The sequence below is a fragment of the Candidatus Cloacimonadota bacterium genome (genome assembly GCA_021734245.1).
Lineage (GTDB): Bacteria > Cloacimonadota > Cloacimonadia > Cloacimonadales > TCS61 > B137-G9.
In genome coordinates this window covers 1-41,327 of sequence record JAIPJH010000014.1, presented here as the reverse complement: position 1 = coordinate 41,327, position 41,327 = coordinate 1, and the positions used below count along the sequence as shown (strand labels likewise).

General features: G+C 37.2%; 31 protein-coding genes. 13 read left to right on the top strand and 18 right to left on the bottom strand.

Annotation, left to right across the window (positions count from 1 at the left end; genetic code table 11):
* The 6 genes from K9N40_03955 to K9N40_03930 form a co-directional block, all read right to left on the bottom strand.
* On the bottom strand, nucleotides 1-1,492 hold a 1,492-nt coding region (locus K9N40_03955), incomplete at its 3' end, for an ABC transporter permease (GenBank protein MCF7813621.1).
* Nucleotides 1,489-1,626: a hypothetical protein gene (locus tag K9N40_03950; protein ID MCF7813620.1), complete on the bottom strand. Its 138-nt coding sequence runs from the start codon at nucleotides 1,624-1,626 to the stop codon at nucleotides 1,489-1,491. The genes K9N40_03950 and K9N40_03955, both read right to left, overlap by 4 nt.
* 33 nt (nucleotides 1,627-1,659) lie before the next feature.
* Nucleotides 1,660-4,080, bottom strand: a complete 2,421-nt coding sequence (locus tag K9N40_03945) for an ABC transporter permease (protein ID MCF7813619.1) — start codon at nucleotides 4,078-4,080, stop codon at nucleotides 1,660-1,662.
* A gap of 90 nt (nucleotides 4,081-4,170) precedes the next feature.
* On the bottom strand, nucleotides 4,171-4,860 hold the full coding sequence (locus K9N40_03940; GenBank protein ID MCF7813618.1) for an ABC transporter ATP-binding protein: 690 nt from the start codon (nucleotides 4,858-4,860) through the stop codon (nucleotides 4,171-4,173).
* A 96-nt stretch (nucleotides 4,861-4,956) separates the two neighbouring features.
* Nucleotides 4,957-5,313 (bottom strand): four helix bundle protein, encoded by a 357-nt coding sequence (locus K9N40_03935; GenBank protein MCF7813617.1) that lies wholly within the window; start codon nucleotides 5,311-5,313, stop codon nucleotides 4,957-4,959.
* 131 nt (nucleotides 5,314-5,444) lie between these two features.
* Nucleotides 5,445-6,695: an efflux RND transporter periplasmic adaptor subunit gene (locus tag K9N40_03930; GenBank protein ID MCF7813616.1), complete on the bottom strand. Its 1,251-nt coding sequence runs from the start codon at nucleotides 6,693-6,695 to the stop codon at nucleotides 5,445-5,447.
* A 232-nt stretch (nucleotides 6,696-6,927) separates the two neighbouring features.
* Here K9N40_03930 and K9N40_03925 point away from each other — a divergent pair, with 232 nt between their 5' ends.
* The 5 genes from K9N40_03925 (at nucleotide 6,928) to K9N40_03905 (ending at nucleotide 12,159) form a co-directional block, all read left to right on the top strand.
* Entirely contained in the window at nucleotides 6,928-8,304 is a 1,377-nt protein-coding gene (locus K9N40_03925; protein ID MCF7813615.1) for a sigma-54 dependent transcriptional regulator, read from the top strand.
* Between the two features lie 15 nt (nucleotides 8,305-8,319).
* A complete protein-coding gene (locus K9N40_03920; protein MCF7813614.1) occupies nucleotides 8,320-9,675 on the top strand; it encodes an ATP-binding protein in 1,356 nt (451 codons plus the stop codon).
* A 159-nt stretch (nucleotides 9,676-9,834) separates the two neighbouring features.
* Entirely contained in the window at nucleotides 9,835-10,356 is a 522-nt protein-coding gene (locus K9N40_03915; GenBank protein ID MCF7813613.1) for a sigma-70 family RNA polymerase sigma factor, read from the top strand.
* Nucleotides 10,343-10,807, top strand: coding sequence for a hypothetical protein (locus K9N40_03910; protein ID MCF7813612.1), 465 nt, complete (start codon nucleotides 10,343-10,345; stop codon nucleotides 10,805-10,807). The genes K9N40_03915 and K9N40_03910 overlap by 14 nt, the downstream gene beginning before the upstream one ends.
* A 62-nt stretch (nucleotides 10,808-10,869) precedes the next feature.
* Nucleotides 10,870-12,159: a PDZ domain-containing protein gene (locus tag K9N40_03905; protein ID MCF7813611.1), complete on the top strand. Its 1,290-nt coding sequence runs from the start codon at nucleotides 10,870-10,872 to the stop codon at nucleotides 12,157-12,159.
* A gap of 534 nt (nucleotides 12,160-12,693) precedes the next feature.
* Here K9N40_03905 and K9N40_03900 read toward each other — a convergent pair.
* From K9N40_03900 to K9N40_03860, 9 genes are all read right to left on the bottom strand, one after another.
* Nucleotides 12,694-12,909: a hypothetical protein gene (locus K9N40_03900; GenBank protein MCF7813610.1), complete on the bottom strand. Its 216-nt coding sequence runs from the start codon at nucleotides 12,907-12,909 to the stop codon at nucleotides 12,694-12,696.
* Between the two features lie 205 nt (nucleotides 12,910-13,114).
* A complete protein-coding gene (locus K9N40_03895; protein ID MCF7813609.1) occupies nucleotides 13,115-13,537 on the bottom strand; it encodes a DUF3788 domain-containing protein in 423 nt (140 codons plus the stop codon).
* A 38-nt stretch (nucleotides 13,538-13,575) separates the two neighbouring features.
* Nucleotides 13,576-13,839 carry a hypothetical protein gene (locus K9N40_03890; GenBank protein ID MCF7813608.1) on the bottom strand — a complete coding sequence of 88 codons (264 nt, stop codon included), beginning with the start codon at nucleotides 13,837-13,839 and terminating at the stop codon, nucleotides 13,576-13,578.
* A 59-nt stretch (nucleotides 13,840-13,898) separates the two neighbouring features.
* Entirely contained in the window at nucleotides 13,899-14,456 is a 558-nt protein-coding gene (gene amrA, locus K9N40_03885; GenBank protein ID MCF7813607.1) for an AmmeMemoRadiSam system protein A, read from the bottom strand.
* Nucleotides 14,457-14,955: 499 nt separating this feature from the next.
* Nucleotides 14,956-15,612 carry a hypothetical protein gene (locus tag K9N40_03880; GenBank protein MCF7813606.1) on the bottom strand — a complete coding sequence of 219 codons (657 nt, stop codon included), beginning with the start codon at nucleotides 15,610-15,612 and terminating at the stop codon, nucleotides 14,956-14,958.
* A gap of 129 nt (nucleotides 15,613-15,741) precedes the next feature.
* Entirely contained in the window at nucleotides 15,742-18,153 is a 2,412-nt protein-coding gene (locus tag K9N40_03875; protein MCF7813605.1) for an ABC transporter permease, read from the bottom strand.
* 342 nt (nucleotides 18,154-18,495) lie between these two features.
* Complete coding sequence (locus K9N40_03870; protein ID MCF7813604.1) at nucleotides 18,496-18,996, bottom strand: class I SAM-dependent methyltransferase; 501 nt, start codon at nucleotides 18,994-18,996, stop codon at nucleotides 18,496-18,498.
* Between the two features lie 13 nt (nucleotides 18,997-19,009).
* A complete protein-coding gene (locus K9N40_03865) occupies nucleotides 19,010-19,471 on the bottom strand; it encodes a flavodoxin family protein (protein MCF7813603.1) in 462 nt (153 codons plus the stop codon).
* Entirely contained in the window at nucleotides 19,456-20,067 is a 612-nt protein-coding gene (locus K9N40_03860; GenBank protein MCF7813602.1) for a fumarylacetoacetate hydrolase family protein, read from the bottom strand. The genes K9N40_03865 and K9N40_03860 overlap by 16 nt, the downstream gene beginning before the upstream one ends.
* Nucleotides 20,068-20,213: 146 nt before the next feature.
* On the opposite strand from K9N40_03860, the gene K9N40_03855 reads away from it, so the two are divergent.
* Nucleotides 20,214-20,819 carry a TetR/AcrR family transcriptional regulator gene (locus tag K9N40_03855; GenBank protein ID MCF7813601.1) on the top strand — a complete coding sequence of 202 codons (606 nt, stop codon included), beginning with the start codon at nucleotides 20,214-20,216 and terminating at the stop codon, nucleotides 20,817-20,819.
* 66 nt (nucleotides 20,820-20,885) lie between these two features.
* Entirely contained in the window at nucleotides 20,886-22,049 is a 1,164-nt protein-coding gene (locus K9N40_03850; GenBank protein ID MCF7813600.1) for a hypothetical protein, read from the top strand.
* Between the two features lie 115 nt (nucleotides 22,050-22,164).
* On the opposite strand, the gene K9N40_03845 is transcribed toward K9N40_03850, so the two are convergent.
* Both K9N40_03845 and K9N40_03840 read right to left on the bottom strand, forming a co-directional pair.
* A complete protein-coding gene (locus K9N40_03845) occupies nucleotides 22,165-22,938 on the bottom strand; it encodes an inositol monophosphatase (GenBank protein MCF7813599.1) in 774 nt (257 codons plus the stop codon).
* A gap of 114 nt (nucleotides 22,939-23,052) precedes the next feature.
* The gene (locus K9N40_03840) at nucleotides 23,053-28,755 is read right to left on the bottom strand and encodes a T9SS type A sorting domain-containing protein (GenBank protein ID MCF7813598.1); all 5,703 of its coding nucleotides are present in this window, start codon (nucleotides 28,753-28,755) and stop codon (nucleotides 23,053-23,055) included.
* A gap of 409 nt (nucleotides 28,756-29,164) precedes the next feature.
* On the opposite strand from K9N40_03840, the gene K9N40_03835 reads away from it, so the two are divergent.
* The 5 genes from K9N40_03835 (at nucleotide 29,165) to K9N40_03815 (ending at nucleotide 35,937) form a co-directional block, all read left to right on the top strand.
* Nucleotides 29,165-29,371, top strand: a complete 207-nt coding sequence (locus tag K9N40_03835) for a cold shock domain-containing protein (protein ID MCF7813597.1) — start codon at nucleotides 29,165-29,167, stop codon at nucleotides 29,369-29,371.
* A 223-nt stretch (nucleotides 29,372-29,594) separates the two neighbouring features.
* Nucleotides 29,595-30,176 (top strand): PadR family transcriptional regulator, encoded by a 582-nt coding sequence (locus K9N40_03830; GenBank protein MCF7813596.1) that lies wholly within the window; start codon nucleotides 29,595-29,597, stop codon nucleotides 30,174-30,176.
* Entirely contained in the window at nucleotides 30,173-31,492 is a 1,320-nt protein-coding gene (locus K9N40_03825) for a TolC family protein (GenBank protein MCF7813595.1), read from the top strand. The genes K9N40_03830 and K9N40_03825 overlap by 4 nt, the downstream gene beginning before the upstream one ends.
* 10 nt (nucleotides 31,493-31,502) lie before the next feature.
* A complete protein-coding gene (locus K9N40_03820; GenBank protein MCF7813594.1) occupies nucleotides 31,503-32,594 on the top strand; it encodes an efflux RND transporter periplasmic adaptor subunit in 1,092 nt (363 codons plus the stop codon).
* A gap of 178 nt (nucleotides 32,595-32,772) precedes the next feature.
* Nucleotides 32,773-35,937: an efflux RND transporter permease subunit gene (locus K9N40_03815; GenBank protein ID MCF7813593.1), complete on the top strand. Its 3,165-nt coding sequence runs from the start codon at nucleotides 32,773-32,775 to the stop codon at nucleotides 35,935-35,937.
* A gap of 102 nt (nucleotides 35,938-36,039) precedes the next feature.
* On the opposite strand, the gene K9N40_03810 is transcribed toward K9N40_03815, so the two are convergent.
* Nucleotides 36,040-37,152: an ATP-grasp domain-containing protein gene (locus K9N40_03810; GenBank protein MCF7813592.1), complete on the bottom strand. Its 1,113-nt coding sequence runs from the start codon at nucleotides 37,150-37,152 to the stop codon at nucleotides 36,040-36,042.
* Nucleotides 37,153-37,503: 351 nt separating this feature from the next.
* Between K9N40_03810 and K9N40_03805 the strand changes: the two genes are divergently transcribed.
* Nucleotides 37,504-41,121, top strand: coding sequence for a carboxypeptidase regulatory-like domain-containing protein (locus K9N40_03805; GenBank protein ID MCF7813591.1), 3,618 nt, complete (start codon nucleotides 37,504-37,506; stop codon nucleotides 41,119-41,121).
* The last annotated feature ends 206 nt before the right edge of the window (nucleotides 41,122-41,327 follow it).

Genomic DNA, 41,327 nt, shown 5'->3' with positions numbered 1-41,327 from the left:
CTACCACATCAGGAAGTTTATATAATTCTGCTTTGAAGACATCTTCTTTCCCTCGAGGCCGGGGAAGCACAATTACTTGCTCTTTATCAAATCCTAAGCTTTTATTTTGAATGTAAATCAATTGTTTATAAACAGTTATCGCTCCGATGATCAGCAGGATGGAAATGGCAAATTGAGTAACAACCAGAATTCGTCTAAATATTAAAGCTCCTTTGCTTCCAGAACTGGATGAGGTATTGGAATTCAGAATTGTTACTGGTTTGAAACGTGTCATAAAAATCGCCGGATACGATCCTGAAAGAAAACCGACAATTAGCAGTATTGCTAATAGAGAAATCATCAGAATGTTGTTTCCAAACAGATTCAAGTTCAATTCTTTGCCACTTAAAGCATTAAATTCCGGTAAGAACAGTTCTACGATTACAAGAGCTAAAATGAGGGCAATAAAACAGAGTATGAATGACTCGCCCATGAACTGGTTGAAGATGCGTTTTTTATTGGAACCAAGTGTTTTTCTTATTCCTACTTCTCGAGCTCGTTTTGATGATTTTGCTGTTGCCAGGTTCATGTAGTTTATACAGGCGATAAGCAGAATAAAAATAGCGATAATGGCAAACATGTTCACATATTTGATGTCGCTGTTTGCTTCCAATTCCTTTTCGGCATGACCATATAAATGAATATCGGTTATCGGATTCATTGCTACTACCATTTTAAAACCTTCTGGTACATCGCTGCTGTCGGCAGATACATTAAATCCAGACATTTTATATATATCAGTTTGCAGTTTTTGTTTAAGCTGAACAGCGGCATTGGCATCTCTTACGCGGAAATAGGAATGCCAGGCCAGCGGACCATCCTGATCGACATCGGGACGAATTGTGCGTAATGTTTCCATCGAGAGCAGCATCTCAAAATGGAAATGGGAATTGGCAGGTACATCTTTAATGATGCCCGTAACGGTGTATTGCTGCCTGTCTGTATCCATTGTCTTGCCGATGGGATTCTCATCACCAAAATATTTTCTGGCAGCAGATTCGGTTAGAACTATCGTGCCCGGATCGGTGAGAAAAGACTGGGGATTGGGTGTGATAGTTTCAAAATCGAAAACATCAAAAAAACCGGCATCGGCAGAATAAACATTTTTTTCCGTGAATTGGATTTCTCCACGTCGGAAAGTGACGGGAAAATAACTTTTATTGATTTTTGCACCGGCGATTATTTCAGGATAATTTTCCAGAAGTCTGGGTATCCAACCTCCGGTAGAAGCTGCCCAATGACCTGTTTCACCGTTTTCTTCCCAGGCTGTTTCCCAGCGGAAGATATTTTCCGCATTTCGGTGAAATCGATCGTAACTCAATTCATCCTGCACATACAGGAAAATCAGGATGCAGGTAGCGATACCAATTGCCAAACCGAATATGTTAATGAACGAATAAGCTTTGTGTTTCAGGATATTCCTGATAGTAATTTTTATGAAATTCTTGATCATTCAAACTCCTCATTCTCCAATCTTGAAAAGGCTTCGTTCAGATTTTCTTCCTGCTTAGCACTTTCAAGGTTATCTACTCTGAAAGTCTTAACTGTAAGAATTCTTGGAAGTAAGCTTTTCAGAGTTGATCTCATTCTCATCTCTCATTCGCAAACAGGATGTTTGCGTTACTCATATTTTAAAGCTTCAGCCGGATTGGTCTGAGCCGCTTTAAATGCCCGGAAACTTACTGTGATCAAAGCGATTGCGAGCGCGGTAATGCCAGCCAGAATAAAAGTGAAAAAAGATTGATCGATGGCATAGGCAAAATTCTGCAGCCAGGATCGCAGAGCGAAATAAGCTACCGGCCAGGCAATGATATTCGCCAGGATCACCCAGATAGAAAATTCTTTGGAAAGAAGCACTACAATACTGCCCGAAGTTGCTCCCATCACTTTGCGGATACTGATCTCTTTGGTGCGTTGTTCTGCTGTGTAGGCTGCCAGCCCGAATAAACCAAGACAGGCAATGAAAATGCACATTACAGAAAAAGAGGTGAATACTTTCCCAATCTTTTGTTCGGCAATATACTGCTCGTTCAAACTGTCGTCCAGGAAGGTGTATTCAAATGGGAAGGTAGGACAAAACTCATTCCATTTTTGCTCGATAAAAGGCAAAGTCTGCTGCATATTTTCCTGTCTTACCCGCAGATGAATATGTCGATTTGGTTGCTCGGAAAGCAGGATAATCAGAGGATCGATCTTATTGTGAAGTGAAGTATAATGAAAATCTTTTACAACTCCGATGACTTTTGCATTACGCATCGCTTCGCCTTCCATGCCGGCACCAAAATCGAGTTTTTTGCTAATCGGATCATCTCCCCAGCCCAAAACTTCTGCAGTTGCTTCATTAATGATAACTGCTTCTTCCAGATCAGTTTGCATATCAGGATCGAAATTTCTTCCTTTGATGATCTTCATATTCATCATATCGATGTAATTCTGTTCTGCAAAAACGAAGTTAATACCTTTTTCTTTCATGGCTCCATCGGCTGTCTCATAGCGTTGAACAACAATTCCATAACCCTGACCAGGAATACTGCTGGCAGTCGTCGATTCCAAAATTTGTGGATTGCGCAAAAGTTCATCCTGGAAAGCCTGCAGATTGCGAACTCCAGTCGTATCTCGAACTGTAAGAACCATCACATTATCTTTATCAAATCCCAGATCTTTATCCTTCAGGAAATTTAGCTGCTGCATCACGGTAAAGGTTCCCACGATCATGATTATCGAAATGGTGAACTGCAATAAGACCAGGACTTTCCTGAGAGTTCCCTTGCTTTTTCCCAGCTTGCCTTTCAATACTTTTACTGGAATAAAAGATGAAAGATAGAAGGCCGGATAGCTGCCGGAAACAAATCCGACCAGAATCGTCACTCCGATTATCAGCAGTAAGTAATTGAAATTTTCCAGAATATCAAATGAAAGCTGTCGATCGGCTAACTGATTGAATGATGGCAGCAATAACTCCACAGCAATTAAGGCTATTATCAAAGCCAGGAAGGAAATCAGGATCGATTCCAGTATGAACTGGTAACGCAGACTTTTTTTCTGTGCTCCCACCACCTTGCGAATTCCCACTTCCGTAGCACGATTGGATGATTGCGCTGTGGCCATATTCATATAATTTATACAACCTATCAACAGTAGAAAAAGAGCAACCAGACTGAAAGTGTAAACATACGCCATATTTCCGGTAGGAAGATCGCTTCTCAATCTGGAAAAAAGATGAATATCTGTTAGTGGAGTTATCATATATTTGAATGTAGCTCCAAATTGCTGACCGACAGGAACAATATATTTTTCATTAAATTCTGGATATCCATCCATTATATTTTTGATATTTCCTGTTTCTTTGAGTAAGATATATGAATAAAATCCTACATTCCAGAAAGCCTGACTTTCCAAGCTGTGATAGCGATCCGGACCAAAGAAGTTTTCAAGAGTAATCATCGAACCAACAGCTTCGAAACGTAAATGTGCGTTGTAAGGAACGTCTTCGATAACGCCGGTAATAGTGAAACCAAAACCATAACCTGTATCGATAGTTTCTCCGACCGGGTTTTTATCACCAAAGATTTTTCTGGCAAAACTTTCTGTAAGAACCATTTCATTGGGATCGTTGAGAGCACCTTCCGGTGAACCGGCGATAAATTTATGGGTGAAAACGTCGAAAAGAGTTGAGTCGGCATAATAAACATTATCTTCAAAAAATTTGTTTCCATCATATTGAAAAAGATTATTATCCATAAAACTAAACCGGCACCATTCTTCCACATCGTGGGGAAATTCTTGTTTTATAGCTCTAGCCAGTGGGAAGGCGGTTACTGCAAAAAGGTCGTCAGATTCCTGAATGGTGAAATGAGATTCCATTCTGTAAATTCGGTCATGCTTTTCATGACATTTATCATAGGAAAGCTCATTGAAAACAAAAAGTCCGATCAGGATTGAGCAAGTTATTCCAATGGCTAACCCCAAAATGTTTATAAAAGTATAAAATTTTCTTCTACCCAGATTTCTGAGTGTTATTTTTAAATAATTTTTGAACATTCTTCCTCCTTCTGAAGAAGACCTTCAGAATGAAATGAAAAATCAGCCGTTAACCGCCAACGGATTGAAAAGATTAACGGCTGAAATGAATTAAAGCTGGAATTCTTTCTTAATGTTTTCTGTAACAATATGACCGTCGAATAATTGAATTATCCGGTGGGCATATTCCGCGTGGGACGGTGAGTGCGTTACCATTACGATCGTGGTTCCTTCTTCATTCAATTGGGTCAGCAGATCCATCACTTCTTCACCATTGGCAGAGTCCAAATTACCTGTCGGCTCATCAGCCAGGATAAGTTTTGGATTTGTAACAACTGCACGAGCTACTGCCACGCGCTGCTGCTGACCACCGGAAAGCTGCTGAGGGAAGTGTTTGGCACGATGTGCTATTTTCATGCGATCCAGAACTTCATTTACTTTTTTCTTTCTTTCTGCAGAACTCATTTTGATGTAAAGCAGTGGAAGTTCGACGTTTTCGTAAACTGTAAGTTCATCGATAAGATTAAAGCTTTGAAAGATGAATCCAATATTAGATTTTCTCATATTGGTTCTCATTCTTTCGGTGTATCTGGAAACTTCAGTTTCATTGAAAAAGAGTTCACCTTTGGATGGATTGTCCAAAAGTCCGATCAGGTTCAAAAGTGTGGATTTTCCACAACCTGAAGGTCCCATAACTGCTACGAATTCTCCTTTCGCTACTTCCACGTTCACATTGTTCAATGCGGTGGTTTCTACTTCATCAGTGCGATACACTTTGGTTAAATCAACTGTCTTGATCATTTTTCCTCCAATTTTTTATTTTTATAAATTTTCTCAATTTTATTTCAAAAATGCAAAGGGCATTGGGCAAAGAGCAAAGGGTACTAATATTTTCACTCATCTCAATGTCCTTTGGAATGTTATATTTTTTTTACTGAAAATCTCTAATTTATCTATTAATTTTTCTCTCCAATTTTCTGAGATCATTTTTTTATGTATCAAGTATATAACAATATTAGCTACTTCAAATGAAGAGCGACGAGAATATTTTAAGAAGAGTTTGAATTCTTTATAATAGTTTGATCCTGAGCCTTCAGCAATATTATTTGATATGCTCAATCCTGCAGCTCTCAATTGCTCTGCAAATCTATAGAGATGAAGCTTTTCCAGTTTCTCGGAAATCTCCATGCACATATCCAGGATTTCAATTGCCAGCTTCCAGATTTCCAAATCTTCAAATCGAAATTTACTCATTTCCTACCTCCCTGCTCTTTGCTCCATGCACTCTGCTCCATGCACTCTGCTCTCTGCACTCTGCTCTCTGCACTCTGCTCCATGCTCTCTGCTCCATGCTCCATGCCCTACGTCCCATGCACTTCCTGCTGTTACTTAAGTATCAATTTTTCTGCACGACCGAAATTATCATAACTGGATACGATAACTTTTTCGCCGGGTTGTAAGCCTTCCAATACTTCATAATATCTCGGGTTCATTCTGCCCAAACGAATGTCACGTTTGATAGCAAATTTTTCTGTTGGCTCCAGCACGAAAATGTACTGTCCACCTGTACTTTGATAGAATCCACCGCGTGGAACCAGAATAGCCATTTCAGATTGTCCAAGTTCCAGTTTTACACGAAACGTTTGTCCTGTTCTAATTCGATCAGGAACTTCATCAACAAAAACCAGATCGACACCAAATCTACCATTTCGCACTTCGGGATAGATCTTTTTGATACGGAGCTGATAGGTATTACTGTTAAAATCAAATTCTCCTACAAGGTTGGAATTTACACGAGAAATGTAATGTTCGTCTATTTCAAGTCTTATTTTATATGAATCTAAAACGTGGATCTGTCCTAATCTCTGGCCTGTTCCGATTGCTTCTCCAATCTCAGCATTTACGGTCACCAGTAATCCACTGACTGGGGCTTTTACAATAAGATTTTCCAATTTCTGACGTACAAATTCCAAATTCATTTCCATTTGATCTACTGAGTTTTCCAGTTGAGCAACCTGGATATCTCTAAATAAGGAATCTGCTTTTTGGTTTTCAATAACAAGTTCACGTGTTTTTATTAGATAATTATATTTTTCTTCTACTTCTTCAAATTGTTTATCTGATATATAATCTTTTTCATACAGATCGATGCTGTTTTCATAATTTCTTTTTTGCAGGCCTATCTCATAATCAAGATCAAGCATTTGTCTTTTCAAACTGAGTTTGTTTTGTTCCATCGAAAGGCGCGTGTTTCTAAGGTTGTTGATCTGTTCGGCAAGATTTGCTTCACGGTTCATGATATCCAGGTGAAGATTGGTGTTGCTCAAACGTAAGATTGCATCACCCTTTTGCACCATAGTTCCTTCTTCTATAAGAATTTCTTCTACACGTCCACCTTCCATAGCGTCTAAGTAAATTGTACTTATCGGTTCGACGGTTCCCGTCTGAGTAATGTAATCTTGAAAGAAATCTTCCTGCACTTCTTCTATGGAAATTCTATCTCTCTGTACATTAAATTTGGATGTATGATCTCCAAAAAATAAATTGTAAAATACCAAAATTCCGAATATTGTACCCAATGCTATCCAGATTATCTTCTTGGGCGTCCATTTCTTTTTCTCGATTATTCGATCCATCAAATTTCTCCTTTTTTATTTCACACAAAGTAAATAAGCAAGTACCGTGCCAAATGGTTAAGTTGTTTAAATACAAAAATTTAAGAAAATAATTTAAGGAAAATCTGTACGGATGCGCACTATTTTGTGTTCGGGAGCGGACAGTTTTTTGTTGACTTTATTTGAAAGAATAAAATTTATCAATTTCGAAATGTAAAAATTGTGAAGCAGCCAAAGAAAACAGGAGTGTGAGATGGCAGAAAAAATAGGTAAAGTTTTAGCAGTCGACGATAATGAAGATATACTATTTAGTTTAAAATTATTATTAAAAAATCATTTAAAACTGATTCATACCGAAACCAATCCAGAGAAAATTCCTGACCTGATGGATAAGGAAAATTATGATGTAATTTTATTGGATATGAACTTCACAAAAGATATGATCGGAGGACAGGAAGGTTTTTACTGGTTGGAAAAGATTTTGGAGATAGATCCTTCGGCAGTGGTAGTTTTCATTACGGCTTATGGCGATGTGGAACGCGCTGTGAAAGCAATAAAAGCAGGAGCAGTAGATTTCGTATTGAAACCATGGCAGAACGAAAAACTGCTGGCAACAGTTTCATCTGCACTAAAATTACGTGGATCGTTGGTAGAAGCAGACAAACTACGCATGACTCGAAACGAACTTTGCAAAAATCTTGACCAGCCATTTCACGATTTCATTGGAGATTCTGCCGAAATGCACAAGGTTTACAGTACGATAAAAAAAGTAGCTTGCACCGATGCCAGTGTATTGATATTGGGTGAAAATGGAACAGGAAAAGAATTAGTAGCTCGTGCATTGCATCGAAATTCTGCACGAAATAAGGAAATCTTCCTGAATGTCGATCTTGGTTCGATTAGTGAAACATTATTTGAAAGCGAACTTTTTGGTCATATGAGAGGAGCTTTTACCGATGCCAAAAAGGATAAACCAGGTCGTTTTGAAGTGGCTTCTGGTGGTTCGCTTTTCCTGGATGAGATCGGTAATTTATCTCTTCCTTTACAATCAAAATTGCTAACAGCAATAGAAAGGCGAGAAGTAGTTAGAGTTGGTTCCAGCCGTCCACGTTCTGTTGATGTTCGCTTGATCTGTGCTACAAATATGCCGATCTATCAGATGGTGAAGGAAGGTAATTTCCGACAAGATCTTCTCTATCGTGTGAACACAGTCGAGATAACTTTACCTCCGCTGCGTGACAGGATAGATGATGTACCATTGTTGGTAGATCATTTTCTGCACAGATATGTTCAGAAATACAAAAAAAATATTACAGGTATCAGTTCTGCAGCACTCAAAAAATTACGACAATACAACTGGCCGGGCAATGTTCGAGAACTGCAGCATGCTTTGGAAAGAGCTGTAATATTGAGTGAAAGCAAAATTCTGCAACCAAACGATTTTATGCTGAAAACTCCGCAATCCATAACAGATGAAGGAACTTTGGGTACCTATAACATCGAAGACGTAGAACGTGATGTTATCAAACGAGCGTTGCGTAAAAATAACGGAAATATCAGTCAAGCCGCTAAGGAACTCGGACTTACCCGGGCATCATTATATCGCCGTTTAGAAAAATATGGTATTTAATAACAGGGAAAATAAATGATATATAAAAATTTCAGGATTCATACACTTACCAGGATCATTTTGATCACCACTACAATCCTGGCAATGTTCATAGCGATATTTCAGTTTGGTTTTAATGTTACGCCAATTTTACTGGGTGCATTAGTAATTTTCCAGGTAATCGATCTGATAAGATATATTCAGAAAACCAATCAGTATCTTACCAACTTTCTGGAATCTATCCGCTATTCCGATTTCAGCCGTAGTTTTCGCATCGAAGGTTTGGGAACTGCTTATGATGGTTTGAAAGCGGCTTTTAACGATGTGATCCAGGATTTTCAAAAGATCCGTTCCGAAAAAGAAGAACATTATCATTATCTGCAAAATGTTATTCAACATATTGGAATCAGCCTTATTGCATATCAAAAAAACGGAACGGTAGAAATGATCAACAACAGTGCCAAAAAACTTTTTCAAATAAGTAAATTGCGCAATATTGAAGAATTGGAAGTCTACAGCAAAGAACTGGTTGAAAAACTTAAGAAGTTGAAATCTGGTGAAAGGATTCTGGTTCAGGTGGTAGATAACGACATGATGATGCAGCTGGCAGTTTATGCCACTGAATTCAAGATAAGAACAAGAAATATCATCCTGGTTTCCATACAGAATATTCAATCGGAATTGGAAGAACAGGAGATGGAAGCCTGGCAAAAACTTATCCGCGTTCTTACGCATGAAATAATGAATTCCATTACTCCAATAGCTTCTCTTTCATCAACAATAAATGATCTGCTGAAAGATATCGATACAACAGATAATGAACCTCAGGAGATTGATGATGAAACTGTGATCGATATTCAAAATTCTTTGCAGACTATCCATAAACGCAGTACAGGATTAATCCATTTTGTAGAATCTTATCGAAACCTGACAAAAATTCCCAAACCGAAATTCAATATAGTTTCTGTTTCTCAGATATTTCAAAATGTGTATAAGTTATTGGAAAAAGATCTGGAAATGAATGGTGTAAAATGTATTCAGGATATTTCACCTTCCAGCCTGGAATTAACTGCCGATGAAGAATTGATCGAGCAGGTGTTGATAAACCTGGTAAAAAATTCCATGTATTCTCTGGCTGATACGGAAAATGCCAGAATCGAAATGAAAGCATTCCTGGATAGACGAGGAAGAGTGGCTGTTCAGGTTGTAGATAACGGTTCGGGAATTTTGAAAGATGTGATCGATAAAATTTTTGTGCCATTTTTTACTACCAAGAAAGAAGGTTCTGGAATTGGTTTAAGTCTTTCCAGACAGATAATGAGAATGCATGGTGGAACGCTTACAGCACAATCCGAGCCTAATGTGGAAACCAATTTTACTTTGAGATTTTAGATAGATAATTATAAGTGATGATTACAGCGTTTTCGAAGAGCAGGATCGAGAACGCTTTTTTTATTTGAGATATTATAAAAAAAGTGTAACCAATGAAACGGTTTACGTTACACGAGTAGAAAAGAAAAGGACAGGATTTTGGATCAGGAAAGGAAAAGAGTGATCAGGGCCAGACAGGACCTGAAAGAGTTTGATTATTTATATCGGAAATATTTTCCGAAAATAAATAATTTCGTTTTCCATAGAGTGAATAGTGAATCTGATCGACACGAGATCGTCTCCAATGTTTTCTTCAAAGCGATGAAAAAGATTTCTCTCTTCCAATATCTGGATTCCAGGAAGTGCAGTTTTTCATCCTGGTTATACAGAATTGCAGTTAATGAGATCAATCAGTTCTACCGCAATAAGAAGCGCAGCAAAAAGATCATCGATACTTATATCTTCAATCAGGTGGATGGAACAGAGATGGGAATAAACTATGAGCTGGTTCGCGATAAACTGCAGAAATTCGATATGGAAGATCAGAATATGATCGCTTTGAAATATTTTGAAAAACTCAGCTATAAAGAAATAGGTGAGATCTACAAGAAGAGTGAAGGTGCCATGAAGGTGAAGGTTCACAGATTAATAAATAAATTGCGTGATGAGATAAATAAGGAGATCGAAAATGAAAGATCTTGAAATAAAATTAGAAAATATGAGTGTTCCACAAATCGAAGATGAGCAGTTTGAATATAAACTGCGTCGCGATTTGCTGGATAGATATCATCAGAAAACCAATAATTATCGCTTCAGATTCAGAGCAGCGATGGCTTTCTGCTGCCTGCTTCTTGTATTTGGATGTGCAACCATTCTGAATCCAGATGTTGCTGTGAAAATCAACAATATGGCATTCAAAAAAGATATTAAGATCGTACCGGCAGACCAGGATTGTTTTTCTTTAGAAAATCTGGCTTACACTTCCATTTACAATCCAAATCTTACTTCCAAGCTTGATCCTGATAAATTTCAGGAAGATAAGACCTATCTGGTTAGGAAATATGTTTCATCTGAAGAAGGTGGTGTGATGATAGTTTCTGAATTCGATCAGAAGCAAAATAAAAAGCAGTCAGCAAAAAGAATAAGTTATTAAACAAAAATAGTCCGGCTTCGTTTCGAAATTGTTCGAAACTTCGCTGAGACAAGGAGGAGAATGTGAATAAAAAAAGAGTATATGTTATGATTTTTGTACTCGTATTAATGCTCAGTTCCACGATCTTTGCAGCAGAAAAAGGCAAAGTTTACATGGGTGTTTATCTGGATGATGTTTCTTACAGCTATTACCAAAAAGCAGGTCTTGATGAGAACTATGGAATTCTTATCTCCAAAGTAGTGTCGGACACTCCCGCAGACAAAGCTGGTTTAATGTCGAAAGACATTTTGTTGGAGATAGATGGAGACAAAATCTACACTCATGGCCAGTTTACCAAAATGCTGAAGAATTACGCACCGGGAGATAAAGTGAAACTGAAGTATTTTAGGGATGGCAAAGTGAAAAGCTTAAAGTTGACTTTCGGTGAAAAAGAATTTCCAAAGATTAAAAAGAAAGCTTATATGGGTGTCTTTCTGGCGGAATTGAATGGCAAATACAAACAGAAAACTGATTATGATAAAAACTTTGGAATTGTAATAACTGATGTAGTGGAAGATGGTCCAGCTCAAAAAGCAGGAATTAAAGATGATTCTATTATCATGAGCATCAACGGCGATAAAATCTATACCATCGATCAACTTACCAAAATGCTGACAAATTACGAACCGGAAAATCATATTGAGGTGGAAGTTTTCCAGGATAAAAAAGAAGTGAAATTGGATATGATATTAGGTGAAAAAGCGCAATATAAACACTTTGATCTTGGTTTGGGCGGCAGCTACAATTTATCTTTTGAAAAACCGGAAAATGTCTTTGTGTATCAATACACACCTGATAACACAAAATGGATCGGTGTAATGCTTCACGTAGTAGAAAACACCAAAGGTGATGAGAAAAAGATTACAGTAACCATCGATGAAGTTATTGAAGGAACTCCAGCTGGGAAAGCCGGTTTACAGGCAGGAGATATCATTTTGGCAGTAGATGACAACGAGATCGATTCCCGAAAACTGATCAGCAAGATCATCAACAAAAAAGAGGTTGGTGATACGATAAATATGAAGATCGATCGCAAGGGAACGATTGTAAATCTTGCCTGCGAAATTGCCGAAAGAGAAGAAGAACATCGTTATGAAAAAGTTGAACTTTCCATGGACGACGGAGATATCAAAGTATTTGTAAATGGAGAGGAGAGAATCTTATCTGATATAGAAGATGTGATAACTGATCAAATGGAAGATATTAAAATTCTTCGTCAGGAAGAAATTGAAAAAGCTATGCAGGATGCCAAAAAACAAATGGAAGATCTGGATGAATTAGAAATCCATTTTGGCCAAAGTGGTGCGATTTAAAAAATCAGAGCAATGCTCGAAATATAGATCGAATCCTTCCCCCGGCTATATAAGAATTTGTTATGTAGCCTCCTTCCCCCGAAAGCAAGTTCGGGGGTTTTTTTTTCTCACCCTTGCTGTCTCCCTCTCTTTCCCGTTTTACTTGATGAGAGAGAAAATAAGTATTATCAAGAAGAATGATCATAGAATCAGCACATACAATTTTGATTTGCATAAAACCTTGAAAAGGTTTAAGAAAAGGTCTCATACTTATAAACCTTTTCAAGGTTATGATAACACAGGCAATTCTGGATTTTTTCAAAAGAATAATAGAAAACGTTATCAATTTTGTGAAAAATGGAAATATCTTCTCTGATTTCATAAATGTGTTGATTCAAACGTCTTTATGAACTGAATGTTTTTTTCACAATTTTGTTTCAGAACAAATGAACAAATGAACAAAAGCAACGATATGGAATTGGAAAAAAATATTTCGTCTTTCTGAAGAATCTTGTAGCATTACTATCGAAGAATCTCGTGAAAATTCATTTAGCTTTACATCTCGATTAAAACAAGTTTGTTTCCATCAATTCTTCTATTAATCAATCGTAAACGGGTTAATTTATTTGCTTCTTTTATCACAGTACCAATGGCAAAACCAGATAATCTTTCAGTTTCTCTTAAATGACATTCCTTTGGATCAACACCAAATAAAATCCTGAAAAATTCAGCTCTGACACGTGAAGAAAGAATTTCAGCTAAAATTGTCATAATTCACCTTTAAACAATCGCTTACTCCTTACTTATTAAATCAATCATTTAAATAAGATATCATTTAAATTTATCAAAGAAATTTATTTTCTAATGAGTAAAAAAAATTCTCTGGAATAAATTCATAGTCTCTTGTAAATATGACTTACAATTTCCATCTTCGTTGTGCTAAACTACCTTCTACAGTGTACAAGGATTAGAAAGTTTATTTACTCTTTATCTTCAACTGCATTACTTTTTCGAAGTCTTCAAGTATAGATTCATCTCGAATCTCAAAAATACAGGGCTTCGATTTTCCTACATCCTTGGTAGATTCAATTTTCTGTTTTATTTCATCAGCAATATCCAAAGCATAAACATTATCGATCAATCTTTTGGGAATGTAAATAGCTGCATTCATATATCCGGGCCAGGCACTCATCCACACAATTGTCCTTTTCTTTTTCTGAACTTTACAGAGCCAGGCTTTTCCGTCATTGTAATATCGCCATTCGTGCATCATGTCATTTTCTTTGTAAAGCTTTAAAAGTTTGGTGAAAATAGCGTAAGAATTTCCCAAAACATTTTCTAGAATTTTTTCATCTGGATAAATTTCCGGGTCGGTTAGTTGGATTTGGTCGTTATTCATAATAAATCATTTCCTCATTTCTAATAATGCTACGCTTCTCAAAATATCCCCACAGCCAATTCTGCCCAAATTAGCAGGAAAATCACCAATAAAACTAACGAAAAAATAATCTTTTGTCTTTTGCTTTCTGCCTTCTTCAAAATAAGATAGAAAACAAAACCGGTTATCAAAAATAACACAGCAGCGATGACAAAATCTGTAAGAGACCAATCAACTTCATTTGTAAATTGCATTGCTATCAGAGGAATAAGTAAGAAAATGATTATTATTGAACCTGTTATTGTTCTACTTTTTTTATTCATATATCATAACCTCCAAATCACCAAATCCCCCAATCACCAAATCACCAAGTCACAAAGTCTCATTTCTCACTGCTTTCCTCAAACTTCTCAACCTGATAAATATAAATTTCCGTGTCAGGATTTTTGTAAGCGGTATAGGGAAGACCTGCTTTATGAGCGCAGAGATTTCCTAAAAAAGTTTCCAGATCCCAGCCAGTTTCCGTGGCAACCTGCGGCAGAAAAACTCCACTGTGGAATCCTTTTTTTATCCACACTCCATCTATTCCCAGTCTTATCTTTTTGTAATCGTAAATTCTTTCCATGGGCGATAAAACTGAGATCTCGATGTTTATATCTTCGAGTTCTTCCTCATCTCGGATCTGTGGAAATCGGGGATCTTGAAAAGCAGCTCCCACAGCCATTTCGATCACTGCTTTGTAAAGTGGCATGCGAGCCTGCATGTGACCAATACAACCGCGAAGGTTTCCACGAGAATGCAAGGTTACGAAAACAGCTCTTTCTTTTATGAATTCTGGATTATCGGGTTGGTCAATTTGGAGTAGTTGCCGATTTTCCAGATAATATTTTATACTTTCTCTGGCTAAATCTAAAAGTTCTTTTCTTTCTTTTTTATTCATTACTATCACCTCAGTTTCTGAAGATAAGATTTCTTGAAAGAACAAAATTAGACAAGAAAAAATTGGCTTTTATAAAAAAACTTAACTTCAAATCAGCTATTTCTGAGATATGATAACATGAAAGTTTAGACCAAAAAGATTTTCAGATCAATATCATTTGTAACTATTTGGCTTATAAAGCATTTTATATGCAAAAGCCACCCGTTGCTCGGCACCTGTCCTAGGAAGTGGAAATTTCCTTTCCCAGCCGGGAGCGGGTGGTTTTTTTTATTTAAGATCAAGAATTAAAGACTAAAGATCAAAGATCAAAGTGAAAGTGAAAGAAGCATCAAACTTGGCTGCAGAAAAAAAAAACTCTTAAATTCTCCCTTACGAAGGGAGACAATTAGGAAATGTAAGAATTTCTCTGTGAGAATTATTATGAACTGCTGAACTGCTTACAAAAAAACCGCCCTGAAAAATTCAGAACGGTTTTTGCTTGTGTTGCTATTGGTTTTTTTTACATTGAACCAAAATTATAATGTACAGTTGTTTCATCATAATCTTCATTCACAACCAGTTTAAATACTTTTTCGGGTGATTTTCCTACCATGTTCAAAGCTGCATTAGTGGCATTCCTGGCAAAAAAACTGGCAATGAATCCCAGATGACCTTTCAGATGTATACTTTCACTTCTGTCTTCTACCATTATTCCAGAATCATCGATCTTAACCTTTTCAGAAACTGAATCCACTGTAATTCCATCATCGGTTATCGTGATTTCACTTCCGTCATTATAATCATTAACTTTGATGCCTTCATCGCTTATCACCACAAAAACATCATCACTTTCCACATTTACAACTTCACTATCGAATTTACAGATCAAATCATCCTTTTGATATTGATAACACTTTGTAACAGGTAAACCCAGTTCAATCTTTGTTTCATCTTCTGCAGATATCGTTACAACGAATTTTGTTGAAGTCATATCGATATCTTCGATGCTTTTACTGTAAACCACGATCTTGTTACCTGCAATGAAGTTTACATCACTTAAGATGATATTGTCGAGTTTTAACTCAACATCATCAAATTTCATCTCGATAGCCTTTTCAGCACAAAACGCGTGGAACGTTAAGCTGATTACAAATAAAACTATTACTAATTTCTTCATTCTGCCCTCCAATAGACAATTTTTTATATATATTACTTTCCGTAAAATGGAATTAACATTTAACAATTAGATCTTCTCATTTCTCATTTCTCTTTTTCATTTTTCATTTCGCAAAGACAGAGCTTTGCGCTACTCATACTTCAACGCTTCCACCGGATTACGAGTGGCTGCATTGATTGATAGATAACTGACTGTAATTATCGCAATCATCAATGTTATCATTCCAGATAGAATGAAATAGCTGATATTCAGATCGATGCGGTAAGCAAAATTCTGCAGCCAGCTTTTCATAATATAATATGCGATTGGCCAGGCTATAATATTGGCCAGTAAAACCCACTTGGTAAACTGTTTCAACAAAATTGATACTATACTTGGAATTGAAGCACCCAGAACTTTGCGCACACCGATCTCCTTAGTTTTTTGTTCTGCCGTGAAGGCTGCCAAGCCAAACAATCCAAGGCAGGCTATAAAGATTGCCAGGGCTGCAAAAATAATGAAAAAAGTACCTGATCGCATTTCGTTATTATAAAGACTTTCAAAATAGCTATCCATAAAGAAAAATTCAAGAGGTTGATTTCCACTGAATTCCAGCCATTTTTGTTTAATGAAACTCAAACTGGCAGCTGTATTTTGGGGTAGAATTCGAACAGCAAGATAGCGTTTCCAATAATAACTGGGGTGCAGCATCATTAATGAAGGAATATCCAAATGCAGAGATAAGGTATGATAATCTTTTACTACACCAATAATCTGATGTTTAATGTTTGAGCCGGGTTCCACTATTACCTGTCCAATTGGGTCTTCATAACCCGGCATTCTCACAGCTGTTTCATTCAGAACAATAGCTGTACTGTCCGATGCTATGTCAGCCGAAAAATAACGACCGGATTTTAACTTGATTCCCAGAGTTTTCAGATAATCAAAATCTCCGCTAACTTTGCGGAAATGAAACATTTCTTCGGGCGGGGAATCGATTTTTTGATACATGCTTCCATCGTTTCCTTTACCGGGAACCGTATAGGTTTTACTGGCAAATTGAATGCCGGGATTTTTGAGGATTTCCTGTTTAAAAACATCTAATTGATCTCCCAGTATATGAGCGCGATCCACTACGATCAGCTGTTCTTTCTGAAATCCTAATTTTTTACTATTAACAAATTTCATTTGGGAATAGACAATTATAGTGCATACGATAACCAAAATAGAAATGGAAAATTGGAATAAAACCAGGGCATTTCGAAACCAGCTTTTAGATTTCCCCTTGAACAAACTACCCTTCAAAATCGTCAGAATATCATAAGAAGAAAGTGATACGGCAGAATAACCTCCTGCCAGGAAACCTACAAACAAAGTAACAAAAATAATAATTGGGAAAGTATAAAGACCGCCGAAATTCAAATCCAGTTCTTTATCTGTAAGTTCATTGAAAAACGGCATTAATAGCTGAGCTGTGATTAAGGCGATAAGCATGGCAATAAAACTGATGATCAATGATTCAAACAGAAATTGCTGTATCAACTGCCGACGGTTTGAACCCAGAACTTTACGCATACCGATCTCTTTGGCACGCACTCCGGAACGGGCTGTAGTCAGGTTCATGAAATTGATGCAGGCTACCAGTAAAATTAAAAATCCAATTGCAGCAAAAAGAAAAACGTAGCGAATATCACCAACTTCTCCTATGCTGTCCATTGCTTCATTATACAGATATACCCTCGAAAGTGGAGTTGTTACATAAAAATAATGATTTCCCTGCTTTTCCCATTCACTTATAGAAACTCCTACGAACTGCTGAAAAATCGGTTCTGCATTACGTCGGAAAAGCTCGTTGATCTTCTTCTCTACCACTTGCTGATCTGCATCTGGCTGCAATTTAAAATAAGTATGCAAATTATCGCTTAACCATTCTTCGCTGTAAGCTCGTTGGATGCTGATCATGGAAACAAGCATGTCAAACTTCCAATGGCTGTTATGCGGACAATCCTGAACTACGCCCACAACTTCGTATTCACGATTATTATCAAAAGTCAGGTTTTGTCCTATCGGATTGATTGTGGGAAAATATTTTTGTGCAATACTATATGTGATGACTACAGTCTTCTTTCGGGTAAGTAAATCTTTGGGATCGCCCTGCAAAAGTGGAATTGTGAAAACATTAAAAATTGTGGAATCGGCATAGTAGACATTATCTTCCAAAAAACCAGATAAAACTTCCTGCGAGGCAACCAGCTTGGTGCTGCTACTCATGAAGCGAGCGCCAGATTCTACTTCGGGTATTTCGTTCATCATGGCTGGAGCCAAAGGCGCTGTAGTGGTAATTCCACGACCTTCCAATTCTCCAAGTTTGAAATCGATCCCAGCCTGATAAATTCGTTCAAAATCTTCATTATGTTTATCAAAACTGAATTCATCCTGTATCCACAATGCAATAAAAATAAAACAGGTAAGACCAATTGCTAATCCCAGAATATTGATAATACTAAAAGATTTATTACGCAGCAGATTGCGTAGTGCTACCTTCAAAAAATTATAGATCATTCCATTCCCCTTAATCTTTTTTCTATGCTATTCTCAGGCAAAAGCTGTGCCAATTGCAGTTTGGGTAGTTTAAGTTTCAGTAAATGAAAAGGTTATGTTTACTGACCGGTAATTGATCCTATTGATGTTATGTTTGTTTTGATAAATTAGTGTTGATTTAAGTTATGAAAATGATAAAATAATCCCCATACTAAAGTAAGGGAAACAGAAATTTTCGAATATTTTCTTTTATATACTTATTACAAATCCGTATCTGTGTAACGAGAAGATATAATCTCATTTCTCGAGATCTTATCTAAAAAATAACTTCGAAGGTATAAAACCATTCGGAAAGTTTGTGTTTCAGGCTTTTATCGTCTGCCCGATCTTTTCCTGCAATTTGTCGGCAAAAGGAAGTTTGATATGTTTTGGGGGAGCATTGAATTCTGTACTGCAGGTAAGGAACAGCCATTTGTGTTCAAATAAATTGAAGGCAGCCGTGAAGTCCCAGATGGGAGGGACGAGGTAAGTAATCTTCCTGCCGATTCTTTGTAATTCTTCGTGAAACTTCAGGGGATGGTCCACGTGTTCGATCGTATGAGAACACAAAACTTGTTCAAATTGTTTATCTGCGAATGGAAGATTATAGATATCATCGAGTAAGACAAAATTCGGCAGATCACTGTGCTTGACGATATCCGCATTCACACCGCCACCGTCAGTATGGCCGCAGCAGATATTCAAATCCCAGCTCTGTCTGTTGATGATCTTGTTCTTCAAGTATTTGTAACTTATCCAATTTAAAAAACGTAAAATCGAGTAAACGATAATTCCGAATAAAACGATTTTTTTTATATTTTTCAATTATAGATCCAATTTATTTAATTAGATTTTCTGCAAACTTTCTGGCTTTTCCCAGATCTTTTTTATTTGGCCTACTTTTATTCAAGCCGCCAAAACAGAATTTGGTAAAACTGTATGTCATGCGTCCTTTACAATTAAATTCGCCAGTTATCTCAAATCCTTTTTGCACTAATCTATTCCTTAATTTTTGATGCATTTTATTTATAAAGATAGTGGAAGTAGAAAAGATGAAAGCCTTTTGTTTATTTGATTCTGAAAGATTATCGATCATTCCGAAAAGCGATGGATGATGATAGCCGTTATAAATTCCCGATCCAAAACCTATTAGATCATAATTCCTAATTTCTGAAGTATCAATCTCTGATGGTTTTTTAACTTCTGCTTTAAGGATTTCAGAAAAAACTTCGGCTACTTTCCGAGTATTTCTTTGATGAATTGATTGGCAGATAACAAGAATTTTTAAAGTGCTTTCCATTTCGCAGAGACAAGGAGCTCTTTTCCTTTTAAAATTCTGCCTTCATAAACTCCTCTTTTTTCTACAACTCCCACGCCATTTGGAGTGCCGGTCATCACGATGTCTCCGTCATTCAAAGTAATGAAAGATTGAATTTCCTCCAAAATTTGATCAGGTTTATAGATCATCTGCAAGACATTTCCACTCTGCATTGTTTCACCATTTACATCAAGTTCCACTGTCAAATTCGATTTTATTTCATCGATAGGAACGAATTCACTGAAAAGAGCTGCTCCGTCAAAAGCTTTGGCGCGTTCCCAGGGAAGACCTTTTCCTTTCAGTTTGGATTGCAAACCTCTTTTTGTAAGATCTAAACCAAATGCCACAGCTACAAATTCATCATTCTCTATCAGGAAGCAGATCTCTCCTTCATAATGGATAGGTTCCCAAACATAAGATACAAGCTGGTCGGCAATAGATGTGTTCGGTTTGATAAAAAGCACCATGTTTTCAGGGATTTCATTGCTCAATTCTTTGATATGCTCTACGTAGTTTCTTCCAACGCATACTATTTTGGAAGGTGTTATATTTCTTTTTCCAAACTTAACCGTTTTCACAATATACTCCAATTCAATAATTTATGTTTCTTTTTTAATGCTGTAGTTTATTCTGTCAAAGAAAAAATATTTGACACAGGAAGTTCAATTTAAAAAGATACACACTGTGTGTAGAAAACACACACAAGGTTACATTTGGAGGATGGATGTCTCGGATCAAGCGGGAGAAGGAAAGAAGAAAGAGGGAAATGATGCTGGCAGCCGAAAAACTTTTTGCCAATAAAGGATTCGAAAACGTGAAAATGGAAGAAATTGCCAGAGAATCTGAATTTACACGCAAAACTTTATATTCCTATTTTAAGGATAAAGATGATCTCTATCGTCAAGTTTTCTTGAACATTTCCATTCAGCGCTGGAATTATCTGGTCGGAAAGATGAAATTGGCTGAAGATGGAATTCCACGTATTCGAGCTTTTGGAATGGCAAATTATGAATATACGATAGCAAATCCAGAACATTTCAAATTGATTGTTCATATAGATCAAAAGGGAGTGCAGCCGCAAGCACATGATGAAAGTTTCCAAGCGCAGATAAATAAAGCCCGTAAAGAGATTCAAAAACTTCTAATAAATGCCTATAATTATGGCAGAAATAACGGCTCAATTAGAACAGATTTTGATCTTCAGCGAAATATTGTTCAACTTAGCATAAGTTTGCGATCTATGCTGAACGAGGTAGTTCTGGGTTATGAAAAAAAGGAGTTTTACTTCGACTTTTTAGAATTGTTTATAAAGGCGATCAAAACGGATTGATGGATCAAACTCACGTCCCATGATATGTTGATTCTTCGATCCTCGATAAATTATGGAGGAAGAAAAATGAGAAAAATTAGTGTTTTATTAGCAATGTTATCAGTTTTTGTATTGAATGCGCAAATGGATATGCCGGAAGGAATTTCCTATTGTGAAATACTGGATGGTTATTTTGTTTCCTGCTGGCAAGGTGCCAACGTAGTATTTGTAAATAATCAGGGTAGCCAGAGTGAATTTTGGACTGGTCTTTCACATTGTGCGAATAATCTTTTGGTGGATAATGTTCTTTACGTAACTTATGGAAGCCATGTTAAAGCGATCGATATATACACTTCAACCGAACTTTGGGATATTTATCTGCAAGGAGCAGTGGATGCCGATGGAATTGCTATGGCAGATGATGGTTTTCTGTACGTTGTTACTCACAATAACAAAGTTTACAAAATTAATATCAATGATCAGACTTCCGAATTATTCGCCTTTGGCGGCATTGGATCTTATGATCAGGGAATGGTTTACGATGCAGAATATAATCGACTTCTAATCTGCTCATTCCAAACAAATTGTCCAATTTATGAAGTCAGTCTTCCTGATGGAGATGCTTCTATAGCCTACGATGCTGGTTTAGATCATCTGGATGCAATGGCTACTGATGCAGCAGGTAATATTTATGTGAGTTGTATGGCTGATAGTTCTATTTACAAGTTCAATAATGAATTCAATGGTGATCCAGAAATAGTGCATAGTGGAACTGATGCACCAAGTGGATTAGAAGTTAATAATGCTGAAAATATTTTGTATGTTTCAAATTTTTATTCAGGAACGGTTGATGAAATCCAATTACCAGCAGTTAGTTCACAGGAAACTTTGCTGGAATCTCCCATGAAACTTTTTCAAAATTACCCGAATCCTTTCAATCCCAGTACAACAATTTCATTTGAAACCACGAATTTGCCCGAATCATCACAAATAGAAATTTATAATCTTAAAGGTCAAAAAGTGAAAACAATTCCTGTCATCCTGAGCGGAGTCGAAGGATACAGCAGTTTTGAATCATTTGATCCCCGTCCTTCGATTTCGCTAAGGATGACACAAGCGGGAAACAAAAGCTATTCTGTAGTTTGGAATGGTAAGGATGATTCAGGAAACTCAGTTTCCAGCGGAGTTTATTTTTATAAGATCAAAGCAGGTAAATTTACCCAAACAAAGAAGATGATTTTGATGAAATAGTTCCTCGATACTTTACCTCGGGGATACTCAAATTTAAGAATTTTGTTTATTGAACTTGCTATAAAATCAGAAGTTATAAAAAAAACTTCCAGATTTAAAATTTTCTGGGAGTTTTTTATATATGCGCCTTCCCCAATATCTCCACCATCTCATCATGAATAATTCCGTTGGAAGCTAATATTGTTTGCTCGGAATGATGCCATTTTGATCCGTTGAACTGAGTGATTTTCCCGCCAGCTTCTGTTATGATCAAACTGCCGGCTGCCATATCCCACGGTTTCAGTTTTCGCTCAAAAAAACCATCCAGCTTGCCGCAGGCAACGTAACAAAGATCAATTGCTGCAGCGCCGGCACGACGAACTCCTTGCGTACTTTTGGTAAAAGCCAGGAATTCTTTTATATAGAAATCTGCATTTTGCCAACGATCGTAAGGAAAGCCAGTCGCAACAAGGCAGTTGGAGATTTGGTCAGTTTTGGAAACATGGATTTGCATGAAATTGAGAAATGCACCTTTGCCTTTTTCGGCCCAGAAAAGTTCTTTAATAATTGGTGCATTTACAACTCCGTATCGCATTTCTCCATCGATCTCAAGACCAATCGAAACAGCACAAAAGGGAAAACGATGCGAAAAGTTAGTAGTTCCATCCAGTGGATCGATGATCCACTTGCGGTTTGAATCTGGATTGATAGTTTCCTGTTCTTCGGTGATGATGCAATCATCTGGATAATTCTCTCGAATTTTACCAATCAGATAATACTCACATTTCAAGTCAATTTCTGTAACAAGATCGATCTCGCCTTTGTGGATTATATTGGTTTCCGGTTTGTAAAAAGCTTTGTAAATAATATCACCGGCTTCACGCGCAATATCTTTTATAAATTGTAACATGATCTTTCCTATATCTCTTTTGATTTCAGCTTTGCATAAAAAAGTTAATTTGTCAATATCCAAAAAAAGTCCCGCAAAAATTACGGGACTTTTTTAGATTATTAAACTCGACTTTTATCTCAGCATTATCATTTTCTTAGTTGCAGAATATTCTCCCGCTTTCATGTTGTAAAAATAAATTCCTGAAGATACTGTTTTGCTGTTATCGTCTTTTCCATTCCAGGTAATGGAATGATTTGCTGCTGGCAGTATTTCATGAAGAAGTGTCTTTACCTTCTCACCTTTCAAATTATAAATGTCAATTGAAGTAAGAGTTTCTTTGTTTAATGTAAACTCAATGTCGGTTGCTGGATTGAAAGGATTTGGACTATTTCCAACCAATTCTGTTTTTGCTGGAATCAATTGATTTCCTGCTTCTGTCATATTGACCTGCAGTATAACACAAGCCGATTCATAATTGTCATAAACAGCTGAAATTCCGTATACGTGGAGTCCTGGAGTAACATAGTTGTCAAAATAAAATGTCTGCAGCAAATTATCTGCAACAAGTTCCGAATCCTTATAAACTCTATAATGACTGAAGCTTCTACTTGTGTCTTCGGGAGGATCCCATTGAAATAAAACCATCATTGGAGCTGTAATTTGATATGTAACATTAGAAGGCGGAGATAAAACAACATCAACTTCTACTTCGTTAGAGGGAGCTGATTCTCCTTCTACATAATAAGCGGTAACGTAATATGTGTAATTCCCATGATTCAATCCCACATCGATAAACTCGGTATTTGTAATCGGTCCAGTTTCCTCTATCATAACACCGTTTCGGTAAATTCGATAATTATCAAATTCACGATTTTCGGTAGCTTGATTCTTTGATCTTTTAGTAGAGCGAATATTTTCTGTTCCCGGCATTTCCCAGGAGAGATATACATCATTGGAAACTGTTTCGGCAGTAAGGTTTTGAGGAGCATTGTTGGGATTTATTTCATCCAAAACAAAATCAATATTGGTTGTTTGCCAATTCTGCACGTTTATGCCAGAAGCAGTTGATGAAACATAACCAGGTAAAAATGCTGTCACATCATAAGTTCCTTCAGGAACGGGTAGAAGATAATCGCCGTTGGCATCTGGATGTTTGGTAATATCTCCAGCCCAAACTTCCACAGTCAGAATATTTCCAGTCCCACCATTCAAGGTTACATTTCCCATAATAAAGCCATGAGGTTCTAAATCTATTGAAGATAAAGAAAAATCATCAATGATCCAGCCATCTACAGTATAATTTGTTGTGCCCAGAACTCTGAAAGCAAGTTGGAAAGTGGCAGATCCAACATCAGGTGAATCTACTATCAGATTTTCCATTTGAGGTGGAATTGTAGAACCCGGTTGGCTCCAGAACTCATTCCAATTTTCACCATCACTTGTTGTGACGATACTGACAGTATAATTGCGTAGATTAACAAGCAGTGTATGACGGAATGAAAGTTCCAATTCTGTAGAACCCAGAGTGTTTATGACCGGTGTTATCAGATAGTCGTCATAAAATTCGTTTGGCATACAGATAGCAGCAATTTCTGGAAAATCACCACCAGCTACATTGCTATTGGAATAACTCCAACCTCCTGAGTTTGTTTGATCGGTTTGAATTTCCCAACCTATAGGTGGAAAGATAGCGAATTCTTCTGTAACAGAGACTAGAGCTTGAGATACGTAGAGCAATAAATCGTGCTGAACTGAATAGCTTGAACTGCTGGAAAAATCTAAATCTATAGTTCCTTCATGTTGGATCGGTGCACCATTTGATAAAGAAATATCTACAAAAACATCCAGAATTTCACCTGCATTCATATTGCCAATTGTAATTGAACCCGAAATAATATTGAAATAAGGGTCATTTGTTGAACAGAGCAAAGTAACATTTTCTACAGGAGACAAACCTTGATTTTCTAATGTGAGCTGCAATTGACCAGTTTCACCGGGATCTAAAATATGATTATTTCCATCCAAAATGATATTGTCTGCTATCTGGATATCAGGAGCGTAAGCCGTTAATGAAAAGAATAGAGTCCAATTATCATTGCTGCTGGAAACGTTCAATTCAAATGGAATGTAATGCGCATTTGGGCAGAGTTCAGAGATCTCGATTGAGAAATCGGTTTGATTTACAGCAGTTCCATACCCGCTGATATTTCCATAATTTGAGTTATCATTATAAATTGTTACAAATTGATCGTTACTGGTAAGCACTGCCGAAACGTTGTCAGCAACATTTTGACCCAGATTGTTTAAGTTAATTTGAATATCTGCAGTTTCACCATATTCCAGTATTCCGTTGCCGTTTGCATCATTGAATGAGATCTCTCCCAACACTAAAAAAGGCTCCACATAATCCATCGGTTCTCCAGCGAACAAAATTGCCATTTCATCTTCCAGTTCTTTTGCTGTACTGGGATATGTATTGTTGAATGTGTATTCCAAACCGATTGTGCTGGTATGATCTTCAATTCCTACGGTAGCATATTGACCATGTCCGACCAGCGGAGTTCCGTAAGAACCCTGATCTACATTATTAACAGTCATGTATTGAAATTTTATCATATTATTGCTGTTGGAAGTGGGATAATAATTCTGGTCATAAATAATCATCTGAAATGTTTCTTCATCGCTGTTGTATTCATTGAGCACGCGTGACCATTCAATGACGAAAATATGCATGGAATCAAAATACTGATAGATTACGTCTCCATTGATCACAAGCAGATCATCCCAGAATGGAGCTATAATCGGTGATGGACCGAGTGGACCGGGAATTGTCCAGTTCATAAATGACGTGAGATCACAAGATCCAGGTGCTGCCCAGCCGTTTGTACAAATTGATATCGAATTATAAACTTGATTGTAAAATGAAAGATCAAATGGAAGGTCAACTTCCTCCACCTGGCCGGAATTTCCCAGATCAAGGAAATTAATGATTGTACCACTACCGCCATAATTTGGATCGATCTCGATCCAGTCATAAGTCGGACATTCCATATAATCGGTATCTCCATCATCATAGCAGTAATATCCACCAGCATCTGGTCCAGTCGGATCGGCTATATTCGGTTCTCCAATTTCAATTTCAAATTCCAGACAATCCTGATAACCATCTGCATTGTAAACATTTAATTGCAATGTGTAAACAGAACCTGGTACGGTTGGTGGGAGAGCAGTTAAATCAAAATTATCTACATTATTGGTGCTTGAACTGCCTGCTATAATATTTCCAAAAGAACCTGAATTGTCATTGACCACGATCATATTATCTGTGCTGACAAGTTCAGCCCAGATGTCGGCGGCATCGATTGAACCGATGTTTTCCAGTGTTATTTCCATTTGGCTAGTTTCACCAGGGTCCAAAATTCCATTCGAACCATCGTCAATAGTGAAATCCTGGAAGGTGATTTCCGCTGCACTGATTGGCAGAAAGATCGTATCAATCCAGAAAGGATCGCCACTTTGCATAATTATGATTTCCAATTCAATTTCAGCGCTGTTCAGAACATCAGCATCGAGGCTGAAATCAAAATCATCAAGCGAATTTGCAGTAGCTCCCACCGCGATATTTCCAAATGTTTCCGAATCATCTGATATTGTGATAAAATCATTCTCTGTGCTGATGACAGCGGTTACATTATTGGCAGTTTGAGTACCGTTATTTTTTAATGTTACGATCAGTTCAATAGTTTCTCCGGGATTGATTACACCATCTCCATTTCCACTGGAATTTCCACTGTTGTCATCGTCTATCTGAACAGATTCCACAGCTACAAAACTGGTTGCCTGCTGAATATCGAAACTTCCTAAATGTGGAATGAAATTATGTTTTGTCACTGTCAGGTCTACTTCTCCTGATGCATTATCGGGAAGTGGTAAAACCGCGCTTCCGCTGGCATCGGTAAAAGCTATTTCTCTGATCGTGTCATCTCCCTGCAAAATACTGATCCAGGCATTCTCTACAGGATTGCCAGATGAATCTGTAACTTGCACAGGAATGAAATTGCTGCCTTGGGGAATGTTTGTATTATAAATTACATTTAAATCCTGAGGAACATCTGTCCATAACTCACAACCAGGATCTCCCATCAGGTTATTCCAATATGAAAATTGGTTTACATGATTTCCAGGATTACCAGGATAATTCATATAAAGTGCCAGTTTTCCTCTATTAAGTGCACCACCAAGATTATATATTTTATCTTGAAAAATTCCATAATAAATTCCTGCATCTACGCAGTTATTGAAGCAAGTGTGAGTATTTCCTGTTGCAGTGGCAATAGCACCGATAGCTCCCTGCGGCTGGGAAGGTGTTCCTGCTTTCAAAAAAGCTTCGCTTCTACAATCGATAGTTCCTTCAAAATCACCTGTGATACAAGTGATAAAAACAGCTGCAGGCAGCATCCAACCATTATTGAGTCCATAAATGTGATTCACGTTAAATCCACTCATATTGGCAAAACCGCGATAATTAAAATAACTGACTCCACTATTTATATTGCTGCTCATCTGCATTTGCCAGCTGCCTTGAGAATTGTTATAAACTTCTGTGATATTCATATCAGGAGCGTTCAAGGCGACCATGTCTCGAACATTCATTTTGGTGTCGATACATGAAGTACCCGAAAAAGTTGGATCTCCTACTACCAGAGTTTTATTATACCAATCAACATTTGTGATAAAAGGTTCTTTTTCGTAATGTAGAATTTTGGATGCGATAGTCTGTAATTCCGAAATACTATTGAACGATAATCTACCCAGATGAACATCTGCCAGAATATCATCCCCTTCCAGCAAACTATAATATTGATCACCCTCGCCAGTATAATAGCCGCCATCCAAATGAGCAGTTGGCACGTTATAATTCACACCAGGGCCGGCATCACCAACCAGACACACAAACTCAGGAGGATTTGGCCAAGTGTCATAGGCATTTTGTATGTAATCTTTCACATCTTGCAAGTCCGAGCCTGTTTCTGTAGTACTAACTGCATGAACTTCAAATCCTTTCTGCCGTTTCCAGTCAGAAATATACTCCAGGTTATCGAGAACATCATTTCCTGCCGCATAGATAAACAGATAACAGGGATCTTGATAGTCATCTTCCCGCAGAGAAAAATCATCATAATTTAATATTGTAGACTGGTAAAGCGGTTCAAAGAATCTCGATAATTTTCTGTTTGTTGTTTTTATATTTTCGCCAGCACCGTTTTGCGGAATCAATTCTACTTCTACTTGACTGTAAACAACAAGTTCATTTGTTGCTGCATTATATTGGAAAGGATTTATTGTAACATTTACAACTCGTAAATCTCTTAAAATCGCAGGTTGGCCAACTTCAGCGATCTGGGTAGGAAATACTTCTGAGCTTCTGTAAAAATCATCGTTGATAATAAATTCATTTCTGTTCTGCTGGCTCTCACTTTGTAATTCCTGAGCCGGAAGAACTTTTACATTTTGATATCTCTGCTCTCCTAATATGTTTACTTGTAATCGAACATTTCCATAATCTGGAATGGCTACTAAACGACTGAAGCGTGGGAGGGATGGCATCCCAACTGCTAAGAAATGACCTTCATTCTGATAAGATATCTTCTGAAATTCTTCTCCTCGTTCTGTAATATTCTGCATTTCAAATCCATCCAAATTGAAACTGATTATTGTGGACATTCCATCCGAAGAAGCTGAAAATAAATCTGAACTATTTGATATCTGCACCCATTCTGCAGATGTGAGGGAAATAAGTGTGAGTAAAATTGTTAATAAAATTCCTTTTTTCAAAACTTGCTCCTAACACTTTTTATTTGCTGAGTAACCAAGCAATTTCTCTGCCAAATAAATATTTATCATAGTCTGAATTTGGTAATTTACTATTTTTCAATTATATGGATTCACTTAAAATTCAGAAAAGAATTTTTTTATCTTGTTTTTTGTAAGTTCAATTCAGCAGTTTGCTCGATAACGCAGAAGCTTTGTTTATCATTATCACAAATCTTTTGTGAAAATTTCTAAATGTGGAGATCGTTAATTATTACTTTTAAGGAAATTGCGTACACAAATGTACAAGTGCGTTCAGTTCTGAACAAAATAATTAGATAAAAAGCTTGCAAGTTTTTTTCAACAACAAAATTTCTGTAATTCAGCTTATATGATAAACATATTTTGCTGGTAAATTTTGAGAGGTAAAAAAATGAGAGGAACAGTAAAATGGTTCAATGATGCCAAAGGTTATGGCTTTGTTTTAGACGAGAAAGGTAAAGAGTATTTTGTTCATTGGAAGGCAATTTATACTGTGGAAAATGAGCGTAAATTTTTAAGAGACGGTGAAGCGGTGGAATTCGATATTGCTGCAACTGATAAAGGTGATCAGGCAATAAACGTTGTAAGATTAAACTAATAATAACAGATATTTTTTTTACAAAATATAAGCCTTCGATCATGAAGGCTTTTTTTGCGTCAGAATATTCTACTTTCGAATAATATATTTGACAATATTATCAAATTGTAATTTGTGTCTCTATTGGAAAGTGGAATAGTTGAATTGAAATTACTGGAAAATTAAGCAGGATAAATTTGCTTTTAATGTCTTTAAAGTTAGAATAGTAATAATTGGAGGTGAAATGTCGAGAGTAGATTTAGTCGTGCTGGGTTTGCTAAAGCACCAGCCGATGCATGGTTATAAGATAGTCAGCTTCTTCGAAAAGAGGGGACTGACTTTGTGGACTCGCGTCAAAACAGCATCGGTTTATAAAGCTTTACAACGTCTGGAAAAACATGGTTTCATCGTGGGAAAGAAGAAACAGGAAGATAACAATCCTCCCAAAAAAGTTTTTACAATAACTGCTTCTGGAAAGAAAAAATTTATGGAAATCTTAAGATACTATTTGTTCCAGGAAGATGTGCGGAATTCTCCGATGGATTTCTGGAATGCAGTACGATTTATTCGTAAGAATATTTCGCGAGATGAATTCATCAGAGCTTTAGATAATCATGAAAAATGCTTGAACGAGCATGTGCAAATGATGAAAAAGAAACATCACAAAAACCTTTCCAAAAAAAACATGGATAATCTTCCATTTTATGCGAAGATAATGATGAACAAAATGAAAAAAATATTTGAAATGGAGATAAATACAATTTCAGAAATGAGAAAAGCGGCTTTGAAGCCGGAAAATCAAAACGACTTTGCGGAGGAAGAATGAAAATAATTTTAAATATAATTCTGCTGGTATCATTTGTATCTTTGTCGGCTCTCAGTTTGGAAGAAGCAAAGCAGATAGCATTGCAGAACAGTCCGGAGCTTCTGGCAGCAGAGCAGTCAAAAAAGGCCAGCAAAACAAATTTGTGGAGCAGTTATTTGTCGATTGCACCATCTGCTACAATTAGCGGTAGTTACACTTATTTTGATGAAACACAAAATAACTTTGGATCAGATTATGATGCTTCCATAAATTATAGTTTAATTGTAAATCAACCTATTTTTAATGGTGGAAAGGTCTGGTTGGGAGCCAGCATCAGCAAAGATGCACACAAAATGTCTCAGCAATCCTTCCAAAATTCATATCTGCAAACAATAGTAGACGTTAAAACTAAATATTTTGCAGTTCTTAAAAACAGAGATCTATTAAAAATTGCTAAATTGAATTTACAGAATTCCCAAACGAATGTAAAAATTGCACAGGCAAAATATGAAGCCGGCAGTATTTCTAAATCTGAATTATTGCAGCTGCAGGCAGAACAGGCAACTAAAGAAGTTAATCTTCTGCAGATGCAGATGCTTTATGAAAACAGTTTGTTAGATCTGATGAATTTTCTGCAAATGGATGATGTCGATGAGATCGAGGAAGTAGCCAAAACAGATTACGAGTCTGAATTGGAGATCTTGAAAGATCAGGATATGAATGATTTGGAAAATCTGGTTCAGAAAATTTTGCAAAAAGGCTTGGAAAGCAATCCAACTTTGAATATCGCCCGCATCGGAGTGAATACGAATCGAAAATCAATGTGGGTTTCTGGCGGGAATTTTCTGCCCTCTTTGAACCTGCAATATTTAAAACGTTGGGATAAATATGATTTTGAAAATGATCTGAATGAAAACAGCGGTCAACTCAGTCTGAATTTTTCAGTTCCTATTTTTCCACTTGTGGATAATGGACTGGACGTAGCTACTTCCCGCTATCAATTGAAGCAATCAATCTTCGAACTGAAATCTTTGGAGAATAGTATGGAACTGGCAATCAAAAGTTCTGTTCTGAATCTGGTTGCTTCTGCTAAGACATTGCACTCAACAGATATTTCTCTGGAATATTCACGGCAGACCTACGAGCAGATGAAAGAAAGATTTTCCAATGGACAGATCTCGGCAAATGAATTGCTCTCTGCAGAGATCATGTACAACTCAGCTCAAAATCAAGCTGCACAGAGTTTTTATGATTATCTTACTGCCAAAGCCACTCTTCTTCAGCAGATGGGAACTGATAACGAAGAAGTTTTAAATAAATTTATAGAAAATATTTAAGGAGAATAAAATGATTAGAATTAAATGGATAATAGCTTTCAGTTTGATTGTGTTATTTCTGGCTTCCTGCGGAAAACCTGCCGGTAACGGACAATTCAATAGAGAAGTAAAAGAAAATGCAATTATTGTGATGGTACAGGATATGCAGCCGCGTGATCTTGATAAATACATCCGTATTACAGGAAAACTGGAAGGTTTTACAGACGTCAACCTGCTGAGTGAATCAAATGGTAAAGTAATAGAGATCTTCAAGAATCTGGGAGACTGGGTGAACAAAGGTGATGCGATCGGAAGATTGGACAATAGTGATGTTAAAAACCAATTGAAGCAGGCTGAAGCTCAACTCCTGTCTGCTGAAGCTTCTCTGGAATCGGCAACGATAAATTTCAATGTTTCGAAAAATTTATATGATAAAGAGATGATTTCCGAAAGTGAATTTCTACAGTCGAAAAGCAGTCTCAAAAGTGCCCAGGCAAATTATAACGGGCTAAAGGCTTCAGTGGAAATGGCTCGAAAAAGTCTTGAAAATTCTGAATTTACTTCGCCTGTTTCCGGTTATATTGCTGAACTAAACCTGGAAATCGGTGAAATGGTGAGCATGGGAATGCAGATCGCCGGCATTGTTAATTCCAAACAGTTAATACTTAAAACAGGAATCAGTGAAGCTGATATTCCTTATGTAAAAAAAGGAGATACTGTAACTATTTTGTATAGTGGAAATAAATATAATGGGAAAGTAACTGGCGTAGGAATTCGTCCTAAAACTGAGGGCAATAATTATCCGATAGAGGTCCTGCTTTCCAACACTGATAAAAAGCTGTTCCCGGGAATGGTTGTGGAAGGCAGAATTTTTTCCAGCACATTCGAAAACGTTCTTTATACCTCTATTGAGAATTTGAGAGAAAAATATGATCAGCAATTTGTTTATGTGATCAATGCTGATAACAGAGCTGAACACAAAATCGTAGAAATTGGAGAGAAGGTTAGTAATAATGTAATTATAACTTCCGGATTAGAAGTGGGAGACAAGCTGGTGATAGACGGCATAGACAGCTTAACGGAAAATGCTCTGGTAGAAGTTCGCAGTGGTTTCAGTAATTAAGGGAGTATAATATGAATTTAGCTCACAGATTAACACGGATCAACACAGATAGAACCTTGAAAACGGTTTCTCTTAGAGGTATTCTATCTATTAAACCTTTTCATTGGTTACTGCAATATGCAATATTCAATAACGACTTACGTTACTTCATGCCTTCTCGGCAAAAACAGGAGGCAGTATGTCTTTAGCAAAATTCTCAGTAGAAAATGGCGTTCTTATCAATATGATCATGATCATCGTGTTCATTTTAGGTGTAATGACTTTGATAAATATGCCGAAAGAGGAAGCTCCAGCTGTAGACTTCGGTGCTTTTTATATTATGGTAAGCTATCGTGGTGTATCTCCAGCTGAAATGGAAGAACTGGTCGTAAAAAAAATCGAAGATGAAATTTCTGACTTGCAGGATGTTGATTATATTACTTCCACAGCATCCGAAGGAAGAGCAATCGTCTATATCCAGATGGATGCAAATGCCGATATCGATGATGCATGGGATAACTTGAACACCGAAATGGATAAACTGAACGACCTGCCGGCTGATGCCGACGATCCTTATCTGCTCCAGCTCAAAATGCGAGAAGTAAATGAAATGTGTACGGTAGCTTTGGGCGGCGATCTTTCCGATAATGCACTGCGTGAACTGGCAGATGATTTCAAAGAAGAAGTTCTGGATGTGGATTATGTTTCCAAAGTGGAAATTGCCGGAACCAGAGATCGCCAGATCTGGATCGATACTAATATTCAAAAACTTTCCCAGTACGGACTAACTCTGAATGATCTTTCTACTGCTGTTCGCATGCGAAACCTGAATGCTCCAGGTGGTTCGATCAAAGTTGGTTATGCCGATTTTCTTATTCGCACCATGGGAGAATTCGATAATATTGATCAGATAAGCGAGCTTGTAGTAACCGCCGATAGAGGTGGCGGAGTTGTGCGAATCGGTGATGTGGCAACCGTTCGAGATACTTTGGAAGAAGCTCAGACCATCAGTAAATTGAATACAGAAAAAGCTGTTACAGTGGAAGTTTACAAAAAAGCTGATGGCAATATTATAAGCGTGATGAAAGACATTCGGGAAGAAGCAAAAGAATTTGAAAAAAGAGTGGATGGCTTAAATGTGGAAGTTCGCAACGATGGATCGATCAGGGTGCGAAACAGTGTGAATACTCTTGGTAACAACGCAATTATGGGAATTATTCTTGTTTTCATAGTTCTGTGGTTTTTTATAGGTTGGAAGAATGCCTTGTTTGCAGCCTGGGGAATTCCGTTCAGTTTCCTGCTGGCATTCATCCTGATGAACCAGTTGGATGTAACTTTAAATAATTTAACCCTGTTTGGCTTAATTCTAGTTTTGGGAATGATAGTTGACGATGCCATCATCGTACTGGAAAATATTCATCGTTATCGAGAAATGGGATTGAGCACCAAAGAAGCAGCAATTAAAGGTACGAAAGAAATTTCGTGGCCGGTAGTTGCAGCTGTAGCAACCACGATTGCCGCTTTTTTCCCCCTTATGCTTTTGGAAGGAACCATTGGTAAGTTTTTCAGGTATTTTCCAATAGTTGTTTCTCTTGCGTTATTTGGTTCATTATTCGAAAGTTTAATCATTCTTCCTTCTCACGTAGTAGATCTGGGAGGTAAGAAATTTCATAAGAAAAAAAACAAAACCGGAAAATTTTATGAGTGGTTAGTAAAAAAATATCAGAGAAATGTAAAAAAAGCACTTAAATATCGCGGTAGAACTATTCTTATCTTGTTCACGGCTATGGCTTTAGCAGGATTAGCAGTTAGATTGGGACTTGTTAAATTCCAGTTTTTTTCAAGCAGGTTACCCCAAACATTGGTAATAAATTTGGAAACTCCACCCGGAACCAGTTTAGACAAAACTGATGAAGTTGTTACTAAGATCGAAAACTTTATTCTTGATATGCCTGAGAAAGAAGATGTAGATGCTGTTGTTACAACTATCGGTAAATACAGAGAAAACTTCAATGACCAATATGACACGAAGAATGCTGAAATAAAAATTGACCTGGTAGAACTGGACGATATAAAATTTTCTCATAATCAGATCAAGAACCGCATAAGGAAGTATGTAGATAGTTTGCCAGAATTATATACATACACATTTAAAGAAGGTGGACGGGGTGGACCACCAGCTGGAGCTGATATTGAGATCAGAGTAAAAGGTGAAGATATGACACGACTGGAAGAAATTGGTGCTTACATCATTTCGGAGTTGGAAAAAATTCCCGGAACTGCTGATCTTGAAACTAGTTTTTCCGAAGGTAAGAAAGAAATTCGTATAAATCCCAAACACGATAAAATGGCTCTTTATGGACTCAATGTACAATCGATCTCCAGTTTGGTTGGTTATGCCTCTTTCGGAGGTTACATTTCCAAATACCGCGGAACAGGTATGGATGAATACGATATCGTTCTAAGAGTTAAGGAAGAGCAGATAGATAAGTTGGAAGATCTGGAAAATCTACCGATCCGTACAATGAATGGAGACGTTATTGCACTTAAAGAATTAGCAGATATGGAGATAACAACTGGTTACTCACAAATTCAACATCGTGATAGAAAAAGGATCATCACTATATCGGGCTCTGTAACAAGTTATGAAGAAAATGGTGTGAAAAAGATGCAGACTCCTGATAACGTGACGAACATCATGCGCGGTAATAAACGACTTAATCTTGAGGGAGTATTGAAAGACTTCAGTACCAGATTTCCAGGTTATCAGGTAGAATTTGGCGGACAAGCCGAACAACAGAGCAGAACCAGCAGTTCACTTAATTTTGCATTTATAGTAGCGATCTTGTTGGTATTCACTATTTTAGCAACTCAATTCAAATCTACTGTTCAACCTCTTATCGTAATGTTCACGATTCCATTTGCTCTTATCGGAGTGATCTTCGGACTGGTCGTTACCGGTTTACCATTCAGTATGATGACCATGATCTCCGTTGTTGCTTTGGCTGGCGTAGTGGTTAACGATGCTCTGGTTCTGGTAGATTTTGTGAATCGTCAGCGAGCGGAAGGTGTGGACCGCTGGAATTCTTTGATCAATGCCGGTTCTATCCGACTGCGCCCGATCATCATGACAACAGTAACAACCATTGCCGGTTTCATGCCGATAATTCTATCAACTTCCAGCACTACTTCCGATTATAAACCAATGGCTGTAAGTATCGCTTTTGGCTTGGCATTTGCTACGGTTCTCACCTTATTTGTGATCCCGGTGCTTTATTCGCTGGTAGACTCGCTGTTTGGAAAGCTGGGAATGACACGCTTCAAATCTCACGCCAGATATGAAGATTGTGTAGATTGTGAATAAATAGTAAACCTTCCGAATGGTCGAAGACCTTCTGAATGGTTGATAATAAATTAATAAAACCTGCCAGGTTTCAAATCCCTGGCAGGTTTTGCTTTTATTGCCTTATTTATCATTCGGTACAAAGAAATCATTAAATTCGGTTTTTAATAATCTTTTCAAAGAAATCTCACAATCATCTTTGATATAAGCTAAAGAGAAAACTGGATTTTTCCGATGATCAATTTCTACGTAATGAAGTGTTTCTTTCAAATATTTTAGATAAGCATCATCATCGGGTGTGTGAGTTTTTGTGTTAATGTCTTTGCCATTGTATCCCAGAACCCAACCAAAATGATTTTTTTTATACTTATTCCAAATTTTATTCCAGTCAGGCTTAAAATTCTGGAAAAAGGCATTAAATGGATTGAAACCGAAAGCATGATAAGTTAGATCTGCCAACCCGAAACCTCCGTATCTCAATGGATTCATTTCAATTGGAATAAGTTTATCATTCTCCAGTTTGAACTCAGCATGAATCGGAAAATCAGCAATTTTCAAATGCTTATTTAATTCAATGAATATTGTGTTAATACGATCATATAGTTTATCAAATATCTGGTGATTGGTATAATAGAGAACATTAAAATATTCGTTTTGTTCAGGGAATGGATGATGATAAATATTTATAATTACAGGCTCTTTTTTGTCATTGAAATACATATCAACAGCATACTCGTCACCTTCAATGAATTGTTCAATTATCAGTTCGTTTTTAGATAGGATGCTTTCGGAAAAATATTTCGTGTTTTCATTCAATTCAGTATATATTTCTTCTGCAATTAATTTTAAGTTATCACCACCATTTATCTGTTTTACAGCCGTACTAAAGAAACCTTTAACCGGCTTGATAACATACTTTTTATTTTCTTCTAATTCAGTTTTTTCTAATTCATCCAATTTACACTTCTCATAAAAAAAGTCAGGATAAATTTCACTCATCAGTTTCCTGAATTGATATTTGTCTTTTAATTTTTCAACAGCATGTACAAAGTTCTCATCCTCAGATTTTTTTATGATAATATCCAACGAGCTTTCAGTCGGAGCATAAACTTTATCGTTTTTGTTAATCGTTATTGCTGATTGCTTGAGCTCTTCTTCTGTAATCGATATTACATCTTCTTCTATCTGTTTAGTAAGTTCAGATATGTATCCTTTTCCAGTTATTATGTATTTCATAGCATCCTTATTATTAATTTTAGCGGCAAAATTTGCTGAACACTTTTTGCTGTCAATGAGGGAATCTATTCCAGGCTAACTAAATAAAACATTTGATGAATTTCTTCAAATCAAAAATCAAGAATTCCACCTGAAACAAGGATGGAAAAATGCTGAGAACAAAAATGAAATGGAAATCGAAGAATTAATTGATGATTAATTTTTTTGTAATTTATCAAAAAAACAGATACTTGCAATTATACTTTTCGTTCCCGAACTTCATTCTATGTACTATAATTTATATAAATCTCGGAATAAATATTGCATGCTGAATAAAGCTAAAGAAAGATAATAGTAGAAAGGAGTTTATAAATGAGAAAAATTTTATTTGGATTATTAATTTTTATTTTTGCCAGTTCACTTTTTGCCTGGCGCGAAGCTGAAATGGAAGTTAGAGTGTTCTACAATTCACAATCTCAACTGGAGCAGATTTATAATTTGAAATTGGATGGAGATATTTACCCCAATGGAGAAGCTATTCTTTACGTAGTTCCAACCGAATTGCAAACGTTGCAGAATCTTGGTTTGGAATATAAGATTGAAAAAGAAGACATGCGTGAGTTTGCCGTAAATTTCTGGCAAAGTCAGGATAATACCAGAGAAGCATATCATACCTGGAATGAAGTGATTGCCTTGGCAGACAGTCTGGCAGCTGCTTTCCCCAATATTTGTCAGAAAGTTGTTTTCGGTACTTCCATGGGTGGCAAGGAATTGGGAGCTTTAAAAATAACCGATAACGTTACTATTGATGAGAATGAAGCCGAAGTGATGTTTGATGGTGGAATTCATGGTGATGAGATTGGCGGACCGGAAAATATTATCAGATTTGCCAGAGATATCTGTTTGGATTATGGAACCGACCCCGCAATTACGGATTTGGTCGATAATCGTGAGATCTGGCTTTATTACATGGTGAATCCCGATGGTAGAGCTGCGATGAGTCGTTATAACAACAACGGTGTCGATCTCAATCGTGATGCCGGTTATATGTGGGATGCCTGGGGCGGAAGTTCAGGGCCTTTCTCTCAGATCGAATCCAAATACCTTCGAGATGCTACTTTCAGTCGTCAGTTTGTTGTTCACACTACTTACCACAGCGGAACTGAATCTATTTCCTGCCCCTGGAGTTATCGTTCCAGTCAGTGTCCCGATTACGCTCATATAATGCAATTAGCAGGTCATTATTCTTCTGTTTCCGGATATGCCAATTTACCATATTATCAGGGAAATACAGGAATGTATGCCATCAATGGCAGTACAAAAGATACAAATTACGGAGCGATGGGTTCGATAAGCTGGAGTATGGAAATTTCTTATGATAAACAACCTCCTACTTCGCAGCTTATGCTTTATTACAATCGCAACAAACCTTCCATGCTGGCAATGGTTGAATATGCCGGTTATGGTTTGGAAGGCGTTGTTACAGATGCCAATACTGGTGATCCTGTTACGGCAAATGTTTTTATAAATGATTATTTTCCTTGTTACACCGATCCTGCCGTGGGCGATTATCACAAATATGTTTTACCGGGAACTTATAACATAACAGTGGTAGCAAATGGTTATGAAACGCAGACAATTAATGGTGTTACGGTAACTTCAAATAATTCTACAACTACCGATTTTCAGCTTCAACCGCTGGCTGGTCAATACGTTTACAAAATACGCAGCAGTCAGATTCCCGGCAATAACAGTGCCGATGAAGGTGATACTCCAGGCGTTATTGGAGCTCCGGACGGAAGATTTTATTCCATTGGTAAAAACGGCTGGATCGTAGTTGATATGCAATATCCCATTCCGGATGGACCTGGAGATGATATCACAGTTATTGAGGGTGACACGACAGATGAAGGTTACACGGTTTACGTGGGTGAAACTCCAGATGGACCCTGGTTGAGCCTGGGTGATGGCCTGGGAACTATGGATTTTGATATTGCCAATGGTGGCCTTATCGAAGCGCAGTTCATCAAAATATCCGATGATGGAGATGGTGCCTCAACTGTGGCTGATGCGGGATTTGATCTGGATGCTGTAGAAGGTATTGCTGATATCGCTGGTGTTTATCTGGCTGTTGTGGGAACTGAATTTGATGAAATGATTGGTAATAATAACGGTTACATCGATCCTGGTGAAACGATTGATGTTCTGGTAACGATTCGCAATAATGGAGATACCCCTGCAATTGGAGTAGAAGGATTATTAACTACACCATCAGGATATGTAATCATGAATAACGATGACGTATATTATGGTGATTTGAATCCCGGTGATGAGCAGGGTGGAATTTTCACTTTTACAGTTGATGCTTCTACACCAGTACCAGAAATATTACCCTTCAATTTGAACATTACAGCGAATGCTGGATCATATTCTACCGATTTCCCGATAGTATGCACAGTTGGTATTTCCATCGAGGATTTTGAATCGAACGGATTTGATTCTTTCGATTGGGAATTTGGGGGAAATGCAGATTGGACGATCTCTTCCGATTCTTATGAAGGTAGTTATAGTGCACAATCGGGAGATATAAATCATAACCAATCATCATCTTTGATCCTTACTGCAGAAGTTGTGGCAGACGGAGAGATCAGTTTTTACAGAAAAGTTTCTTCTGAAGGAAATTATGATTATCTCAGATTTTATGTTGATGGCGATCAACTTGGTTCCTGGAGTGGAACCAGTGGCTGGACGTTGGAGACCTATCCTGTTTCTGCCGGAAATCATACCTTCAAATGGGAATATACAAAAGATGTTTATGTAAGCAGCGGTCAAGATTGCGGCTGGGTAGATTATATCGTCTTCCCACCAATTGCAGTTTCAGGTATCGATCCTGGATTTGTCAGCGGAAACGTAACTTTGCAGGGTGGAAATGGAAACGTGGAAGATGTAGCCGTGGTAGCCAGCGGAGTTTCCACTAATCCTGATGCTAATGGAGATTATCTTCTCACATTGAATCCTGGAACTTATACTGTACAAGCATCTTTAGACGGTTATAGTTTGGAAGTGGCAGAAGATGTTGTTGTGGAAAGTGGGGTTACTACCGAAAATATTGATTTCACTCTTTTAGGAATCGATCCGCCTTCCAACCTGCAAGCCACTGTTATAAATTACAACGATGTTGAATTTAGCTGGGATGCACCTTACGACGATACTTTTGAACGAAATACTCAAGTAAAAAATGATAATTCTAATGCACGCGATTTGATCGGTTATCATCTATATCTTGATGGTACTCAGATCGGGACTGTACAAATACCGAATACATCTTATGGAATGGAAGCTTTTGATGTTGGAACTTATGAAGTTTACGTTACAGCAGTTTATGACGAAGGAGAATCTGTTCCTTCCAATGTTGAGAACTTTACAATTACACTTCCTGCTCCAGAAAATTTAACTGCAGAAAGCATTGATTTGGACATTGTATTGAATTGGGATGTTCCGCAGCGAGATCTTATAGAATACAGAATTATTCGTAATGATATTGAAATTGATACAACTACAGAGACTACTTATACCGATGTTAATATGCCTGCAGGAAATTATACCTACGGAGTTTGTGCAATGTTCACCGGTGGATATCAATCAGATATTACAGAAGTTACGATCGATCATACTGACGCCGGACAAAATCTTATACCTGTTATCACGAAATTTGATAAGATATATCCAAATCCTTTCAACCCTACAACTACCATTAGTTTCAGTTTAAGTGGGAATGCTGAAGTTAACATTTCTATCCATAATATTAAGGGACAGAAGATCAAAACTTTAGTTAACCAGGAAATGGCAGCCGGTTATCATGATGTGATATGGAATGGTAAAGATGAATACGGACAGACAGTTTCCAGTGGAATTTATTTTACAATTGTAGATATAAATCAGGAAGGAACTGATTATACCAGCGTAAAGAAAGTTATTTTATTAAAATAAATTATCTAAGAAAAAAAGGAGAAAAAGCATGAAGAAAACACTAACACTTATCGTATTGGTACTCAGCCTGAGCTTGTTGTTTTCCGAGACGATCCGCTACGAAGATAGTTGGGGATCAGCGGGATTCAATTTGAACCAGCGTAGTACAAACGGCGTAAACGTGACATTTTCGATCGAGAATTTCACACTTGAAAACACTCGTATCA

Bases quoted from the DNA above. Each gene is read 5' to 3' on its own strand.
- K9N40_03950 (MCF7813620.1), bottom strand. From the start codon at position 1,626: ATGAGATCAACTCTGAAAAGCTTACTTCCAAGAATTCTTACAGTTAAG.
- K9N40_03945 (MCF7813619.1), bottom strand. From the start codon at position 4,080: ATGTTCAAAAATTATTTAAAAATAACACTCAGAAATCTGGGTAGAAGA.
- K9N40_03940 (MCF7813618.1), bottom strand. From the start codon at position 4,860: ATGATCAAGACAGTTGATTTAACCAAAGTGTATCGCACTGATGAAGTA.
- K9N40_03935 (MCF7813617.1), bottom strand. From the start codon at position 5,313: ATGAGTAAATTTCGATTTGAAGATTTGGAAATCTGGAAGCTGGCAATT.
- K9N40_03930 (MCF7813616.1), bottom strand. From the start codon at position 6,695: ATGGATCGAATAATCGAGAAAAAGAAATGGACGCCCAAGAAGATAATC.
- K9N40_03925 (MCF7813615.1), top strand. From the start codon at position 6,928: ATGGCAGAAAAAATAGGTAAAGTTTTAGCAGTCGACGATAATGAAGAT.
- K9N40_03920 (MCF7813614.1), top strand. From the start codon at position 8,320: ATGATATATAAAAATTTCAGGATTCATACACTTACCAGGATCATTTTG.
- K9N40_03910 (MCF7813612.1), top strand. From the start codon at position 10,343: ATGAAAGATCTTGAAATAAAATTAGAAAATATGAGTGTTCCACAAATC.
- K9N40_03900 (MCF7813610.1), bottom strand. From the start codon at position 12,909: ATGACAATTTTAGCTGAAATTCTTTCTTCACGTGTCAGAGCTGAATTT.
- K9N40_03895 (MCF7813609.1), bottom strand. From the start codon at position 13,537: ATGAATAACGACCAAATCCAACTAACCGACCCGGAAATTTATCCAGAT.
- K9N40_03890 (MCF7813608.1), bottom strand. From the start codon at position 13,839: ATGAATAAAAAAAGTAGAACAATAACAGGTTCAATAATAATCATTTTC.
- amrA (MCF7813607.1), bottom strand. From the start codon at position 14,456: ATGAATAAAAAAGAAAGAAAAGAACTTTTAGATTTAGCCAGAGAAAGT.
- K9N40_03880 (MCF7813606.1), bottom strand. From the start codon at position 15,612: ATGAAGAAATTAGTAATAGTTTTATTTGTAATCAGCTTAACGTTCCAC.
- K9N40_03875 (MCF7813605.1), bottom strand. From the start codon at position 18,153: ATGATCTATAATTTTTTGAAGGTAGCACTACGCAATCTGCTGCGTAAT.
- K9N40_03865 (MCF7813603.1), bottom strand. From the start codon at position 19,471: ATGGAAAGCACTTTAAAAATTCTTGTTATCTGCCAATCAATTCATCAA.
- K9N40_03855 (MCF7813601.1), top strand. From the start codon at position 20,214: ATGTCTCGGATCAAGCGGGAGAAGGAAAGAAGAAAGAGGGAAATGATG.
- K9N40_03850 (MCF7813600.1), top strand. From the start codon at position 20,886: ATGAGAAAAATTAGTGTTTTATTAGCAATGTTATCAGTTTTTGTATTG.
- K9N40_03845 (MCF7813599.1), bottom strand. From the start codon at position 22,938: ATGTTACAATTTATAAAAGATATTGCGCGTGAAGCCGGTGATATTATT.
- K9N40_03835 (MCF7813597.1), top strand. From the start codon at position 29,165: ATGAGAGGAACAGTAAAATGGTTCAATGATGCCAAAGGTTATGGCTTT.
- K9N40_03830 (MCF7813596.1), top strand. From the start codon at position 29,595: ATGTCGAGAGTAGATTTAGTCGTGCTGGGTTTGCTAAAGCACCAGCCG.
- K9N40_03825 (MCF7813595.1), top strand. From the start codon at position 30,173: ATGAAAATAATTTTAAATATAATTCTGCTGGTATCATTTGTATCTTTG.
- K9N40_03820 (MCF7813594.1), top strand. From the start codon at position 31,503: ATGATTAGAATTAAATGGATAATAGCTTTCAGTTTGATTGTGTTATTT.
- K9N40_03815 (MCF7813593.1), top strand. From the start codon at position 32,773: ATGTCTTTAGCAAAATTCTCAGTAGAAAATGGCGTTCTTATCAATATG.
- K9N40_03810 (MCF7813592.1), bottom strand. From the start codon at position 37,152: ATGAAATACATAATAACTGGAAAAGGATACATATCTGAACTTACTAAA.
- K9N40_03805 (MCF7813591.1), top strand. From the start codon at position 37,504: ATGAGAAAAATTTTATTTGGATTATTAATTTTTATTTTTGCCAGTTCA.